The sequence below is a fragment of the Paraburkholderia steynii genome, from assembly GCF_900100565.1.
Taxonomy (GTDB): Bacteria; Pseudomonadota; Gammaproteobacteria; order Burkholderiales; family Burkholderiaceae; genus Paraburkholderia; species Paraburkholderia terrae.
In genome coordinates this window covers 57,672-115,342 of sequence record NZ_FNDI01000020.1, presented here as the reverse complement: position 1 = coordinate 115,342, position 57,671 = coordinate 57,672, and the positions used below count along the sequence as shown (strand labels likewise).

The following is a 57,671-nucleotide window of genomic DNA, read 5'->3' as shown; positions in this document are numbered from 1 at the left end:
TGTTCGACCTGTCCGCGACGGATGCGCGATCGCCTGCGTTCCCCCGGTCGGGTGTATTGGCGCGTCCCCCCGCGCCCGCGTCACGGCCGCGGAAATCATTGCGTCCCTCGGCACCGCCGACGTTGCGCGAGTACTTGTCGCGGGTTGCATTGTCGCGATACGCCACGCCCTGGCGATGGCTGCCGTCGTGCTGCCAGCGTCCACCCTCCACCTTGGTGCGGTCGAAGTTGCGGTCGATGTTCGCGGCCTTGTTGACGTTGATGTTGACGTCGCCGCCGCCCCAGTTGCAGTTGCTGAAGATCGCACCCGCTGCGGCGAGCCCGATTCCCCACGCGAATCCCGTCATCAGCGCCGCGCCCGGATAGTAGGCCGGATAGGGCGGCCAGTACGTTGGCGGATAGGCGGGATAACTCCAGGCGCCATAGACCACCGTCGGGTTGTATGCGGGCACATAGATCACTTGCGGATTCGCAGGTTCGATCTTCACGATGGTTTGCCCACCCGCAGGTGCCGGCTCGACGACCACGTTCTGCTGTTCGTTCGACTTGAGATTGCCCGAGTCTTTCGCGCGGGCGCGCAGTCGCTGCACAGCGGCGAATACCTCCTTTTGCTGCGCAAGGAAAGCGTCGCCGAGTTTCTGGGTCCAATCGAGCTTGTCATTCATCGGCTCGAGAATCTGTGGGAATGCAACGAGCGATTTCACGCTGACATCCCACGGCTGATTTTCGACGGCCTTCACGGCAGCGTCGCCCTTGACGTTGGGATTGGCCTTGACCCAGCGCGCCGCGTGTACGATCTCCAGCGGATAGGTCGACGCCATCAAAACCTGCGACAGCACGGAATCGGGATACAGCGCGATTGGCGCGACCAGCGCCTCGATTTCTTCCGGCTTGAATGTTTCAGCTGGCGCAGGCTGCGCATTCTGGGCGTCCTGGGCGTGCGCAGACCCCACGCCCAGCGTCAGCACGACAAGCAGCCAAAGACATGTGGCTCTGGCCTGCCGTAGGTTCCACGAGAACATGGCCGCTCCTTCAGACTGGATGACAGGAACCTCGACCAAGGGGCCCTGTTACGACTGATGGCAGATTGCGGAATGGTTTGCGGGACATTGCGGCGTCTACTCAATATGATGTTAGAACATCTATTGACGCTTGCGATGCAAATAGTCAGTGCTTCCGGCACAGGGTAAGGCGTGTAGCGATGATTGATGACGGCTGCTGGCGTGCTTTTACATCGCTGCATTGTGATCGGTTCATTCATCATCGCGGTCAATCAGGAGTGTGCGGCGCTCGCTGGCGCCGCGCTCTTTTTGATGATCGCGTTATTCGTATTCGGCACGACTATGCCGTCGCGCATCGCGTCGGCGCAGCGTGCAATATCGTTGCGGCGGGCATTTACGCGCATCACGCTACGAACTAGCGCCGGCCGCCGCGTGCGCCTCCTCCGCCTCCTCCGCCTCCTCCGCCTCCTCCGCCTCCGCCGCCACGGGCTGCACCGCCCCCACGGTTGAAGTTCGAAGACTGCGCGCTCGCTTGCCCGCGATTGAAGTCCCGCTGCGCCGCGCCGCCCCCGCCGACACCCTGGAATGCCGAGTCGCGGCCGCCGCCTGCGCCTCCGAAACCGCCTTGTGCGTTTGACGAGCCCACGCGAGTGGGCGTTTGCGCGCGATTGCTCGCGGTTGCACTTCGATTGGACGCCTGTGCGCGATTGCCGGCTGCGGCGTTGCGGCTGGACGCCTCTGCGCGATTGTTGACGCCGGCAGTCCGGTTGGACGTCTGTGCGCGGTTGCCCGCCGTAGCACCTCGAGCCGATTTGTCGGACCGATTGCTGGCACCCGCGTTTCGGCCAGCGCGGTCGGCGGTACTCACATTGTTCTGACGACCCGTGCGGTTTGCACCTTCCGCCCGATTGGCGACCCCCGCACGCTCTGTGGCGCCGCCAGTGCGGCCGCGATAGTCGCGGCGTCCGTCGGCGCCCTGTACACCGTTTGCGTACTTGCTGCGAGTGGCGTTGTCACGATACGCGACGCCCTGACGATGCCCCGCATCGTGCTTCCATTTGCCGCCCTCCACGTTGGTACGGTTGAAATTGCGGTCGATGTTGGCGGCCTTGTTCACGTTGATGTTGACGTCGCCGCCGCCCCAGTTGCAGTTGCTGAAGAGTGCGCCTGCTGCAGCGATGCCAAGCCCCCACGCGAACCCGCTCGCGAGCGCGGCGCCGGGATAGTAGGCGGGATACGGCGGCCAGTAGGTGGGTGGGTAGGCGGGAGCGCTCCAGCCGCCGTAGACCACGGTCGGGTTGTAGGAGGGCACGTAGACAACCTGAGGATTGGACGGCTCGATGCGCACGATGGTTTGCTGCGCCGGGGCGGCCTGGCCGCCCTGGCCGCCCGCACTCGGGGCAGGTGCTTCGACAATGACTTTCTGTTGTTCGTTGGACGCCAGATGTCCGGCCTTTTGCGCACGCATCCTCAACCGCTGCACAGCGTCGAGCACGTCCTTCTCATTTGCGAGGAAGGCATCGCCAAGGCTTTGGGTCCAGTCGAGCTTGTCATTCATCGGTTCCAGCACCTGGGGAAAAGCCACCAGAGACTTCACGCTGACGTCCCACGGCTGGTCTTGCACTGCTTGCACGGCAGCTTCGCCCTTCAGGTTCTTGTGCGTTTTCACCCAGCGGGCAGCGCGCACGATCTCGAGCGGATACGTCGATGCCATCAGGACTTGCGACAGCAGCGAGTCGGGATAGAGCGCGATCGGTGCGACTAGCGCCTCGATTTCTTCCGGCGGGAGTTGCTGGGCCTGAGGTTCGGGCGCCGAGGCCGGGAGCGGTACTGACGCTGGGGCCGCGACAGAGGCTGCGGGTGGAACAGAAGCCGGCACGGCAGCGGCCACAGACGCCGGCGCCGAAGCGGGCTGGGTCTGAGCCTGCTGATCCTGTTGTTTCGATGGGCAGCCCGCCAACAGGACGACGAGGCTGGTGCTCAACAGTCGTGCAATCCTTATCGACATGGCTACCCCTGTTTCTTCGTCAGGCAGCGAAATGTTCCAGGGCGTTGACCGCACGAGGCCGCATGAGCAGGCGGATGAATTCGCTGATTGATAGATAGACGCGACGCTGCACTACGATTTGATGACTGATCACTCACTAGATTAGTACTCGATACACGATCGGTACAGTTAGACGCAGTGTGATCGAATACTGCAAGTCAGGAAAATGACGGTGCGCACAAAGTACTCCATCGAGAAGTTGGCGCGACAGCGGCATTCAACTAGAGTCATCGAGAGAAGAAAAGCAATGCGGCGCGTCGACACGACGAGCATGTTGCGCGCTGCATTCGATCCCAGATGAGTTCACGTAACCATCTTGACTGAAACAATCCGGCCAATGGATTCGCTTTTCGCATCGATCGTGATGCCTGTTTCGGGTAGTGGATGCCATGTTCATTTCGTTCGCCCGTGAGAATCCGGAATCTGGCCGTGATGTCCATCGCGCGTACGGGATTACCACCATGCGGACGGGAATTCGCAGTGGCTCTGCGACGCATTTGACAAGACGAAGACGTCGTCGTGACGGGTTGTTCCGGTCAACTTGGGTTGCAGCGATTTTCTCGGCTATCGTCTTCACGTCGGTCGACGCGCGCGCAGGTGATGAAACCCTCAGTTTTACGGACCCGGAGGACGGGCAATTCGACGTAAGCGACTTCCTGCTCAAACACAAAGGCGCGTTGCCTGTACCCATCCTGATCACCGAGCCCGCTGTCGGCTACGGCCTTGGACTCGGACTATTGTTCTTCTCCGATCCGTCCTCCGATGCAGGGGCGGGTCCTCCGCGCGATGGCAAGGAGCGTGTGCCGCCGAACGTCACGGCACTGGGCGGCCTGTACACCCAGAACGGTACATGGGCCGCCGCCGCGGCTCACTTCCACACCTGGGACGATGACAGATACCGATATCTTGGTGCGATTGCCAAAGTAGACGCACATCTGGACTACTTTGGCCTTTCCAGTCAGCCGAGATCCTATACGCTCCTGGGTGTTGGACTGATCCAGCAAATGCTGATGCGGATTGGCAACAGCCGCTGGTATGCGGGTTTGCGCTATATCTTTTTCGATTCGTCGTCCACGTTCGGTTCTGGCGAAGCACCGGTAGAACTGGGCAGCGTGCAAAAGGATCAGCGCATCGGCGCCGGCAGTATCGTGGTGGACTATGATTCCCGAGACAATATTTTCTACCCGGGTGAAGGCAGTTTCCTCGAGTTTGAGGCGCAGGCCGCCCGGACGGCTTTCGGCGGCACGCAAAACTACGATATCTACGCTGCACGCGGCTACACATGGCAACCGTTGACGCATACGCTGATACTTGGCCTGCGCATGGACAGCAGATTTTCCAGCGGTGACATTCCGTTTTACGCACAACCGTATGTCGATCTGCGTGGCGTTCAGAAGGGCCGGTATCAGGACAGAAATGCCGTGACGGCCGAAATGGAACTGAGATGGGATTTCATTCCCCGGTGGTCATTGCTCGGCTTTACAGGCGTGGGCAAGGCATATGGACGATGGCACAGCTTTTCTGAATCGCAGAATGTACAGAGCGTCGGCGCGGGCGTGCGCTATCTGATCGCACGCAAGCTCGGCCTCGCGGTAGGCATCGACGTAGCACACAGCAAGGATCAGAACGCGTTCTACATACAAGTCGGCAGCGGCTGGCGGTGACGGCATCGATGCGCGTGCTCATCAGAGGATGAGACGGATGAAGACGATGCGTGGCGAGATGCTCGGTGCGGTCGCTTTATGCGCTGTGATTCGGAGTGTGGAAGCCAGCCCCGTTGACTTGTCGAACGCCTTGCCTAATTTTATCGGAGGCGGTATCGGGTCGACGACCGAGTATGCGGGTGGCAAGGACCGGATAGTCGGCGTTTTACCGGGCATGCGCTATGTGACCAGTGGTGGTCACTTGCTGGAATGGTATGGAACCTACGCGCAATATAACTTTGGCAACCTGACAGGCTTCCAATGGGGCCCGGCTTTGGCGTTGCGACTGGGCCGGCGCGATGTCGATGATGCCGTGGTCTCGCAGATTCACAGCGTGGACACGACGCTGGAAGGCGGCGGCTTCGTCGGATACGAATACAGTCACGTTGGTGATATCCCGTATCGCCTGCGCGGAGAGGTTACGGTAGTCACGAATGCAGGCGCGGTCTATTCAGGCGCGCGTATCTCGCTGAACACTAGCGCGTGATTCCCTATCCATCAGCGGATGTTCGTCGGAGGCGGACTGGGGGCGACCTGGGTGAGCGCGGGCTTCAACGAAACCTATTACGGCGTCACGGCCGAGGACGCCGCCAAAAGCGGACTGCCCGTGTATACACCAGGTGGGGGACTGAATCAGGTGACCGGATGGCTTGCCGCGATCTATCAGATCAATCCGGGCTGGTATGCAGGCGCAATGATTTATTACCAGCGCATCAGCGGGGACGCAGCCGCTAGCCCGATCGTCACGCAGCGAGGCACGCGGAACCAGCTTACCTACGGAGTCGGCCTTGCTTACGCCTTTCGCTAAGGTTTTGCCGACATCGGTTGGCAGCATCCGTTGCCCGGATCGCACGTCGACAGATTGACGAAGCGGATGTGAACAACCACGATATAAAGAATGAGCCGCGGCTTCAGCCGCCCGGCATGTTACCGGAGCCGCGCGCGGCCGCCGGGCGATAGCCTGGCCGTGCCGCGTCACCGGGCGGAGACGGGTCGCCACTAAAGGAAAGCAACCTGACGCGTCAATTGACAGGGGGGCTTGATGCGGTTTTGCACCATTGAGTCAGCTTGCAGTCTCGAAGACGATCGCCAAGGCACAGTGGAGACGGCCATGTTCCGGCGGCCACGGCCGCGTCGCACGTCATTCCTGGCGATGAGCGCGGTCCTGATCGTCGCCTTGCTGCCGCTTCCGGCACACGCCCAGCAAACACCGGGTCAACAACTGTCGAACCGCACCGTTATCGGCGGCAACGTGAAGCAGCACGCCGACGCGGTGCTCGCCGTGATGAGCTACACGACGGTCCCGGATGTCACGACCAGTTCGCTTTCGATCAACAATGGCGCGTCCGGAAATCCTGGCTTCGGTCAGTCGCAACTGGGGGGCGGGTTTACGATCAGCAAGTCCATTCCGTTGTATGTGGAGGGCACGCTCGCCTACAGCCGCTACGACCCGACGTTCGTCGCCACGGACGGTGCCCAGCAGCGTGCATTGCCAACCCGATGGAACACTTTCAGCAGCACGGTCGGTATCGGCTGGGATTTCCGGATCACTGATGAACTCGTATTCCGTCCGATTCTCAACGGTACGATCGGACGCGTATCGAGCGATCTGAAACTCGGGCAGTCGGTCGTCAACCATGTGACAGACAGCAACCTCCAGTTCCTGGAGAATGGCTCGCTCGATGCATATGGCTATGGCGGCTCGCTCGTGCTCGACTACGAACACTACCGCGCAAACTATGAGATCGACGCTGAATTGCGCGCGACCGATATCTACCTGCGCAGCTTCGGTAGCTCGTCGGAGGCGGTTCAGGGTTCGGCCATGGCGCAGCAAGTGAGCCTGTGGACGCGCTGGCGCGCGCCGACAGGCTGGCACGCACTCGACCGGCCCATCCGCTATGTGCTGGAATTGGCCTACTCGCATTACTTCGGCGACAGCGCAGGGGTGCTCGGTTTCAACGATCTCACGTCATTGGGCGTTGGACTCGAACTCGACAGCAGCAAATATCCGGTCGTCATCACTCGCACGCGTGCCCTCGTGAGATATGTTTTTGGACACAACGTACATGGCGTGTCGTTCGGATTTGCCGTGAGCTTTTAGGTGCGTCGGCGCATGAGACCAAAGTCCAATAACGCCATTGGGATAGAGCGTCTAGATTAATAGGTTTCCAGGCCGCCATACCCTCGAAAGGAGGACCGTTCGGAAGAGTTCTCCATGAACGCATTCACGCGGCGTCAGGTCACTCGTTTTCAGCACTTCGTCAGCGAACGCACTCGCGTATCAGTTCGCGTAGGCGCGTCAAGCGCTGGCGCGGGGAGGATCATGCCATTCTTCCGCAGATGGCCAGCGGTAGCCTGCATCCTGATCGCGCTTGGCGCCTGCATCGTTCCGGCGGATGGCGCGCCTCTGCCCGCCACGCTGCAAGGTATCGTCAATACGGCGACGGGAGCTGCATCGCCAGTCCCGGCATCGCAATCCGCATCCGCCTCTTCCGCCGCCAGCGAGGCTGAGCTTGCGCGCTCGCTGGACACCTTGATCAATACGCTCGACAACGACACACAACGTACCGCGCTTGTCACCCAGCTGAAAGGCCTGCGAGACGCCAGCCAGCATGTTGCGCCCGCAGCACCTGCGCCAGCTAAAGGCGATCTGCTCGGCGCAATCGCGTCCGGCCTTGCATCCGTCGAGACGAACCTGAACGAAGGACGCACGCCGCTGCATTTCTGGGCGACCCGTTTCAACGCGGCGGCAAGCGAACTGCGAACGGTTCTCACAGGTGTACGCGGAGAATCATTCGCCGCGCTTCTGATCGGCATGGTGGTGACGCTTGCGGGATGGGGTGCTTGCGCAGGCTTGCTGATCTATTTGCAGCGACGCATCGGTGCGCGTTATGGCTGGCATGTCGCGCTCGCGCCGAATCCGACGTCGCTCGACATGCTGGGCTTCGCTTTGCGGCAGACCGGGCCCTGGATCGTCGCGTTCGTGGCGGTGCTGCTGTTCGTGCAGTCAATGCCCGATGCGCTCGGCCGAACCCTTGGGCTTGTGATTGCCTATGCGATCGTCGCGGGATCGATTTTCTCGGCGATCTGCATGATCGCGTTCTCCGTGTTCGGTACGGCACATCGGCGCGTCGCCGTCCAGCAGTTGCTTGCGCGGGGGCTTTGGCCGCTGTTTGCAATCGGAGCATGTGGCGCGCTTGGCGACGCAACGGCCAATCCGGAGGTGATACGCCTGCTCGGCGCGAATCTGGCCGGGCTCGTGTCGAGCTTCGCCAATATGGCGGCGGCCATTTTGATCGGTTACTTTGCGCTCGCTTACCGGCGGCCCGTCACACATCTGATACGCAACCGCGCCTATTCGCGCAGGCGCGATCACAAGTTCGCCACGGAAGCGCTCGATATTCTCGCTTCACTGTGGCATATCCCGATCCTGCTGATCGCGATCGCATCCGTCGTCGCGATCATCGACGGGCGCGGTGAGGAGGGGAACGTCCTGCAGCCGTCTCTTCTCAGCGCACTGTTTCTTGTTCTCACGCTGTTCGTGTCCGCCTTGCTGCTGCACCTGACGCGTCGTAAGGACTCGCGCGTGCAGCGCCGGGCGCCGCATCTGATGCGACTGCTGCGCTTCGCCACCATGTTGTTCCTTCTCGCGATATGGCTTGCGTACATCCGGTTTGAACTGGTGCTGTGGAGCGGTCCGATCGCCCGTCTGATCAGACACAACGCAATGACGCCTGGCTTCAGACATGCGCTAATCGCCGTTATCGCGACGGTCTTTGGCGCCTGGCTCATGTGGATTCTCATCGACACCGTCATCCTCGAAACATTGGGCCCGAGCAGTTCACGCAACAAGACACTCAATCCAGGCGTGCGAGCACGCACGATGTTGCCGCTGGTGCGCAACGCGATATTCGTGACGGTTGTGAGCCTGGCGGCCATCATCGGCGCCGCGAGTCTTGGGATCAATCTGACACCTCTGCTGGCAGGCGCGGGAGTGATCGGCCTTGCAGTGGGCTTCGGTGCGAAGTCGCTGGTCACGGATCTGATTACGGGACTGTTCATCATCGTCGAGGAGACGATCTCGGTAGGTGACTGGATCGACGTCGACGGTGGCCACGCCGGCACCGTGATGGACCTGACGATCCGCACGGTGCGGCTGCGCGACGGACAAGGCGCGGTTCACACGATCCCGTTCTCGCAGATCAAGATCGTCAAGAATCTTTCGCGCGACTTCGCCAATGCGGTATTCGAAGTACGACTGCCATTCTCGGCCGACATAGACGAAGTGACCCGGATGATCGTGCAAGTCGGGGCCGACCTGACCGAAGATTCCCGCTTTCGAGACGAGATTCTCGGTCCCATCGAAGTGTGGGGACTCGACCGGTTTGATGCCAACTGGATCGTGGTGAAAGGGCAGATCAAGACCCGGCCTTTACAGCAATGGAGCGTGGCGCGCGCTTTCAATGCACGCCTCAAGCTCGTGATGGACAGGGCTGGCATCGAGATCCCGGTGCCGCAGATGCAACTGCACGCGTCACCGAGGGAGCGCAACCTGTGAGCGGAACGCGCGCGGACTGCAGCCGGCATCGAAAGCGGCGGCGGTATATGTACAGCCGCCGCTTTCTGCAAAACGCCGCTACGAAGGAATGATCCGCTCCCGCTTCAACCTGTCGAACAGCGCATAGAACGCATCCGGTGTGCTCTGGTAATCGAGGAACCCGGCTTTGCGGCTTTTGCTCATGTCAGTCAGAACTTCCATCGGACGTCCGAGGTCGGCGTCCGTATGCCACCACGACACGAGCCTGTCGATGCCTGCTTCTTTCAATTGATAGCGGGCCGCGATTTCCGCCCATTGCCTGCTCGCCTCCTGCATGCGATGTTCGAGCGGACGAGTCTCACCGTCGAAAGGCGCAGGCTCGATGCCGAAGTATTGCGCCAACTGCGACCACATCCATTTCCACCGGAACACGTCGCCATTGACGACGTTGAAGTCCTCGTTGCGCGCGCTGGCCGATGTGGATGCCCACTCGAGATGCCGCGCGAGCAGGCGCGCGTCGGTCATATCCGTGAGACTGTTCCATTGCGCGGGCGAACCCGGAAACACGAACGGCTGCCCCGTTTCCTTGCACAACGTGGCGTACACGGCGAGCGTGACGCCCATGTTCATCGCGTTGCCGAGCGCGAAGCCGATGATGGTATGCGGCCGATGCACGCTCCAGCTGAAGCCATATTGACGCGCTGCTTCGAACAGCCGGTCTTCCTGCTCGTAGTAGAAATTGTCGACGGGTTGCCGGCCCTGTTCCTCGCGAAACGGCGTGAGCGGGACACTGCCTTGCGCATACGCTTCGAAGGGGCCGAGATAGTGCTTGAGCCCCGTGACGAGCGCGGCATGTTCGAGCTTGCCGGAAGGGCCGAGCGCGTCCAGCACGTGACGCACCATTGCGCCGTTCACTTCGATGTTCTCGCGCTCAGTTGCCTGTCGCGACCACGCGGTGAAGAATACGTGACTGAAATGCTGCCCTTGCAGCGCGTCGGCAACGGATCTCGCGGAAGTCAGATCGGCTGTGACGGATTCGATGCCGTCGGGCGCCTTCGTGCGGCCGCGCGAGAGACCTGTCACGTGCCAGCCTCCGCATGCGAGTAGATGTTGCGCCAGATTGCCGCCGACGATGCCCGTCGCGCCAATGATGAGTACACGTTTGTCCATGTAGAGTCAAAGAATCGAAAAGTATCTGGGTTTGCAGGAAGAATCTGCGGATGCATGCTTCGATAAAGAAAGCGTCTACACGCTTTCGAACGTCCGGCTATCGGGCCGTATGCCATCGAAAGCACATGCCAGCAAACGATGTACCGCTTCATAAGAGAGCGGCCGGGGGTTGTAATAGGGCGCCTGCATTGCGGCCGTGGCCGCCGCGTGAATATCGGATGACCGAAGGCCCAGCGCTTCGAGAGACGCTGGCGCATGGAGCGAGCGGCCAAGCTCGTGCAGCGCGGCAGCGGGTTCTTGCGTGTCCAGCGCCTTGCACAGGCGTTCGTGCGCCGCTGGCGCGGCAGGCAGATTGAACGCCATCGAGTAAGGCAGCATCACCGCATGGGTTTCCGCGTGCGGCAGATTGAACATCCCGCCGAGCGTGTGGCACAGCTTGTGATGCAAGGCCATGCCGACGCTGCCAAGCACGGTCCCGCACAGCCATGCGCCGTACTGGGCGGCTTCGCGCGCCGCGATATCGTCCGGCTGCTCGACGATACGCGGCAACGCACGCGCGAGGCTGCGGATGCCTTCTTCCGCAAACAGCGACATCACGGGATTGGCGTCCTGCGCATAGAGGCCTTCGGCGGCGTGCGCGATCGCGTTGAGGCCGCTCGTCGCCGACAGCGCTACCGGCAGCGTCAGGGTGAGGGACGCGTCGTAGATCACCGTGCGCGGCAGCACGCGGTAGCTCTTGCCCGTCTTTTTCTCGCTGGCCGACGTCATGCCGTAGATAGGCGTGACTTCGGAGCCGGCGTACGTGGTCGGAATGGCGAGGATCGGCAACGAGGTTTCGAGCGCAATGGCTTTCGCGAGTCCGAGTGTCGACCCGCCGCCCGCTGCGACCAGTCCATCCGCGCCCGCCGCGAGCGCCGCCGCGACCCCTTCCTGCGCGGTTTCGACGGGCACGTGCATGACGGCCCGGTCGAACACGTCCGCGCAGTGCTCGCCCGCGAGCTTGCGCACGCGGTCGGCGAGAAAGCGCTGCTCCGGCGTGCAGAGCACGAGCGCGCGCCGGATGCACAGTTCGTCCAGTTCGCCGGCGAGGCGCTCGATCGCTCCCGAGCCGAAGACGATGCGGCCGGGCCGGCCGGTGTAGGTGAAGGCAATCATGAGGATCGGCTCAGAACGAAGTCGAATGCGAGCGTGCTGAATGGCGTCGCCATGACCGTGCCGTCGGGCGCAGTGCCGCTTTCGTGGCGAACCCACGGCGCGATCAGCGACGAGCGCACGCCGAACACGGCATCCGAGTCCAGGTAGCGATCGCCTTCGCGGAAGACGTGCGTGACGAGCCGTTCGTAGCCGGGCGCCGTAATCATGAAATGCAGATGCGCCGGGCGCCACGGATGACGCCCCAGTGCTTCGAGCATGCGTCCCACGGGACCATCGTGCGGAATGGGATACGGCTCCGCCACGATCGAGCGAAAGTGATAACGCCCATCGGACAGGCTGTGCAGCACGCCTCTTGCGCGATGCGTGTCGGCGTTGCTGTGCTGGACGTCGTAGAAACCATCGGCGTCCGCCTGCCAGACTTCGATGCGCGCGCCGCTCACCGGCTCACCGTCCGGGCCGCGCACCACGCCCGACACGAAGCACGGTTCGCCGCGCGCGCCATTGGCGACATCGTCGCCGTTGTGATACTCGGGCGCATTGTCGACGAAGAAGGGACCGAAGACCGTCGCTTCCGTGCATCCGCTGGGCTTGCGATGCGCCATTGCCGTCACGAGCATCGAAAGGCCCAGCGTATCCGACAGCAGGATGAATTCCTGGCGGCGGTCGTCGGTGATATGGCCGACATCGGTGAGAAAGCGGATGCCGGCTTCCCATTCGCGCTCGGTCAGGCCGACTTCGCGGGCGAAGGCGTGCAGATGCCGCACGAGACTCGTGACGATCGTCTGGAGCCGCTCATCGGGTGCGTGTTCGTGGCGTGCAAGCACGGCATCCGTGATGGTGTTCTCGTCGAGGTTTCGCATGAATCGATTCCGTTGGTCTGACTAGCGGTTGTCGACGCGCTTGAGGAACGGTCGGATATCGACGGTGCGCCAGATTCCCGCCTTGTTGAACGGGTCGTTGCTGTTGAAGCGCATCACGTCGCCGATCTCATCCGCTTCGTAAAGAAAGAAACTGCCGATCATCGTTTCCTGATCGCCTGCCAGCAGCGGGCCCGACATGACCATCCTGACGGGCGAGGTGGCCAGATAAGCCTTGTGTGCTTCGTAATGGGCAAGACGGCGTTCGACCATGTTGTCGTGGTCGAGGCAATAGACGGTGTAGTGCATCGCGACTCCGGAATGAGGTGAAAAAGTATTCAGCGGGAAAGGCCGGCTTGCGCTTCAATGGCGAGCACGATGGAGAAGAAGTCCAGATCCGCGCCATCGCCCTGTGCGTAGCGGGCGAACTGCTCGCGCACGAGCGCCGCGGCTGTCATCGGTACGCCGGCTTCGGCGCCCGCATCGACCACGAGCGACATGTCCTTGAGCATTTGCCGCGACGAGAAGGCAGGGGAGAAGTCCCGCTTCTTCAGCGGATCGAGTTTGTATTTGACGAGCGGCGACGCGGCGACGCTGTCGCCGATCACATCCAGCATCTCGGCCCAGTCCAGGCCACCCTTCGTGCCGAGCGTCAACGCTTCGGCAAGCAGCACGGCCGTCGAGCCGACGAGGTGATTGATGGCGAGCTTCAGATAACGTGCCTGCTGATCCTCGCCGACATAGTACTGGCGCGTCGACATGGCCTGGAAGACGGGCAACGCGCGACCGTACGCGTCTTTCGGGCCCGACGCGAACACGGTCAACTGGGCCTTGTCGGCGAGGACCGTGCTGCCGGAAACGGGCGCGCAGATGTAGCCGATGCCGCGCTTGCGCGCCGCGTCGCGAACCTCGCCCGACGCCGCGGGCGACACCGTGCTCATGTCGATATAGACGGCACCGTCGTTCGCATTTTCGATCACGCCATGTGTGCCGAGCGCGACTTTACGCAATACGGCGTCGTCCGGGATGATCGAGAAGACGAGAGGCGCCGAACGTGCGACGCTTGCGACATCCTCAGCGCGGTGCGCGCCGAGTCGAATGGCCTCGCCGACGCGCTCTGCGTCGACGTCGTACACGGTTACGTCGAATCCTGCGGCGAGCAGATTGCGCACGATGGGCGTGCCCATCTTGCCGAGCCCGATCCAGCCTATCTGTTGCGCGTTGTGTTTCTCTTGCGTGTGCGGCATGTCGTCACCGTGTCTGGGGATTGATGAGAATTTTCATCTTGTCGCTGCCTTTGTCGCTCAGCACGTCGAAGCCTTTCTCGACGACGTCGTCGGCATCGATCAGATCGTGGATGAGCTTTTCAACGGGGAACTTGCCGTTTGCGATCATGCCGATGATGCGCGGCCAGATCGTGACGGGGTAACACCACGTTCCTTCTATCCGAATGTCCTTCAGCGACCATTTCATCGGATCGACACTCGCTGTGCCGACATGCAGGCCCGCCTGAACGACGGCGCCCGCCGAACGCACGGCATCGACGCAGGCGTTCAGCGCATGCTGGTTGCCCGCGCATTCGATCGCCACGTCGACGCCCACGCCTTCCGTCAGATCGCGAATCTTCTGCGGAAGCTCGCCATCGGATGGATCGAAGATGTCGGTCGTGACGCCGAAGCTCGCCATCTTCGCGGCGCGCGCCGCGTTGGGTTCGCTGACGAAAATCTTCGTGGCGCCCGCTGCATGGCAGGCGAGCGCCGCGAGCACGCCGATCGGGCCCGCGCCAGTAATCAGCACCGTCGAGCCGACCGTGACGCCGCCCCGGTCCACGGCATACAGTGCAACGGCAGCGGGTTCGATCAACGCTCCCTGCTTGTCGCTGACGCTGTCGGGCAGGCGGTTCGCGTGATAGTCGTTGAGCACCGTGTATTCGGCCATGCCGCCGCCGTCCCAGCTCAGCCCGACGCAGCCCATCTTCGTGCAAAGATGGCGCATGCCGCGCGCGCAGTAATAGCACTGGCCACACGACGCGAGCGGCATCACCGAGATGCGGTCGCCGCGTTGTACGTTCTTCACGTCCTTGCCGACTTCGACGACCTCCGCGCTGAATTCATGGCCCAGAACCTGAGGCGCTTTCGCGCCCGTCAATGCATGCGGCTCGGTCGGCACCACAATGGGACCCGCCTGATACTCATGCAGATCAGTGCCGCAGATGCCGCACCACAGCGGCTTGACGATCATCTGGTTCGCGCCCATGCCCGTCGGGTCCGGTACGTTTTCGACCCGGATATCGTGCGCACAATGAAAACGCACTGCTCTCATATTCGACTCCTTGGTTAGTCGGGCCATTTCGGATGGCCTCGTGTGGATCTGGAAATTCAGCGCTGCCGGCGGCTCACGTAGCACGCGGATGCACCGATGATGATCACGCCCTTGACGATGATCTGCGCCTGCACAGGCATGCCGATCAGCAGCACGATGTTGAAGACGATGACGAGAATCGCTGCACCCGCGAGTCCGCCGAGCAGCGAGCCGCGGCCGCCGGAGAGCGCGAGGCCGCCCATCACTGCGGCGACGATCGAATCGAGTTCAAAGCCGCGCCCCACCCAGTTATCGACGATGCCGACATAGCCCGACAGGATCAGTCCTGCCAGTCCGGCCAGCAGCGCGCTGATCACGTAGCACGCGATGCGCACGGTGTCGGGACTCACGCCAACCAGTCTCGCGGCGACGGCGTTGCCGCCCACCATGTACACGCGTCGCCCGAACGTGGAGAGATGCAGCAACGTGCCTAATACGATCGCGCACGCGATCAGCAACAACACGTTGACGGGCATAGCCGCGATCGAGCCTGTTCCCAGCACGTGAAAGAGCGGCGGTACGTTGCCCGAGGGCGCACCCTGCGTGTAGGCAAAGCGCAGGCCGTCGAGCACCACGGCGGTGGCAAATGTTGCGAGAAACGGCGACACCTGACGCTTCGTGACGAGCAGACCATTGAGCAGCCCCGCGCCGATGCACAGCAGGAGCGTGACGCCGAAGATGGCAGGAGCCGAATGGTTCGTGTCGTCGAACGCGGTGGCGATCACGGCCGCCGTCGCCATCACGGAGGCAACCGACAGGTCGAGTCCGCCCACGAGAATCACGAACACCTGGCCAATCACGACGATGCCGAGCGGCGCGAACTGCACCAGCATGTTGACCACGTTGTCGGCGCGCAGGAAAGCAGGCGACCATGCACCCGACAGCGCAATCAGCGCCACGAGAAACAGATAGATGCCATAGCGTCGCGCGACGCCGAGTGACAGCATGCGCGCCGGTGTGGCGTCGCTGCGCGGAGCAACCGAGTTCATGCGAGCCTCCGTTTCTGCTGGACGTTGACGCAGACGGCCGCGATGATCGCGATACCCTGCACGATGAGCTGATACTGCGACGGCACGCCGGCGAAGTTGATCAGGTTGTTGAGCATGCTGAGCAGATACACGCCGAGCAGCGTGCCGATGACGCCGCCACGCCCTCCGCTCAGAATCGTGCCGCCGACGACAACGGGCGTAATCGACGCAAGCGTGTAGTTCGCACCGAGATACGGTTGGCCCGAGCCGAACTGCGCGGCCAGATAGATGCCCGTCAGGCCTGCGCAGAGTGACGAGAACGTGTAGACGAACAGAATGACGCGTTTGCGCGGAATGCCCGTTAGCGTCGCCGCGTTGTCGTCGTCGCCGACCAGGTAGACGTAGCGGCCGAGGCGCGTATTGCGCATGAAATACGACACGCAGCCATAGAGCAGCAGCACGACGGTGGCGGTGACGGGCACGTTGGCGTATCGGCCGTAGGCCAGCGCGTCGAAGCCGTCCGGCACGCTGCCCGCGGGGCCGTTCGCGTAGTACAGGATGCCGCCTTGCAGCACGGCACCCATACCCAGCGTGACGATCAGCGGATGCACGCGCAGCCAGAGCACGAGCAGGCCGTTGGCCAGGCCTACGACGACGGACAGCGCAATCGCGACCGAAATCGCCACGCCCCAGCCGCCTTGTGTGGCATCCGACAAACCCGAGGTGAGCGTCGCCGCGACGCTGATCAGCGAGCCGACGGACAGATCGATGCCGCCCGTTAGAACGGCGAGTGTCTGCCCGAGCGCGACGAGCGCGAGTCCCGTCGCCTGCTGATGGACGTTCAGCAGATTGGATAGCGTCGAAAAGCGGTCGTTGACGCTGGCCCCCGCGATGAACAGCACCGCAATCAGGCCAGCGACGATGCATACGGCTGCGTTCGGTGCGACATGCCGCCTAATGAGCGAATGCATGAGTGCCTCCCGTCTGCGCGAATTGCGCGCCACCCGTCGCGAGCCCCATGATGTCGTGCTCCGTCATCTGCTCGCCGCTGACTTCGCCCGCAATACGCCCCTCGCGCATTACCAGTACGCGGTCGGACATGCCGATCACTTCCTGCAACTCGGAACTGATCATCAGGATGCCGAGTCCGCGATTCGTCAGTTCGCGCATCAGTCGATAGATTTCCGCCTTCGCACCGATGTCTACGCCGCGTGTCGGCTCGTCGAGAATCAGCACGCTGGTACACACGCGTACCCATCGGCTGATGAGCACCTTCTGCTGGTTGCCACCCGATAACGTCGCGACGCTGCCCGCAGGCCGCGCGCCCGCGATGCCGTATTCGCGGATTGCATCCGCGCCTGCCGTACGTTCTTCCCTTGCTCGCAGCAATCCAAAACGGGACACGCGCCGGAGGGTTGTCGCGGTGACGTTCTGCGCGACGTTCAGGTACATCAGCAAGCCTTCTGATTTGCGGTCTTCCGTGACGAAGCCGAGGCCAAGGCGGATCGCCGTTGCAGGCGTCATGCGCGCGTGGCGCGCGCCGCGCACTTCAATCGTGCCGCGCGCGGGCAGGGCGCCGAACACGCCCGACGCGAGTTCGGTGCGGCCCGAGCCGACCATGCCGGCAAGTCCGACGATTTCGCCGGCGCGCACGGACAGTGAAGCGTCGAACACGCGATTGCCGACCTGCAAACCTTCGACATTCATCAGCACCGTGCCGCCCGGTTCCAGCGCGGGCTTTGGCGGATAGATATCCTTCATTTCGCGGCCGACCATCATCCGCACGAGATCGGCGCGCGTCGTGTCCGACACGGCTTGGGTGCCGATCTTGCGGCCGTCCTTCATGACGGTTACGCGGTCACACAGTTCGAAGATTTCATCCAGCCGGTGCGAGATATAGACAATCGCGACGCCGCGTTCGCGCAGCACGCGCAGCCGTTCGAACAACAGTTGGACTTCCTTGCCGGCGATGACTGCCGTCGGTTCGTCGAGTATCAGGACGCGTATCTCGCTCGCCATCGCCTTCGCAATCTCGACCATCTGCTGGCTGGCGACAGAGAGCGCACCGACACGCTCGCGCGGATCGAGTTGCACGCCCAGTTCGTGCAGCAACGTGGCGGCGCGTTCGTTCATCGCGCGGTGGTCGATCATGCCCAGCCGCGTGCGGGGCTCGATCCCGGCGAAGATGTTTTGCGCCACGCTCGATTGCGGAAACAGCACGAGTTCCTGATAGATGATGTGAACGCCGTGTACCTTTGCGTCTGCTGGAGACTTCCACGCAATGGGCTGACCGTCGAAGCGCAATGCGCCTTCGTCCGGTACGTAGGCGCCCGCGAGCACTTTCATCAACGTCGATTTGCCCGCGCCGTTTTCGCCGACCAGCGCGTGAATTTCGCCGCCGCGCACGCCGAAGCTCACGGCATCGAGGCTCTTGACGCCAGGGAACTGCTTGGTGATGCCGCTGACTTCGATGACGTCGGGCGGCGCGGCGAGGCTATCGCGTGACGGACTGGATGCGGGCCGGTTCATTTCTCACCCGGCAGCTTGATCTTGAAGGTCGACGGGTTGTAGTCCGCTCCCATGCCACCGTCGATGATCTTGTCGGGCGGGCCCTTCGCATCGACCACCTGATCGATGTACTGGTCGGGGTGCGGCACCGATGCCGTCTCGTCGCCACGCGTCAGCGCGATCTGCGGACTGATCTCGTAGATCTTCGGCAACGGTTGACCTTGCAGCACCTTGAGCGCGACATCGAGCGACGTGCCGCCCATCGAAGGCGGATAGCCGATTTCGAGCATCGGAATCTTGTACTTCAACGCGAGTTGCAACGGGCCGTTGAGGTCGGCTGTCGTGTGCGGCGGAATTTCGCCGGGTTTGAAACCGGCCGCGAGGAACGCTTCGATAGAACCCGCGACGGGCAAGCCGTGCGCGCACCATACGGCGTTGATGGTGTGCCCGTACTTCGCGATCATGGCCTGCATCTGCTGCTTGGCCTTCACGGGGCTCCAGTCCGAGTAGACCGTGTCGAGCACCTTGATGCCGGGGTATTGCGAGAACACTTCATGCGCAGCTGCTTCGCGATCGGCGCTGACGCTGGAACCCGCCTGGCCTGCCAGCATGATGACGTTGCCCTTGCCGTGCAGCTTCTCGACGATCCATTGCGCCCATACGCGGCCCATCATCGCATCCGAACCCGTCACGAATGAAACGAAGTTATCCGATGAAATGCGCCGGTCGACCATCACGACGGGAATGCCCTGTTTCATCGCGCGCGTGACGACGGGATCGAGCGCTTTCTGCGTGTTGGCGCTGACGATCAGCAGGTCCACGCCGCGCGAGATCAGGTCCTGAATATCGGCGGCCTGTTTGGCGTCGTCCATGTTCCCGTTGGTGATCAGCAGTTGCTTGATGAGGTCGGGATGCTCGGACGCGGCCTTCATCAGCGAGTGCTGCATCACGACGCGCCAGCTGTCGCCGAGTCCCGCATTCGAAAAACCGATCACGTAGGGCGGCTTCTTCTTAAACTTCGCGGTGTCCGAGAACGGAATCTGCACGGCGGGATTGAACAGAAACGTGCGCGGCGCGCCCGTGTAATCCGCGCGCGCGGCACAGGAAGCCGTCAGGATGAAAGCCGCTGCGGCGAATACGCACGCACGGTGAAAGCGGGTCGAACGACGCATGAATGTCTCCGTAAATGTTCTGATATCTGTCGGAAAACACGAGCGTTGTCTCGCTACGCTTCAACGCGGCTGGCTGCCACATGCACGGGTAACGGGTTCTATAATCTGGCGTTACCGATGCTGGATACAGCGTGCTTCCCGACGGCGCCAATGTGGCATGGTTGACGGAGCGCATCTAGCAATTGCCATTACTAGTAATGGCAGTAACAGGGAAGGCAGAAGGAGCCGAGACATGGAGAAGCAGCAGCGTCTGAACGAACTGGCCGACTTTCTGAGGACGCGCCGCGCCCGTCTTCGGCCTGAGGACATCGACTTTCCGAGCGGCAGCCGCCGCAAGACACCTGGCCTGCGCCGCGAAGAAGTGGCCGAGCGTGCTGGTATCAGCGTCACCTGGTATGCCTGGCTCGAACAGGGCAGGGAAGTGAATGTGTCGTTCAAGACGATCGAAAGCCTCGCCAATGCGTTGAAGCTTTCGCCGCACGAGCGCACGCATCTGTTCGAACTGGCCAATCACTACACGCCGCCTGGCCCGTATCCCATCGCGCAGAATGTGACGGATACCGTTCGGCGCATGCTCGATCAGCTTGGCAACATGCCCGCGTATGTCGTCGACGGCAACTGGAACTATGTGACGTGGAACGAAGCGGCGGTGCGCGTGTTCGCCGACTTCCGCAAGATGCCTGCGGGCCGCTGCAATCTGCTGTGGTTCACGTTTCAGCAAGACGGCGCGCGTGCGCTCTTTCAGGGCTGGGACGCCTATGCAAAATGCGTGCTGGCGCAGTTTCGCGGCGACTATATTCTTCGACCGTCGGGCGAGGTGTTTTTGCGCGATCTCGTCGAAGAACTGAACGATACGGATGCCGATTTCTGCCGCTGGTGGGCCGAGCACGAAGTGCTCAAGCGCAGCGACTGGCGCAAGGTCATCGAGCACCCGGTAGCAGGGGTGCTGGAACTGGATGCGCTGTCGCTGGAAGTGCCCGATGCGCCGGGGATGCGCATCATGGTCTACACACCGGCGCCGTCGACGGATACTGCGCAGCGCATCGAGGCGCTGATGAAAGCCGATCGCGCGGTGACAACGCAGCTCGAGGCCGCAACGGTACTAGACACATTTCGAAAAGCGCGGGTGTCGAAAACCGGGCAAAGCCGTTGATGACACGGGAGTCGGTATAAACCCTGAATCGTGCGCTGCAAGCTGCCGTCACGCTGTAACGATGCTATGGCACAACTTCATGCACGAAATGCGTGCAGGCTTTTCGGTGCTGGACTTCGAGAGGACGCAACTCGGACAGCCAGGACGGGTATGATGAAATACCCCGTTCGGGCTCGTCTCCGACCGACGTATGACAGTGCAGTTGAGCCTGATACTGCATATCGGCAGCGCTCATGCTCAACGCTTATCCGACCAGATGCGGCAGCGCCGGCTCATACGTCAAGGCCCGGCGTGAGCATCGATGTGCGAGAGGGCATCCCATGCTGCAGCCATTTGCATCATCTGATCCGTTCACGATGGGAGTCGAACTCGAAGTTCAGGTCGTCAATACCCATGACTACAACCTGACGAAGGCGGCGACGGAGTTGCTGAACCGGGTGAGCGAGCAGACTTTTGCGGGCGCGATCAAGCCGGAGACAACCGAGGGGATGATCGAGCTGGCGACAGGCATATGCCAGAATTTCGACCAGGCGAGGAGCGAATTGCAGGTGCTTCGCGATACCCTGGTCCGGGCGGCCGACTTTCTCAATGTGGGGGTGTGCGGCGGCGGCACAAACTTCTTCCAGAACTGGTACGACCAGCGTTCCGACGGGCGCGAGCGCTCCGAATATCTGATGGGGCTATATGGCGCGCTATACCAGCAATTCACGATCTTTGGCCAGCACGTGCATGTAGGCTGCCCGGATCCTGATTCGGCGCTCGTTCTATTGCATTCGCTTTCGCGTTACGTTCCGCACTTTATTGCGTTGGCTGCTTCCTCGCCGTATGTGCAGGGGAGTGACACGAAGTTCCAGTGCGCCCGGCTCAATTCGGTTGCGCCATTTCCTTTGTCGGGGCGAGCGCCGTTCGTGACGACGTGGTCGGAGTTCGAAGCCTATTTCGAGCGCATGGCGAACACGGGCCTCGTCAAAAGCCTGAAGGATTTCTACTGGGATATACGTCCAAGCCCGGGATACGGCACGATCGAGATACGTGTCATGGACACACCGCTACGCGTCGAATGGGCCGCCGCGATCGCCGCGTATATCCAGGCGGTTGCGCGCTATCTGCTGGTTGATAAACCTTTGCGCCTCAGTGAGCGTGATTACGAAGTGTATCGGACGAACCGGTTCATGGCCTGCCGCTATGGGCTGGATGGTCTATGCGTGAATCCGGAGACCGGGATTCGCGGTCCGATTCGAGCCGACATTCTTGTCACGCTGGATGCGATCGCTGAGCATGCCCGCGTTCTGGGTGCGGAGGAGGGCCTGGATATCATCAAGCGTACTGTGACTGAAGGTGTCAGCGATGCAATGTGGTTGCGCCGCATCTACGGCGTACATAATTCATTGCATGAGGTTGCTCGCCAGCAATGTCAGGTCTGGCGCGGCGCGCAGATGCCGGGATAGACGTTGGGTTCTGCGGACGCGTGTTTTTCGGTTCCATGCACTCGATTGAAGAAGCAGTCGAAGGCATGTTAGCCGCGGAAGCGTACGTCCGCTGCACCCGTGGCAGATAGCGGATATCGTAGTCGGCATGCATTGGTTCGCGATCGCTTTCGAAAGAGGTGGTTTCATCGACAGTCGCGAGCCGATATCCCGTTGTACCTGCACGTTGTCGCGTACGCACGCGAATTGACGGGCTGCTTTGCGCCTGCGAGGGTGCGGAGGTAGCGCCATGGCTGTGCCGACAGATTTCCAGCTGCGAAAAATCCCACTTAAACACGGGTCTGGTTCTATGCCTGCTATTGGGTTCGGCACGCTGATCCCCGATCCAGCCACGACCAGAACGGCCGTCTACGATGCGCTGACGGAGGGGTATCGACACTTCGACTGTGCAGAGCGATATAGAAACGAGGGCGAGGTGGGAGAGGCCTTGCACAAAGGGCTCGCGGCCAACGGGATGGCTCGCGATGAGGTCTATGTGACGACCAAGCTCTGGAACTCGAACCATCGGCCTGAGCGCGTTCCGCTGGCTTTCGAAGCAAGCTGCAAGAAGCTTGGAATCGACTATCTGGATCTGTACCTGATACATACGCCATTCGCGTTCCAGCCGGGAGACGACCAGGACCCGCGCGATAAAAATGGCGACGTCATCTATGACGACGGTGTCACGTTGCTCGACACATGGCGTGCGATGGAAGCGCTCGTTGACGGTGGGAGATGCCGGGCGATCGGACTGTCCGACATTACGTTGAAGGACTTGCAACCCCTATATGAGGCGGCAAGAATCAAACCGGCGGTGGTGCAGGTCGAAGCCCATCCGTATCTTCCGGAGACGGAGCTTCTCGAGTTCTGCAACGCGAACGGGATCATTTTTCTGGCCTTTGCACCGCTGGGACATGGAATAAGGCCAGGTCCGCTCGATGATCCCGTCGTCGCGGCGATCGCCGCGCGTGTGGAGAAAACACCGGCGCAGGTTCTGCTCGCCTGGGCCGTGCAACGTGGCACGGCTATGTTGACCACGCCAAAGACAGCCGCTCGCGCGCGGGAAAACTTCAATATCTCCGCGCTCCCTGCAGACGCGTTCGAAGAGATCAATCAGATTCAGACCAGGCGACGATATAACGAAGTCGTGAAGACGGGCTCGCCAGGATTCATTCCGTCACGTAAGTGAGCGCCGCATACCGCGCTTGTTGACGAAGCGCTTTACGCATCAGGGCGTTGGGCGCGTCGCGGGAATGACGCGCTCTGCCGGGAATCGTATAAAGGTGTGACTGTCATGGCACGACTGCTATCGGTGAATGTTGGCCTCCCGCGCGACATCGAATGGAATGGGCGGACCGTGCATACGGGAAGCTGGAAGCTTCCGGTGGCAGGGCGATGTGTCGCGAGGCGCCTGGGACTTGACGGTGACGGTCAAGGGGATCTTGGTGGCCATGGCGGAGAACAACGCGCCGTGCTGGCCTATCAGGTCGACTCGTATCGACACTGGCAAACGTTCCTGAACAGGAAGGAATTCGGCTTTGGACAGTTCAGCGAGAACTTTACGATCGATGGATTGCCGGACCATGAGGTATGTATCGGCGATGTCTACAAGATCGGTCATGCGATTTTCGAAGTCACTCAACCTCGCGTGACCTGCTATCGCCTCGGTATTCGCATGGACGAGCCGCGCATGGCAGCCTTGTTGAGTTCCAGCGGACGCCCGGGGTTCTATCTGCGCGTCCTGCAGGAAGGCGACGTGGGCGCTGGCGACGAGATCATCAAGCTGCGCGGAGCGAAGGAGCAGATGAGCGTCGAAGAGATCAATGCGCTGCTGTATTCGCCTGCCCATCCACGTGACCGATTGGAGCGTGCATTGTGTATCGATGCGCTGTCACCTGGATGGCGAACGTCGTTCAACTCGCTACTCGGCAGCATCGAGGCAGGCGCGACCAGCGGCAACGCGGGGCTTGCGCTTGCCGCGGTGTCGAATGCCGTTGCGCCCGGCTTTCGACAACTTGCAGTCGTAGCAATCCAGCGGGAGTCCGCCGACGTTCTTTCGTTCGTATTCGAGGCGACGGATGGCCTGCCACTTCAGCAGGCTCGTCCGGGGCAATATGTTGTGTTGCGTCTAAAACAGGGCGCTGAAGATCCTCCGTTCTTTCGGAGCTATTCGCTATCGGCTGCGTCGTCGACAGGCCGATATCGCATCAGCGTGAAGGTCGAGCCGAACGGGGCGGCCGGCACCTATCTTGGCGATCGTGTTCGCGTTGGAGATACGCTCGATGTCAGTGCTCCACGCGGGGACTTCGTTCTCAAGGAAGGCGTCAATCCCGCCGTATTGCTGAGTGCTGGAATCGGCGTGACGCCTGTTCTCTCGATGCTGGATGCACTGGCGGCGGCGGGGTCCACGCGGCAGGTTCTCTGGATTCATGCGGCCCGCGATGGCAAGCATCATCCTTTCGGTGCCGAATCTCGACGCCTGCTCAACATGCTTGAGCACGGACGCGGCTACGTTTGCTACAGCGCGCCGGCGGCGGGCGATCGTATCGGTGACGACTTCGACGACGCGGGTCGTGTGTCGCAAGTGGCGTTGGAAAAGATTGGCCTTCCCGTGGATGCCGATGTCTATCTTTGCGGGCCGGCATCGTTCATGCACGACATGAAGCGAACCCTGGAAGGCATGGGCGTTCCGAATTCACGACTTCACATGGAGCGCTTCGGCGGTGTCGAGTCGCTGAATCCGGGTATCACGGGCAAGTCGGTACGCGCTCCGCATCTGCCGGTTTCAGAGGTCACCGAGGGGCCGCTGGTGTCGTTCGCACGCAGTGGCATCGCCGCACATTGGAATGCGCTTTCCTGCCAAAGTATTCTTGAACTGGCCGAAGCCTGCGACGTACACGTCCGATGGTCGTGCCGGACGGGGATATGTCACAACTGCGAGAGCGGGCTTGTTTCGGGAACGGTTGCCTATGCACCGGAGCCGCTCGACAAGCCTGCCGAGGGCAATGTGCTAATTTGCTGCGCCCGACCCGTCGGGGACGTCGTAGTGGATTTGTGACTTTGATCTCGCGGCGGCTCTCTTAATTAATTGATTGCATGTCGCATCTTGTGATGTGGGACCAGGAGGCCCTGCCACGCCCAATCTCGCGATACCCAGTGCTATAGTTGCTCCATCCCTCTTCTGCGATCCTGACTCCCATGTTTTGCGACGCGTGCGACGGAATGCTACAGAGCACTACCCCTGTTCCCCATCCACAGTTGCAGAAATCACCCTGTTCGACGAGGCTGCGTCCACTGGGTCGCCGCCCGCTCGAAGTGTGCAGATATCGCTGTCTTCTGTGCGGGGTGAACTGGATGCTCGAAACTGACACGTCGAACCCAGGCATGCAAGAGTGGATCTGCCTTTACCAATCGTCGAGCATTCTCGAACCCGGCAGCGTTTCGGCTCCCACTTCGCAGTTGAAAGCTGATTCTCCAATGGTCACCCGTGTGAACGCCGCTCATGCGGTTGGCCCGGAACGGCCATATCAAATGTTGATCCGGCTAGGATCGCTTCCCTTCATATGACGAACAAAGAAAGCAAAGCTGAGCGATAGCGGTACAGGTGAATTGACTTTACGAAACATCCGTTCGTAACGGGTTCGCCAGTCTTTGCAGACCACTACCTGTTTCGCGGCCATTTAATGACAAATGGCTCGGCGCAAATGACCGTGGATTTCCGCAAGGTCAATCAAATTCAATATTTGATTTCGCGGGCTGCCTGTCGGCCGTGTTGCTTGGTTTCGCGTTTATCCTGCCTGCATTGCGGGTTCGATTTCTGGTTGGCAGCCCGGCAATCCTGTTTTGTGTGGCGGGCGCCCTGGCGTGTTTCCTGGCGAACATCACGCCCTGCGCGACGTTGCTGCGCCTGTTCGGTTGCCAACGAATTCCCGGTAGAGGCCGCCAGCAAGATTGCAGCTAGCGCAACCGCGCACCTTCTATTCCGTAAGAACATGATGCAGTCTCCCTGGACGTGATCGCTACGGTGCGATGTCATGCCTGTCATGTGCATTCGTTTCGCCAATCTAAACGAACTGCATGTAATGAAACGCTGCGCAATGTCAAAGCCGGCTGAGGATGTGTAGCATCGCGCACGACCTTCTCTCAGGCGCGGTAACGCGAGCAGTAGCACTGGCGTCGATTCGGGTTCAGAAGATGACTTGCACGGTAACGCACATACAGGCGCAAATGCAATGCTTCTTCTGAGCAGAACAGTGTCCACGCTGTCCAACCAGTCATTGGACCAAAGTCCAATACAAACTTTTGTTCAACATGTATAGGCTGAAATTCTCTACCTGCGGGCCAAGGGGGAGTTTGTCATGAAAATCATGAATTTGGCCTGAAGCGAAGCCGGGTGCGAGCCCAGTCTACGAGCACAAGAAAGCGGAAGCCGGGAAGAAGCGTGATGCTGCGACTGAAACCGCTCATCACGGCATGAGTCAGTAAAAGTGCTTTTCATTCGCAAGGTACCACGCGTTCGCGGCAAGATATAAGAGCTTTGCAGACCAGCTTGAACAGTGGCAATACGTCAGTATCAGTGCGTGTTTCTCCCTGCCATGCCGACGGTGCCGATTTGGGCGCGCCCCGATTTGTCGCCGGCAAATGCTCAGGGTGACCTGCCGGGAGGATAGTTATGCTGATCACACCGGATACCCAACGGGTGCTGTCCCGGCAATTGCTCGATGTACTGATCCGTGCTGGACTTGTCGCCGTTCTGGCAATCTTCTGTTTCCGGATCTTTGTCCCGTTCCTCAACCTCATGGTCTGGGCATTGATCCTTGCAATCACGCTGTATCCGCTGCAGGTCAGGCTTAGGCGTTCGCTCGCCGGCAAGGATGGTCTGATCGCCACGGTGATCATCCTTTGCGCTTTTGTGGTCATTCTCGTGCCGACCTATCTGCTGGGCGTCGCGGTCGCCAATTCGATCGAGCGGGCGATGGCCATTTTCAAGAGCGGCAGCTTCCAGATTCCGCCACCGGATCAATCCGTGGCGGCGTGGCCGTTGATAGGCCAGCGGATTTATGACTTCTGGACGCAGGCGTCGACCGATCTCACCGGGCTCGCGCAGAAGTTCGCTCCTCAACTCAAGGAAGCCGGGCTCGCAATCCTCGGCACGGTCACGGGGCTGGGCGCGGGATTACTGGTCTTTTTCATTGCGCTTATCGTCGCTGGCATTTTCATGGCGCATGGAGAGAAGGGCTACCAAAGTTCAGTGCAGATTGCCTCGCGCATCTCGGGTCCCGAGAACGGCCAGCAGATTGCCGATCTATGCACGTCGACCATTCGGGCCGTGGCGCAAGGTGTGGTCGGTATTGCGTTCATCCAGATGCTGCTCATCGGCATTGCGTTCATCGTCATGGGTATTCCCGGCGCGGGCCTGCTTGCGCTCGCCGTGCTGCTGATCGGCATCATGCAGCTACCCGCGACGCTGATTACCGTACCCGTCATCATTTTCGTGATTGTTACGCAGGGGGTGAGCACGGCGACCATCATATTCTCGGTCTACGTTTTCGTTGCCGGTCTGGCCGATAACGTGCTCAAACCACTGTTGCTGGGCCGTGGCGTCGCGGTGCCGATGCCCGTGGTGCTGATCGGTGCGATCGGGGGCATGGTGACGGGCGGCGTCATCGGCCTCTTCATCGGTCCCGTCATGCTCGCCGTGGGTTACCAGCTGTTCTGGCGATGGGTGAAAGACCAGCCGGCATCCGGGCAGCGCCCGACACTCGAACAACCCTGAGACTCCAGAGACCACGCCGTGTCGCCTTCAATGCTCCCCCGCGGGGTGGCGATGCCGCTTCGGACAGTGTGGCTGATCGGCAGCCTCACGGGCTTCCTGAACGGGTGCATGCGCGTGGGTCCGGACTTCCATCCGCAGCACGAGGCGTGGAGCGAGCACTGGAGTAGCGCATCGATCGGACAGGTCACGCAGCAGGCAGCGCAGCCCGATGCGCGCCAGTGGTGGCAGATTTTCGGCGACGAGAACCTCGAGCGTCTGATCGCGCAAGCCGATGCAAACAACGGCGACCTGAAGATCGCCGGTCTGCGCGTGATCGAGGCCCGCGCGCAGCTCGGCATCGCGCTTGCGGGACGCTATCCCCAGGTGCAGCAGGTCAACGCCGACGTGCTTTACGCGGCGCGCAAGAACTCGGATGGATTCAACCCGCGCTCGGGTGCCTACTGGCAATACGGCGCGGGCTTCAGTATCGGCTGGGAACTCGACTTCTGGGGACGCTTTAGCCGCGCAATCGAGTCGGCCGACGCCGCATTCTTTGCCGCGCAAGCCAACCGCGACGCCGCGTTGGTCCTGTTACATGCGCAGGTCGCCGATACCTATTTCACGCTGCGCACGGCCGAGGCGCGCCTGCGCATCGCGCGCGACAACGCCCGCTTGCAGAAGCGCAGCTACGACATCGCGCAAAAGCTCTTCAAGAGCGGCGAGACGGATGAGCTGGACTTCCAGCAGGCCAAAACGCAGTATCTGGGCACGCTGAGCAGCATTCCCGAACTCGAGAGCCAGATCGTGCTCGCGCGTCACGCGCTATCCGTGCTGACGGGACGACCACCCGGTCCGCTGCCGGAACTCGACGTGCAGTCCGGCAAGCAGGGCGTGATTCCGCTCGTCGATCATGCCGTGCTGCAGGACGTGCCTGCCGATCTGCTATTGCGTCGTCCCGATGTTCGCGCTGCCGAGTATCAGATGGCCGCGCAGTCGGCATTGATCGGCGTGGCGAAAGCCGATCTCTATCCGTCCGTGTCGCTGCTGGGCTCGCTCGTCTGGAGCGCGAGTTCGCTCACCGGCTCACCGAACACGCTGGCCGTGGTAGCCGGCCCGAGCGTCACGTGGAACGTGTTCGACCATGGCCGGATCACCAACAACGTGCGCGTGCAGGACGTCCGGTTGCAACAGTTGACGGTCGCCTATCAGAACACCGTGCTCGAAGCCGCGCGGGAAGCCGATGATGCTGCTACCGCACTGATCGCCGCATTGCAGCGGGACACCATTCTGAACGACGCTCAAGGGGCCGCGCGGCGCTCCCTCACGCTTGCCAATACGATCTACCGCGAAGGGTATTCAGACTTCCAGCGCGTGCTCGATGCCCAGCGCGCGCTGTTCGCGCAGCAGGACGCGTACATCGTCAACCGCAGCAATGCCGTGGGCAGCCTGATCGCGCTGTACAAGGCGCTCGGCGGAGGCTGGTACACGGAGCAGCCGATCGTCGATGCGGCGACCCGCGCGCAGATGCAGGAACGCACCGACTGGGGCGATCTGCTGAACGAGCCGCGCGCGCAGCCGGCTGCCGCCATTCCGTCCTCAGGTCCCTCCCAATGAGCGACACGCCCGAGTCCTCCCATGCCGCGCCGACGCCAGCGCCGTCGCCCGACGCCGATCCATCGGGCAGGGCGATGAAGTGGATTGTCGGACTGATCGTCGTGAGCCTGATCTGGTATCTGCTCGCCGACCGCTTTACGCCTTACACACAACAGGCGCGCGTGCAGGCCTATGTCGTGCCCGTCGCCGCGGAAGTATCGGGACGGGTGACGCGCGTCCTCGTGCATAACAACCAGGAGGTCAACGCGGGCGACGTGCTGTTTGAAATCGATAGCGACCAATACCGCATTGCCGCCGATCGCGCACGGGCCGACCTCGACTCCACGCGCCGTCAGGTCGGCGCCAGCACGGCCGGCATCGATTCGGCGCTCGCATCGCTGCGAGCGGCGATCGCAAACGAGATCAAGGCGCGGCAGGACAGCGACCGTCTGGAACGGTTGTACCGCGAAGACGAGGGCACGGTCTCGCTTCGACGCCTCGAGGTGGCGCGCGCGACGCACGAGCAGGCTCAAAGCCAGGTTGCCGCAGCGCGTGCCGAAGTGGAGCGTGCGCGTGAGCAGCAGGGCGGTCACGACGAAGAGAACGCGCAGTTGCGCAGCGCGGCGGCTGCCGTCCAGAAGGCCGAGCTCGATCTGGCCAACACGCGGATCACGGCCCGCACAGGTGGCGTCATCACCGATCTGCGCGCCGAGGTCGGCCAGTTCGCGGCGGCGGGCAATCCGGTGATGACACTGATCGCGGTCCGCAACGTGTGGGTCAGCGCCGATATGACCGAGAACAACCTGGGCCATCTCCAGCCTGGCACGCCCGTGGCTATCGCACTGGACGCACTGCCGGGCGAAGTCTTCGAAGGGCGGGTCCGAAGTATCGGTTATGGCGTGAGCGTGGGGCAGAGCACGCCTCCCGGCAGTCTGCCCACCGTGCAGAACAGCCGCGACTGGCTGCGTCCCGCCCAGCGTTTTCCGGTGATCGTCGAGTTCGACCCGGATGAGCGTACACGTCTGCACAACCTCCGCATTGGCGGGCAGGCCGAGGTGATGGCGTTTCCGAGTCAGGGCAATCCGCTCAATCTGCTGGGTCGCGTGTTTCTGCGCGTGATGAGCTGGGTCTCCTACCTTTACTGACGTCCATGGCAAGCACACTCCAGCTCCCCGGTCGCCGTGCGCTGCGCATTGCCACAGGGACGGCACTCTGCCTCGCGGTCAGTTTCGCGCTGGACCTGCCGATTCCCGTGGTCGGGCCGGTGTTCGCCGTCTTTCTGCTCGCGACGCAAAACCGGCCACTGTCGTTCAAGGCAGGCATCGCGTTCGCGCTGGTCGTCGCGTTGACCACGGGCAGTGGCTTGCTCCTTGTTCCGCTGCTTCGTCATTACGCATTCGCTGGCGTGATGATCACGGCTCTCTTGCTCTTTCTTGCCTTTCGCTACGGATTGCGCGGTGGGAACAATCTGGTCGCCACCTTTCTGGTGGCGGGACTGACGATGATCTCCGCAGCGGGTACAGCTGACTTCCAGTTAGCCGTGACGGTCGTTGGCGCACTGGTGAAGGGGCTCGTGCTTGCCGTGGTGGTGTCGGCCGTGGTTCACCGGCTGTTTCCCGAACCCGTGAGCGCGCGGCTGCAACCTGCCGCGCCCGTCATGCCGAAGGACCTGGCCGTACGCGTTGCGCTGCGCGCCGCGCTCGTGGTCATGCCCGTCTACCTGCTCGCGATGACCGATCCGGCGAGCTACATGCCCATCATCATGAAGTCCGTCAGTCTCGGCAGACAGAGCTGCACCACGACGGCCCGCAGCGCGGCGCGCGATCTCATCGGCTCCACGCTGCTAGGCGGCCTGCTTGCGGTGGCGTTCTGGTTTGCACTCAGGCTCTTCGTGGACCTGTGGATGTTCTTCCTGTGGATGCTGCTGTTCGGCCTGCTGGTGGGACGCAAGCTTTATCGCCTCAGCCCGACGCGTTACTCGCCGGGTTTCTGGCTGAACAGCCTCGTCACGATGATCATCCTGCTCGGCCAGTCGGTGCAGGATAGCGTGGCGGGCAAGGACGTCTACAGTGCATTCGCGGTGCGCATGGGGCTCTTTCTGGCAGTGACCCTCTACGCGTGTCTGACGCTTCAGCTCTTTGACCGCTACAGCCGGGCGCACTGACACGCTGATTTCTGATTGGACCAAGGTCCAATACCGCTGGTGCAATGCAGTGAATAGACTTAATGAGGAGCGCGTGATGCCTTTTGACGATTCCGCGATTGATCATGTTCGTTGGCGGAGGCGGACGACGCTACGAGACCGGCGAGGCAGAAGCCAGACGGCTACCGCAAACCGAATCGCCCCATCAGATACGTTCCGGAGAAAGGTCTAGCCGCGATCGGGTGAAGCCAGGGCGGCGCGGTTCCGCAGTCCGTCCACAATGCGTTGCTTCGAGCTCTGTCGAAGGTCTGTTCAGGAGAACACCAGATGACAAAGTTGCTGGTCGACGTGGTCATCTTTCTTGCGTCGGCGCTGATCGCCGTGCCGGTGGCAGTCCGCCTCGGCTTTGGGGCAGTACTGGGTTATCTGGTGGCGGGCATCATGATCGGCCCGTGGGCACTGAAGCTGGTGACCGACGTCGACGCGATCCTCCATTTTTCCGAGTTGGGCATCGTGTTAATGATGTTCGTGATCGGACTTGAAATGCGGGTCGACGCCCTATGGGCGATGCGCCGCACCATCTTTGGCTACGGCACGATGCAGATGACCGTCTGTGCCGCGGCGTTGTTGGGCGTTTTCATGTTGTTAGGGTTGCCATGGCGTATTGCGTTGACGGGCGGGCTTGCGCTCTCGCTGTCATCGACGGCAATGGTGATGTCCGAACTTCAGGAGCGCAAGTTAATGGAGATGCCAACGGGCCGCGCCGGATTCGGCATTCTCCTGTTCCAGGACATGGCAGCGATCCCGCTGATTGCGCTGCTGCCGCTGCTTGGACCGACGGTGCCCACCGCCGCAGCGGAACCGGGTTGGCTCGTAGCCTTGAAAGCACTGGCCATGCTGGGTGCGATCGCGCTTGTTGGCCGCTATCTGTTGCATGTCGTGTTGCGTGTGATCACCAGCATTGGCGTTCCCGAGATTTTCACGGCGTTTGCACTGCTCTGGATCGTGGGCATCTCGTTGCTCATGGAGAGCGTTCATCTGTCGATGTCTTTGGGCGCCTTTGTCGCAGGTGTACTGCTCGCGGATTCGGACTATCGCCACCAGGTCGAAGTCGACATGGCGCCCTTCAAGGGTTTGCTGCTCGGTTTGTTTTTCATTGCAGTGGGAACGTCAATCGATTTTGGTGTGTTGATGCGCGAGCCGGTACGTGTCGCGGTACTCGTCGTGGCACTTGTCGGTATCAAGTCGATCGCGCAGTGGCTTCTTGCGAACAGATTTGGCGTGCCGCCTTCGCAACGCAGCTACTTTGCAATTCTGCTGTCACAAGGCGGCGAGTTCGCGTTTGTGGTGATGGCCGCTTCATTGGCTGCGGGTGTTATCGATCAGCGCCAGTCGTCCCTTGTCACGCTGGTCGTTGCGCTCTCGATGGTCACGACGCCTTTGCTGTTGCTCGTGCATCGCCGGCTCTTGCAGCCATTCGCCCGTCGTGAGGTCGGAGAGGGGTAGTCGAGAGAATCCATTGCGCGTAGCCGGATCGTGGATTACCCGGGGGCCGTCGATTGCGACGAATCCCTTCATGCCTGATGTAATCAGGCAAGAACCACAAGGAGCGCCGCTGACATGTCAAACGAACGCGAACCTTTGCTTGACCCAATCGACAGAGTGAGCGAGATCGTCTTTGGTGTGCTGATGGCACTGTCGTTCACGGGCGCCCTCAGCGTTGCGACCGCCGGCCGCCAGGAAGTCCGGACGATGATGTTCACCGCACTCGGCTGCAACCTCGCCTGGGGACTCGTGGATGCCGTCATGTGTCTCATACGCACAGCAACTGAGCGACGCAGGAAGGTTACATTGCTGGCGCGGCTTCGGGCGACACAAGACAAGCCCGAAGCGCACCACTTGATTAAAGATGCGCTCCCGCAACTTTTCGCATCCATCGTCCAGCCTGCGGCGCTCGACGAACTGCGCCAGGGGCTGCTTACCGTAGGCGAGGTGTCTGTCCGACTTGATGGGAGGGACTATGCCGCCGCATTCGGCGTATTCGCGCTCGTCGTCCTGGCGACTTTCCCGGTCGTGATTCCATTCATGTTTATTTCAGAGGTCATGTTGGCATTGCGCGTCTCGAACGCACTGGCGGTTGTCACGCTCTTCATCTGCGGTTTTGCGCTCGGCCGGCACACGGGCGGAAGACCCGTTGTGTCCGGTCTTGCAATGTCCGGAATTGGCGTCGCGCTGCTTGCGATCATCATCGCTTTAGGGGGTTGATCCGGATGATGTGCTACCGCAGGGCGAACACCTTCATGAAGCTCTTTCTGCGTCTGTGAAATTGCAACCGGGGCGCGTAACAGGACAACTGTCGGTGGAGTACATCCCTTAGACCATTGCAGCAACACGGTATGACCGTGAACCACGATGGAGGTAACCATGCACAGAAGAAGTTTTATACGGACGGGTAGCGCCGCGCTCGCTGTTTCGGGCCTTACGCTGGCGGGCTTCACGGTGACACTGGGCGACGCCCTCGCCGGCGAGTCCAACTCGGCGAAACGGCAGGAAATCGACGCCAAGGTCCACGCGACCTTATCGCGGCTGTACGAGACAGTCAAAGGTTCGAAGGAACTCGTCGGCAAGGCGAATGGCGTTCTCGTGTTCCCATCCGTGCTGAAGGTCGGCTTCATCGCCGGCGGCGAATACGGCGAAGGCGCATTGCACGTGGGCGGGAAGTCGGTTGGTTACTACAGCACGGTGTCGGGCTCATTCGGCTTGCAGGCAGGCGCACAATCGAAGGCCGTCATCTTTCTGTTCATGACGCATGATGCGCTCAGCAAGTTTCGCAATTCCAAAGGCTGGTCGGTCGGTGGCGAAGGGTCGGTCGCGCTGCTGAAGGTCGGCGCAAACGGCGAGATCGATACGACGACGGCCACCGCGCCCGTCGAAGCGATCGTGATGACCAACGCCGGCCTGATGGGTGACGTGTCGCTCTCGGGCACTAAAGTTTCGCGCCTGAAAATCTGATAGCGCAACTTGCTGTGTTTGTTTGGCCAGGTTTCAACCGATCGACGCGATGGAGTTGTCGTCCCGCCAGATCGGCAACCGGGTGCGCGCGCCCGCCTCGGCGCTCAGCGCGCAAGCTGCGCCTTTGCAAGCTGGCCCAGGCGTCGGACGCCGTCTTCGATACGGTCGCTCCAGACGTGCCCGGCGCTCAGTCGCAGGCAATTTCGAAAGCGCCGGCTCGCGGAGAAGACGTCGCCGGGCGCAAAGCAGATGCCTTGCTCGAGCGCTTCCTCGAAGAGTTCGCGTGAATCGAAGCCCCTCGGCAGTTCTAGCCAGAGCATAAAGGCGCCTGCTGGCCGGCTCACCTTCGTGTCGGCGGGGAAGCTTGCCTCGATTGCACGCGTCATGCGTGCGAGGTTCTGCTCGAAGATGCGGCGGATACGGCGCAAGTGCGTGTCGTAGGCGCCGCTTTCCAGGAAGTCCGCAGGGCGGGGCCGCACTGCGTGAATGCGAGCTTGCGCTCCATCAACTGCTGCGTATAGGCGCCCGCTGCGATCCAGGCATCGCGACAGAAGATTCACAATTATCGTTGCGGCCGTCGCGGCTCGCCAAGCGAAATTGTGATGGTCGATTCAGTCGGAATTGTGACTGTTATGGTCGGCCCGCGAGCGCTACGATGCGTGTGTTCCGATCGCATCAGTAAGAGCGCAGACGCTGCATGTAGCACACCGGATAGCCGGAACATTTACTTCCAGACATGTCGGGTAAAACCATGAAAGTAAAAATCGCCTATATCGATGAACCGCCGTTCTACTGGACGGGTCCCGATGGTTACGTGACGGGCTCGGATATCGAACTGGCCGATGTGGTGCTGCGCGCAATCGGTGTGACATCCATCGAACATCATTTGACCTCGTTCGAAGAATTTCTGCCTGGCATACACGAAGGCCGCTGGGATATGAACGTGCCGATTTTTGTAACGGCCGAACGCGCAGAGCAGGTTGCGTTCAGCGTGCCCGTCTGGGCGCTGGGGGATGGGTTCGTCGTGCATGACGGAAATCCCAAGACGCTGACGAGCTACAGGGCCGTAGCAGAGCGTAACGACGCGCGGTTGGGGATTATTACTGGTCAGGTACAGCTCAACTCCGCAAAGTCGGCGGGCGTGCGTGATGACCAAATCGTGATGTTCAAGGACCAGCCGGAGGCAATTGCTGCGCTACTCGCGGGAAAGATAGACGCATTCGCCGGAACGGCCGTCGGGAACCGCGCGGTTGCCAGTGCAAACAAGGAACTGGAAGCGGTCGCACATGCGATGAGCCAGGAAACGGGAGCGCCTGTCGGCGCCTTCTCGTTCAATAAGAACAATGCTGCTCTTTTGCAGGCTATGAATGAACAGCTGCGCAAGTACGTCGGTTCGGCGGACCATCGCGCGCGCATGGCGAAGTACGGCATCACGGAAGCGGAAATCGACAGCGTAGCGACTGCACAAGGTTGACCAACACGCTATCCAGCCAATTGGAGACACCATGAAGAGATCATATAAGGTAGTTGACGTGTTTACTTCGCGACCACTGCTGGGCAATCCGGTTGCTGTGGTACTCGACGCGGAGGGTTTATCCACGGATGAGATGCAGGCCGTCGCACGCTGGACGAACCTTTCCGAAACCACGTTTGTTCTTCCGGCTACGGCAAACGAGGCGGACTATCAGTTGCGGATCTTCACGCCGCGCAGTGAGCTTCCCTTTGCTGGCCATCCGACGCTCGGCAGTGCTCATGCCATTCTGGAAGCGGGCCGTGTAACACCTCGCGCGGGCGGGCGATTGATTCAGCAATGCGGCATTGGCCTCGTCGAGTTGACGATCGAAGAGCAACGAGGAAACCGCCAATTGGCCTTCGATCTTCCGCCCGCAAAGATCGAGCCGCTGCACGCAGCGGATATTGCGGATCTCGAACTCATTCTCGGCTGCAAAGTCGACACGAAGGCTGCGCCCGCCATCGTGAATGTCGGCCCGATTTGGGTCATCGCGAAGATGGACGGGGCGGCTACCGTGGTCGATCTTCGGCCAGATCTCGCGAGGTTGGCGGACTTCGAGCGCCGCCTCGGCGTCACGGGTCTGACCGTATTCGGTACTCGCGACCGTGGAGATGCGGCGATAGAAGTGCGTACCTTCGCACCGTCATGTGGCGTTGAGGAGGATCCTGTCTGTGGAAGCGGCAACGGCAGCGTCGCTGCATTCCAGTGGAAGCGCGGCCTGTTGCCTGCCGACGGCGGAAGCTATGTCGCGACACAGGGACGCTGTGTCGGTCGGGATGGACGAATCGAAGTACACGTGGATATGAGCGGGAATGTACGTATCGGCGGTTCTTGCGTCACGTGTGTGGACGCTTCGCTGACGCTCTGAAAGCCGCACTGGGTAAGGCATTCGATGGTCCGTAGCCAACACTAAGTATGTCGAAATGAATATCCATTCATCCACGATATAAGGCGTGGGTGGTTCAATCTCACCTTTCAATGCCTGGCTGGTCATGCAGGGTCTGTGACGTTGCCGCTGCGCTTGTCGAAAGGACGAGACAATTTCTCACCGCGTGGCGCATTTCCTGCAAGATATTTGCAGCGCAAAATGTGCGCTGTCCCACCTAGGTCCCTGTCGCTGCGCCACCCGATGTTCTATCGTCGATCTGAGGCAGTGTGTTCAGACAAAACAGTGACCGGTGCGTACATCATTGCTCCAATAGCCAGCGTCTTTTGACAAAAGGGCGTTTTCCAATCGTTTTTTATCAGTCGAGAGAGCAACGGCTGACGAGCGGGCCATTGCAAATTTCAGCGCTTCACGGCGGAGCTGACACAACTCGAAATCGAAATGGCCTGTATGCGCAGGCTACCCGCACCCGTCGAATGATCAGGGGAGTTCAAATTTCCAGGAGCGAATTTCGTGGAAGAACTCGACGAATTCTTCTGGAGTGACCTTCTCGACTACATCGATGAAGGGCGCGTCATTGCGGTGGTGGACGACGGGCTGCTGCCCGTCAGTCAGGACGGTCAATCCATGGGGTTCGATGCGCTTGTCGCCACCCGGTTGGCCGAAAAGCTCCGCATCGGCCTGGCGGAGTTCGACAACCCTCCGCGGCTGGATGACGTCGTCAGCCGTTACCTGCTACTGCCGCGCGCGCGCAAGGAAGACCTGTACGTCCGCACGTCTCAGGTCGTGAGAGATCTGGCGATCGAACCTCCTCAAGCGCTGCTGGACCTCGCCGCCGTATCCCCGTTCGATCTGTTCGTGACCCTGTCGTTCGACGGCTTGCTGACTCGCGCCATCGACCTTGTCCGTCACGGCGGGGACACGCGCACTTCGGTCGTGAGTTTCTCCCCAAATCGGCCTGCCGATCTACCGCTCCCGCGCGGGCGCCTGACCACGCCAACCGTGTTCCATCTGCTCGGCCGGCAATCGTCAGCCCCCGATTGGGTGATCTGCGACGAGGACCGCCTGGAGTTCCTTCACGCGTTGCAGGACGACGCGCGTCAGCCGAAGCTGCTGTTCGATGCGTTGCGCGACGACCATCTGCTGCTGCTCGGTTGCCGGCTGCCGGACTGGCTCGCGCGCTTTTTCCTGCGCGCAGCCAAGAACGAGCGGCTCTCGTCACCTCGCCAGACGGTGGAGTACCTGGTCGATCCAATGGCCGCGCGCGACCCCGCGCTGAAAGCCTTTCTCGCCGACTTCAGCCCGGCGACCCGCGTCGTGTCACTGGAGCCGACTGTCTTTTGCGCCGAGTTGCGCGCCCGCTGGAGCCAGCGTCACCCCGCGGGCGTTGCGAAGGCCCCGTCGGCGCCCGTCGTGCCGCGCGCCATCGAGGGTGCGGTGTTCATCAGCTATTCGAGTCAGGATGTAGACGCCGTGCAAGGTCTCGCGCAGGAACTCGATGCTGCGGGCATCGACGTATGGTTCGACCGGAGCGAGCTTCGGGGCGGCGATGATTGGGAGCGCAGTATCCGGCGTGGCGTGGACACGAGCAGCCTGTTCATGCCCGTGATTTCGCGCGCCACGCAAGACCCGGACCGGCGGCGGGACTACTTCTGGCGCGAGTGGATGGCCGCCGACGAGCGCGCTCGCGGCATGGCGCCCGACGAACCCTTCCTGCTCCCGGTGGTGATCGACGACACGCCCAAGTACGGCGACTGGCTTCCCGACCGCTTTCGCTCCGCCCAATGGATGACGCTGCCTGGGGCACGCACCGACGAGACGTTCGTCGCGCACGTGCGCGATCTGTACCGGCAAATCTCCAGCCGCTGCCGGCGGAGCTGATATGGCTGATGAAGCGGTTGAATCCGGGCACGCAGGACTGTCGGCAGAGGCGCTGACGCCGGCGCGCCCCTGGCCTGGCCTCGCGTCTTTCACCGAGGCGGACCAGTACTTTTTCCGCGGCCGGGAGAACGAGGCGGAAGAACTCGCGCGGCTGGTGCGCCGTGAAGTGCTGACCGTCCTGTTCGGCCGCTCGGGACTAGGAAAGACCTCGTTGCTCAATGCGGGACTTTTTCCGCGTTTGCGCGAGAACCTTCATGTGCCCGTGATGATACGTCTCGCGCACGGCGCCGCGTTGCCGCTGCGCGACCAGGTCTGGCAGGCGCTCGCCGCCGCTTGCACTGCCGCTGGCGTCGACGCGACAGCGCCGCTGCCGGAGGCGTCGTTGTGGGAACACTTTCATCGCGCCGGCGCCGGGTTCTGGAACACGCGCAACCGGGCCGTGATACCCGTGCTGGTTTTCGACCAGTTCGAAGAGCTGTTCACGCTCGGCCAGGTCGACGAGGAGACGCGCCGTCGCGCTGCCGGCTTCGTCAGCGAGCTTTCAGACCTGATTGAAAACCGCCCGCCGGAAGCGTTGCGTCAAGCGCTCGATTCCGGCGCGGTACCCGCGCAGAGCATCGATTTCAGCCGCCGGGACTGCAAGGTCGTCCTGAGCTTTCGCGAGGACTTCCTGGCGGACGTGGAAGGTTTGCGCGTGAACATCCCGTCGCTAATGCGCAACCGGTACCGCCTGTTGCCGATGGACGGCTACCAGGCCCGGGCGGTGATCGAAAGCGGCGGCGCGCTCGTGGCGCCGACGGTGGCCGAACGCATCATCGGTCTCGCGTGGCGCAATCGCGCCGAAGCGCCTTCGGCAGACGACTATAGCCGCATGGAGGTCGATCCCGCGCTCCTGAGCGTGATCTGCAGTGAACTCAATTTGCGCCGTATCGCACAGGGTAGCGATCACATCGGTGCCGAGCTGGTGGCGAGCGCCGAGCGCGAGATCCTGGTCGATTTCTATGAGCGCTCACTGCGAGATGTCGACCCGCGTGTGCGCGTGTTCATCGAGGATGAACTAATCACGGACGCCGGCCATCGGGACAGCTATGCGCTCGATGATGCGCTCGTGCTGCCCGGCATCTCGCGCACCGATATCGAGCGGCTCGTGGCGGGCCGGCTGCTCCGCGTCGATGAGCGCTTCGGCGTGCGCAGGCTCGAACTTACCCATGATGTGCTGACACGCGTTGTCAAGGACAGTCGCGATGCGCGGCAGGCCCGTGAGGCGGCGGCGGCCGCCGCCGCGCGCGTGCGTGAGGCATTGGAGATACAGCGGCGTAACCGTCGCAACGCGATGTGGGTTGGCGCTGCGTTCGCGTTTGCAATGGCTTTGCTAATCGGCGCGGGATATGCCGCATACGAAGCGACGGTGCAACGAAACCGTGCGCGTGTCGCGCAGAATGACGCCGTAGCCGCCAAGCAGCAGTTGGTCAAGGAGACCGAGAAATCGATCCAGGCGAAAGTCGAAATCGGGGAAGCCCAGCAACAGTTGCAGCGGGCGGCAGTGGAGTTTCAAAAGATGCGTGACTCCGCAGCGGAGGCCAATAGTCGTGCGAAAGAGGCGCAGGCGATCGCAGTGAAGGATGCCGAATTGGCAGCGATTCAGCAGAAGCGGGCAGACGAAGCCACCGCACATGCCGGGCAACTGACTCGCGATGCGATTATCTCCGGCGTGATTGCCAACGCCAGTGCCGAGGACGCGGAGCATCCCGATCGCGCGCTGCTGCTGGGCGCCGAAGCGAGCCACGCCGCCCCAATGCGGCTGGATGCGCAGCTTGCGCAACTGGCGCGGCTGATTGCCGACGACGGCGTACACAAGATGATGCGGATCGGCGACAAGGTGACCGCGTCAGCAACCAGCCCTGACGGCAAACGGATGGCCATGGGCACCAACGGCGGCGACGTCATCGATCTGGACCTGACGACCTGGACCGTGCTGCGGCGCTGGAAAGGCCACGAAGGTGCCGTGCTGGCGCTGGCGTACGACCAGGACGCGTCACGTCTCGTATCCGCCGATGCGAAGAAAACCGTCATCGCCTGGCAAGCGCGCGATGCGAAGGAACTCGGGCGTGTATCTGTCGGCGATGCCTCTGACATCAAAACGATTGTCGTCAGTCACCACGGCCAGTTCGTCGCGGTTGCAGGCCATTCATCTGTGTACGTGTTGACGATGCCCGGGCAACCGGGTGTCCCAGTGCTCAAGCGCCTTGGCACTGGCGACGGTCAATGCCTTGGATTCGACCGCGACGACGCCACGCTGCTCTACGGGTCCGGGGATAGCATTGTCGTTGCACCGCTCCCCGGTACCGGGACCGGTACTGAACCTTCGCCCAGGGCGACACGCCCTTTGCTCGCGCGCACACCCGACTGCCGCTTCGATGCGTTGCTCCACGCCAACCCCGACGGAAAGCGCGTCGTCGAGCTTCGCGATGAATCAACGGACTCGGTCATCGGAACTTTGGACGGAGGCGAAGGCGAACTACAGGCGGTCTTCGAGCCCGGAGGCGGCTTTTTTGCGCTTCGAAATGGCCGAACGACTAGCGTGTGGAAGGTACAACCTCTGCAAAAGATCGGCACGGTTGCTGATGAAAACGGCAGGGCCGTTCGCATGTCATTGAGCCCGGACGGCCGCTGGCTGGCCACAGCCCTGGCCAGCGGCGAGGAACTGGTTCAGCCGACCAACGGCGGCCGGGCGCGAGTCAAGACCCGGCAAGGACAGCGCGTTGCCGCCTTCCAGTTTTCGCCGAATGGGGACACCGTCGCGTATCAGATCGATCAACAGGAGACGCTGTACACCATATGGTCGCTCGCGCCGGGGTCGGTGTTGCGGTCCGGCAAATCGCTGTACCACGCGGAGGAAGTGGAGTTCAACCGCAATGGCAAGGTTCTGGCGACCGTCCCCTCGGGCACGGATATCGCCGACTTCTGGAATCCCGACGATGCCGTGCAATTGCGCAGCGAACGCGGCATGCTGCGCGCCGAGTTTAGTCCTGACGGTTCGCTCCTCGCTATTCAGCGCGCCAACGGCACGGTCGATGTACTGGATATGACGGGCCATGTCCTTCTGCCGCTTCAGAAGCCGGTGGATGCCGATGTAGAGCGCTTTGCGATAAGTTGGGACAACCGGCGCCTTGCGATCACGCTGTCCGACGGTTCGATTCATGTGTACGAGATCGCCCCGGCCGGACACGAAACGGTGCTGTCCGGGAAGCGCGGGTCGGAAGTCGTCGCGTTTAGCCCTGACGGCCGGGTGCTGGCGGTGGCGGGCGGCGATGGCGTTGTGCGCCTGTACCGCTTCGGGTCGCAAAAGGCCATGACAGAGTTGCCTGATCCGCATAAGGATCGCGTGCGTCAGCTGGCATTCAGCCCTGACGGCAAGCGGCTCGTATCGGGCAGCGACGATGAAATGGCGATTCTGCACGACGTCGAAAGCGGACAAACCGTGGCGAAGTTCGGCCCTCATGGCGGCCCGGTTGACCGGCTGGTTTTCATCGGCAACGGCGAGGCGCTCGTCAGCGGTGACGCGAAGGGGGAACGACAGGTGTGGGATCTCCGCAAGGGGAGCCAACTGGCCCGGCTGCGTGCCGCGGGCGGCACTGTATCAAGCGTGGACATCAGTCCAGGCGGACGTCGCGTGGCCGTGCTGCATGAGGATCAGACCGTGTCGTTGCGCAACTGGGACAGCGAGTCGATGCTGACAGATGCTTGCGCGATTGCGAATCGCAATCTTGATTGTGCGGAGTGGCGACAGTTTATGTCGGGGGTGCCTTATCGGAAGACGTGTGCGGCGTTGCCTGCGCCGAAGCCGGTTTGTCGCTGAGGGGAATATCGACGGCTGATGATGGCGACCTCGGAGTCATTCAGGTGTGAGCGGTCTTCGCGGTGTCCAGATCCGTGAAGTTCAAAAGGCTGCTGGCCGATAGTAGTTGCCCATTTCACGCGCCTCGCATCGACCGACGATTTCGTCCGATCTTAATCGACTTCCTCTTCGCGAACGCCTAGCATTAAAGCTGCGCGCTTCGCGAGGAGATTGCCATGTTGTGTGTCGTCTGCGCAAAAGAAGTCCCCGTCAGCAAGGACCAGAACCCGTGGTGCTCGGAACTGTGTCGCGGCAAGTGGCAACGCCGCCAGCCTTTCCTGTTTGCAGACCTGAAGCCCAAGAATCGCGACCTGCGCAAAGAGAAGCCGATCCCGCAGCCTGCGAACACCGGGGAAAATCTGCTTGCCGCCGTATTGCAGAGCAACACATTCGACGACGACACACTCGCCAGGCTGCGCGGCGTAACAACGGCCACGCGGCCCCTTGCGATCGAAAAAGAGGTCGGGTCCGGCTTTCACAAGAATGCTACGCACTACCAGCAGAGAAGCGGCAAAGTCGAAACAACGCCGATCAGCGCCGACCGCATGCTTGAAATCGCGATCATGGCGTACAACACGGCAATCCTGCTGCATCAGGCGAAAAAGCCGGTGATCCTGTATCGAATCGCGGGCAAACGCACGCTGACCGAAGAAGAGCAGAAGCAGACGTTGTCGAGTTCCGTGCGCGCGAAAGTCGATGTCGGAGCCACGGAGCGCAAGGAAGTGTGGCCGATTGAAAAGACGGCGGCGTGGATTCAGGGCGCCATGCGTGCGCGCGTGAGTTTCGTGTTGCTCAATGATCCGCGTGAGGATCTGGTCGGCGGCGTTGACAAAAAATCCGACGCGATTTATGTGCGCGAGATATTCCAGATCATTTCGACGCACTATGTCATCGGTAAGGCAACCGATGACATAACGCCAAAGGCACAGCTTACCTGCGCAAAAGGCAAGATCCTGCCGTTCGTGCTGAACCCGCCGGACAAGACTCTCGGCCCGCTGCCGCTGATTCCGCGCATGAATCAGATGATCGACTGGAGCCACACATGGGATGGCTCGAAGTCGTCGCTGACAATTGGCGATCCCGCTGAATTGATCCGTGATCAACTGACTCAGACATTCAAGGAAGCGGGAACCTCGCTTGGTATTCCGGAGTATCCGGCGAAGAATTGGAAAGTGGACTAGGTTGGAAAAGGGTTGAAGGGGGTGTGTTGGGGGCGTGGAGGGGTTTTGGTGGGACGGCACCCGGCGCGATCCGGCCGCTCAACTTCTCTGAGAGCGGCCGCTCGAAGCACACACTTACTCATCCTGGTCCGACGGGAGCCGCGAGAATCGGAAATTGCAATGGCTCGCGCCGCCGGCCAACGTTTGTGTCCTTTCCAGGTGGATGCCTCGCGTTGCATAGGCGTCGAAATCAAGTCCGCAAATGTTCGGCAGGATCTCTTTATCTCCATGGCGAGCCGCGAATTTGCAAAAGCCACAAGCTGTGTAGTTGATGCCGAACTCAAAATCGTCACCCGGGCCCGGCTCGACGAAATCGTAGACGAAATCTTCCGGAAACTCTTGCTGATGGCTTTTTGCAGCCTGCTCGCGCAGCAAAGTCTGATTCTCTGACGACAGGAATTGACGCCCCGAGGCAAGACGTTCCGCTTCGGGCACGGTGAGCAACTGCGCCTTGTAGGTTTCTCGCTCGATTTCGCCGATCACGGACAGCGACACGCCGTGTCGCCGGAGCACTCGGCCGATGGCCATAAAACCCATCAGACGCATGAAGAAATCGCTCATACGACTCGCCGCGCCTCCAACATAGGGCATTTGCGTGAGCACGATTTCGAATTCGTCCATCACCTCCTGCCTGATTCCATCAATATCGGACAGATTCGCACGCTCGCGCATCATCGATTCGGCAAGGTCGAGGCGGTGCTGCATGGCAGCCTCCATGGCACCGCGATGCGACTCGTAAAACGGATGAATGATCCCGGCCATCGGACACCTCCCTAACACCATTGGCCCATTGTAGGCTTTCCCGACAATCCACCACTACACGTCATTCACCGCTACGTTCGCGGGCCCCGCATCCGGCACGCCCGGGCGTGTCCTGCTTTGTGGCCGGTGGGCACCGCAAAGCGCAAGCGGCTCAGAAAAGACAGCCCTACACGTCCGGTGGGCTATCATGCCAGTCCTCTCCGAAGTAGCTCCTTATGATCTCCGTCCGTAATCTCACGCTGCGCCGCGGCGTGAATGTCGTACTCGACAGCGCGTCCGTCACCTTCACTCCCGGCGAAAAGATTGGTCTTGTCGGCCGCAATGGCGCCGGCAAGTCGTCGTTCTTCGCCCTTCTCAACGGCACGTTGCACGAAGATAGCGGCGAGTTCTCGATTCCCGCCGCATGGAAGATGGGGCAGGTCGCGCAGGAGATGCCGGAGACCAGCCAGGGCGCCACCGACTTCGTGGTCGAGGGGGACACCGTGCTGCTGGCCGCGCAGGCCGAGGTAGCCGCCGCCGAGGCCAGCGACGATGGCATGCGCATGGCGCACGCCTACATGGCCCTGCACGACGCCGGTGCGCACGATGCCCCCGCACGTGCCCAGGCGCTGATCCTGGGCCTTGGCTTCAGTGCTGCGCAGCTTAGCCAGCCGGTCAACAGTTTCTCCGGCGGCTGGCGCATGCGACTGCAGCTGGCGCGCGCGCTCATGTGCCCGTCGGACCTGCTGCTGCTCGACGAACCGACCAATCACCTCGACCTCGACGCGCTGGTCTGGCTGGAAGCATGGCTCAAGCGCTATCAAGGAACCCTGGTAGTAATCAGCCACGACCGCGAATTCCTCGACGCCGTGACGCAGGTGACGGTACACGTCGACAACGCCAAGCTGGTGCGTTACGGCGGCAACTACAGCAAGTTCGAAGACATGCGTGCTGAGCAGCTCGTGCTGCAGCAGGCCGCGATGGCCAGGCAGGTGGAAAAGATCGCCCACCTGCAGAAATTCATCGACCGTTTCAAGGCCAAGGCCTCGAAGGCGAAGCAGGCGCAGAGCCGGGTCAAGGCGCTCGAACGCATGGAGAAGATCGCACCAGTGCTTGCCGACGCAGAGTTCAACTTCGAGTTCAAGGAGCCGCTCAACGTCCCGAACCCGCTGCTGTCGATGCTGGACACGAGCTTCGGCTACCCGGCGCCGACCGGCGCACTGCCGGGCACGCCGCCCACGGTCATCGTGCGGGGCATCAACCGTTCCGTGCTGGCCGGGCAACGCATCGGCATCCTCGGTGCCAACGGCCAGGGCAAGTCCACGCTGGTGAAGACGGTGGCGCACGCACTGGCACCGATTGCTGGCGAAATCAGCGAAGGCAAAGGCCTGAACATCGGCTACTTCGCACAGCAGGAACTCGACGTGCTGCGTCCGCTCGACACGCCGATGGAACACATGATCCGCCTTGCCAGGGACACGCCGCCGCACATGCGCGCGCCCGGCCAGAGTGGCACCGAACAATCGCTTCGCACCTTCCTCGGCACCTTCAACTTCAGTGGCGACATGGTCCATCAGGCAGTCAACACGATGAGCGGCGGCGAAAAGGCGCGGCTCGTGTTGTGCATGATCGTGTGGCAGCGCCCCAATCTGCTGCTGCTCGACGAGCCTACCAACCACCTCGACCTGGCCACACGCGAAGCGCTAGCGATGGCGCTCAACGAATTCGAAGGCACGGTGATGCTGGTCAGTCACGACCGGGCCCTGCTGCGCGCCGTATGTGATGAGTTCTGGCTGGTCACCAAGGGCGGCGTCGAGCCGTTCGACGGCGATCTGGACGATTACCAGCAATTCCTGCGCGACGAAGCCCGTCGCATGCGCGAGGAGGCTGCCGCAGAGCAGAAGGTCATCGCTTGAGAGACCCCCAGGCGCGAGGAGGCCGAACTTCGATCCGCGGGGAATATTTCACGCGTGTCGCGTAACCAGCCAGCTGAATACCTGCCTGCTCGCGCGGTTCGCACGCGCCCTCGAACTCGTTCGATGGCGCGTCTACTGTGCTCCCTGCGCGATCATCGTGGTAACGATCGCCGGTGCGGCAGTAGTGAGGTGCCAATCAACTACTGCGGCAGCGCAGCCAATGCGATCTCACTCGCGCTGTCCAGTTGCTCGACGTGCCAGCACTTTTCGATCAATGCACGCGTTTGAGCTGGCGAAAGAATGCCTTCGGCGAGATCCGCGAACTTCTTCTCAAGTTGCTGATCGGTCATCGGCACTTCGGTGCTGCCGATGGCATGCTGAATAAACTTGTGCAGCTTGCGGCCATCCTTGAGCGTGATGGTCATGTCGACCTGTTCCGGCTTGATTGCCGGATCGATGATCGCGTTCACCTTCTCGCGCAGGGCAACCGTCACCGGGTCGCGCACTTTCGCATCGCTGAACTGTTTTTCGCCGCCCGCGCCGTCGATCACGGCAATCGCGACTGCATGATAGATGCTGAACTTGCCTTCGAGCCCGATCTGCGGCGTCTTCTTGCCGGTCAGTTCGATGACGAGTGGATGCACGCGAAGATCGATATGGTCGATCTGATCGGCCGTCAGGTGATATTGATTGCGAAGCTGGATTGCCGCGTCGATTGCCGGATGAATGACGATGCCGCACGCAAACGGCTTGTAGGTGTTCAGCGTCGATTCGTAACGCGTGCCCAAACCTTCGGTGATTTCGCGGTAATCCTGTTTGGTGCTGATGGTGTTCGCCCAACCCCGTTTCGCTTCGATCATGCCATCCGAACTGGTGTAGTCCCTGGCGGCCAGCAGAGCGGCGAAGATTCCGTTCGCGGCAGCGCGCCCCGGGTTGAAGCTCTTGTTCATCGAACCGAACGATTCACGCAAGCCGACCGGCTGCGACGCCGCAAGGCCCAATGCCCAAACCATTTGCTGAACGCTCAGCCCCATCAGCTTGCCCGTTGCCGCCGCCGAGCCGAATACGCCGCATGTGCCCGTGATGTGCCAGCCGACATCGTAGTGATTGGGATACACCGCGTTGCCGATCCGCAATTCCGTTTCGACGCCTAGCACGAGCGCGTTCAAAAAGTCCTTGCCCGACACGGGATGGTATTGCGAGTACGCAAGAATGGCCGAAGCCACAGGCCCTGCCGGGTGAATGATCGTCTTCAGATGCGTGTCGTCGTAGTCGAAGATATGGCTGCTGACGCCGTTGATGAAGGCCGCGTTCATGATGTCGAAGCGCTCGCTGCGGCCCAGCAGGTTTGCCTGTGGCGGCCCCGAGAATGGCGTCAGGGCGGCGACCGCGCGATTCACCGTTTCATCGTGCGACCCGCCGACAGCAACGCCGACCCAGTTCATCAAGGTTCGCACGCCTTCCTTGCGGGCGGACGCGGGCAAGTCCTGGTAGCCGGTCTTGACGATGAACTCCGCGAGGATGCGCGTGACTTTCGGCGGGCGTGCATTCGTGCTGCTGGCGGGCGCAGGCGCGGAAGCGGGCGCGGCGGTATCGGGCGAGTCGGCGAAAACCGCCTTGCTGGCGGCCGCCGATGCCAAAGCGCCAACGGCACTGGTTTTCAGAAAGCGTCGTCGGTCGATGACGGACATCGGTTTGTCTCCTTCGGGTTTGATATTCGATGAGGCTGGGCGCGGCGCTCATGGCCTTCGATCGCACGTCCCTGTGGTCATCGTGCCATGATGCGAAAACGCTAAAATGTCGACACTTTGTGTATTCTAATTACGAGAACCGTGATTTCGCAAGGTGTAGAACGCGCAGTGTACACACTTAGGGGATGGGCCCAGAAAGACGACGCGCATTGCCACGCGCCGCCGAAGAAGGGCCGTTTGTTAGAATCGCCCGGAAACCGGGCCGGCGATCCCGGACGTAAGGGGAACTGCGGTGAATCAGAATGTCGACAGAAGCAAGCTCGAGGAGGACGGTGAATCGTCACGTGTCGGCGAGATCGTCGACTGGGTGGCGCGCGGCATCATCGAAGGGCGTCTTTCGCCGGGCGACGATCTGAACTCCGTCGATCTCGCGAAACGGTTCAACGTCAGCCGCACGCCAGTGCGCGAAGCGCTGTTCGTGTTGAGTCGCGAAGGATTGGTCGACTGGTCGCCGCGCAGGCGTCCACGGGTGTCGGCGCTGAAGTTGGTGGACGTGCGCGAGATCTATCAGTTGCGCGCGATTCTTTACGCACAGGTATCGACGGCCATCGTCGAACGCGCCACGGACGCAGACATCGAATCGCTATGGCATGCCCATGGTCGTCTTGCGGAGGCCGCCGCTCAAGGCGACGTCGACGGCTATTTCTGGGCAAATGTCGCATTTCGCGACGAAGAACTTCGGGTATGCGGGAACGGCATCTTCAAGGAGGTGCTGGATTCGATGCGCATGCGTACCAACCGTTTGCGCCGGTTGAGCACGTCGTTGCCGGGGCGTCTGCAGCGTTCGTGCGCCGATCATCAGCGCTTGTGCGAAGCCTACGCGGAGCGAGACGGCGTGCTTGCCGCAGCGCTCAACCGGTCGATCGTGTTCAGCGCGCTTCAGGCGATCGAGCAGGCGTGGGAGCAGGTGCCTGTTGGCGTTGACAGCGTCGGCGCTGAAGAGAGGTAGTCTGCGTTTCGTTTAAGAACGAGATTGCGCGAGAAACAGCAATCGCCGATTAAAGCGCGTGCCCTCCGCATCTCCACCGCATCACGACGTCTGTCGACTTCCCCTCGTCTCCCGCCTTTCTCCCTCTCAAACTTAATCTAAGGGTTTCCCCCTATTTGGTCGCTTTATTGGATTGATATATTGAATCCACGGATACAAATATCCAGTCTTACAAAGAGATTTCATTTCGAGAGAACCGATCAGGCAGACCATGGAAGAAAGCGTTCATTCTTTTCGCGCAGGCTTCGCCGTCACGGCGGAAGAAGAGGCATATGCCTATGTGCTGTATCGCATCCGCATGGGTAAATACCGCGCCGGCGACCGCCTGATCCCGGAAGAGATAGCGGCCGAGATCGACACGAGCCGCATGCCCGTGCGCGAAGCATTCCGCAGGCTCGCAAGCGAGGGTCTCGTCGTCATCCGGCCAAACCGCGGCGCGATTGTCCGCGGGCTGGATGCCGACGAAATGGAAGAGGTCTTCTGCATGCGTGGCGCGCTCGAGGGACTTGCAGCGAAGCTGGCGCTGCCGGGCATCACGCCCGCGCACATCGCTGAACTCACTCGGTTGCTCGAAGTGATGGAAAGCCACGAGCAGGACGCGCATCAGTGGGTGAGCGCGCATCGGAATTTCCATGAGTATCTGTGTCAGTTGAGCGGCCGCAAACGTCTGGTCGCGCAGATTGCCGGCCTGCATACCGTCGTCGAGCCTCACATGCGTCTGTGGCTGCAACTTGCCGACAAGCAGATGACTTCGCGCGACGACCACACGACGATCATCGACGCCATCAAAAGCGGTGACCCCATGGCCGTCGAGGCGACCGTGCGGGAGCACATTGAAGCGACGGTGCCGGCGTTGCGTCAATGGATGACGTCGGGCCGCTAGGCAAAGATGCCGTCCATAAGGGTGAATTTTTCATAAATATTAGTTGTACGAATATAAAACGAGTGCGACGGAAACACATAGCCGCACGTGACTTACACCAACCTTTAGAGCCTCGACATGAAACGACTCGCGAAGAATCTGCTGGGACTGGCTATATGCATTCTCGCCCTGAATGCACATGCGAAGGAATGGAAAGACATTCGCATCGGCTACGAAGGCGCTTATCCGCCGTTCTCGTCGATTCAGCCGGACGGAAAACCCGTGGGCTTCGATATCGACATCATTCACGCACTATGCGCGCAGATGCATGCGAACTGCACGCTTGTGCAGATCAACTGGGACGGCCTGATTCCCGCATTGCAGGCCGAGAAGATCGACGCGATCGTCGCGTCCGTAGCGATCACGGCCGAGCGCAAACAAAAAGTCGACTTCACCGAGAAGTACTACAACTCGCCACGCAGACTGATCGCATCGAAAGCGAGTCCGATCAAGGACGCGACGCCTGCCGAGTTGAAGGGCAAGCGCGTCGGCGTGCAGCGGGGCACGCTGGCCGATAAATACGCGAGTGCGTACTGGGCGCAGAGCGGCGTGCAGATCGTGCGCTATGCGACGCAGGACGAGGCTTATATGGATCTTCGCTCGGGCCGTCTCGACGCGGGGTTGCAGGACGCGACGGCTGCGTACAGCGCGTTTCTGAGCAAACCGGAAGGCGCGAACTTCCAGTTCGTCGGGCAGCCGATTCTCGGCGCGACGCCGGAACAGAAGGCGCTGCTCGGTGAAGGCTACGGCATCCCCGTGCGCAAGGGCGATGACGATCTGAAGCAGCAGTTCAACCAGGCGATCGACGCGATCCGCGCAAACGGCGTGTATCTGTCGATCGAGAAGAAGTACTTCAATTTCGACATCTACTGATATTGCCGGCAAGGTCCCGCGAGCGCACGTCTGTCGCGTCCTCCAACAAGTCATCACAGGTGGAACCATGCTCGAACTCCAGCGGTATTTCCCCGCGCTTTTACAGGGCGCCGGAATTACGCTCATCCTCGCTGTGCTGTCCGTGGTGCTCGCGGTGTGCCTGGGCATGGCTGGCGCGGTGGCAAAGCTGTACGGCTCGCGGGCGGTCGTCTCGATGGCTTCGGCCTACACCACGCTGATCCGCGGCGTGCCCGAGTTCGTGATGATGCTGCTCGTGTTTTACGGCGGGCAATTGATCCTCAACCAGCTGGCGTCATGGGTAGGTCTTCATGCGCCGGACGTCAACGCTTTCGTTGCGGCCGTGGTGACCATCGGTTTCATCTTCGGCGCCTACTACACGGAGACGTTTCGCGGCGCGATTCTGAGCGTGCCGCGCGGCCAGATGGAGGCGGCGCGTGCCTACGGCTTTTCGGGCTGGCTTGCGTTCCGACGCATCCTGTTCCCGCAGATGATGCGCCTCGCGCTTCCCGCTGCCGTCAATAACTGGCTGGTTCTGCTCAAGGCGACGGCGATTGCGTCACTGATCGGGTTGCACGACGTGATGTTCATTGCCGATCAGGCGGGCCGCACGACGCAGGCACCGATGACGTTCTACCTTGCGGCTTGCGCGGTGTATCTGGTGGTGACGTCGGGTTCGACGGCCTGTCTTGCGCGAGCACGCACGTATCTTCATAGAGGTGTTCGGGAAGGGAGCCTGCACCGATGACATATGAACAGCTCGGACAACTGTTTGCTTCGTACGCGAGCGGCCTGTGGGTAACGGTTCAGCTCACGGTTTTCTCTCTTGTGCTGGGTTTGCTGATTGCGATTCCGCTCGCCGTGCTGCGTGTGTCGCCGAATCGTATCGTCAGTGGCCCTGTCGCGGTTTACACATGGTTCATGCGCGGCACGCCGTTACTCGCGCAACTGATGATCGTGTACTACGGGTTCGGCCAGTTCCAGTGGATGCAGGACGCGTGGCAACGCGGCACGCCCATTCTTTCGTTATTGCGCGATCCCTACGACTGCGCGCTGATTGCACTGACGGCGAACACCTGTGCCTACACAACGGAGATTCTGGCGGGCGCATTGCGCGCGACACCGTACGGCGAGATCGAAGCAGCGCGAGCCTACGGCATGAGCCCGCTCACGACATGGAGAAGAATTCTTCTGCCCTCGGCGCTGCGCCGCTTCATTCCTGCATACAGCAACGAAGTGATTCTGATGCTGCACGGTACGTCGCTTGTGAGCGCCATCACGATCGTCGATCTTACGGGCGTCGCACGCGATTTCTATGCGAACTACTACGCGCCGTTCGAAGCATTCATCTCCGTTGGCACTGTGTACTTCGGGCTGACCACCATCATCACGCTTCTGGTCCGCCTCACCGAACGCCGATACCTGGTGTATCTGCGCCCCCAGAACTTTGCCACGCTCGCTAAAAGCTAGAACTCGCCATATGAATGCATTGACTGTCGAAAATCTGCACAAACGGTATGGCGACAACGAAGTGCTCAAGGGCGTTTCGCTGTCGGCTAAAAGAGGTGACGTAATCAGCATGATCGGCTCGTCGGGGTCCGGCAAGAGCACGTTCCTGCGATGCATCAACTTTCTCGAATCGCCGTCGTCGGGCCGCGTGAGCCTCAACGGAAATGAAGTACGCACGTCGACCAACGGAAGCGGCGAAATCCGCATCAGCGATCCCGCGCAACTGAGGCAAATGCGCACGCGCCTCGCGATGGTCTTCCAGCACTTCAATCTCTGGGCCCACATGACCGTGCTGGAGAACGTCATGGCAGCGCCGAGGCACGTACTGAAGCTGACCAGGGCCGAGGCCACGGAACGGGCTGAACGCTATCTGGAACAGGTCGGCATGACTCGTTTCGCGGATGCTTACCCGTCGCACCTGTCGGGTGGACAGCAGCAGCGGGTTGCGATTGCGCGGGCGCTTGCGATGGAACCCGAAGCGCTGCTCTTCGATGAACCCACGTCGGCGCTCGACCCGGAACTCGTCGGTGATGTGCTCAAAGTCATGCGCGATCTCGCTGAAGAGGGCCGCACGATGATCGTGGTCACGCACGAGATGGGCTTTGCACGCGAGGTTTCCAATCATGTGGTCTTTCTTCATCAGGGTGTGATCGAAGAAGAAGGGCATCCACGTGAAGTCATGAAAACGCCGCGAAGCGAGCGCCTTCAGCGATTCCTGTCGGGAGCCATGAAGTAGTCCCAATGCCGCACGACGAGAACACCAACGTGGATGAGACGAATCAAGGAACCAACCCATGCAAAACCTGAAACAGAACGACATCAATCACTACCTTCACCCCTACACGAATCTCAGTCTTCATCGCGAAGTCGGACCGATGGTGATCGAGCGCGGCGAAGGTGTCTACGTCTACGATTCCGAGGGCAACCGATATCTCGAAGGACTCGGCGGGCTTTTCTGCGCATCGCTCGGTTTCAGCGAAACACGGCTCGCGGATGCTGCGGACCGGCAGATGAGAAAGCTGCCGTTCTATCATGCGTTCGGGCACAAGTCGTCGGAACCTTCCATTCTGCTGGCTGAGAAGCTGATTTCGATGGCGCCCGTGCCGATGTCGAAGGTGTTCTTCGCGAACTCCGGGTCCGAGGCCAACGATACGGCCGTCAAGCTGATCTGGTATTTCAACAACGCGATCGGCCGGCCGCAGAAGAAGAAAATCATTTCGCGTACCCGCGCCTACCATGGCGTGACGATTGCATCGGCGAGCCTTACGGGGCTGCAGAACAATCACCGCGACTTCGACTTGCCTATCGACAGGATTCTGCACACCGACTGCCCGCATTTCTATCGATACGGTTTGCCTGGCGAGAGCGAAGAACAGTTCGCCACGCGCTGCGCCGAGTCGCTCGAACGGCTGATTCTCGAAGAAGGCGCGGACACCATTGCGGCGTTTTTTGCGGAACCGGTCATGGCGTCCGGTGGCGTCATCGTGCCGCCTGTCACGTACATGGAGAAGGTTCAGGCCGTGCTTAAACGCCACGACATTCTGCTCGTGGCCGACGAAGTCATCTGCGGTTTCGGACGCACAGGGAATATGTTCGGCTCGCAGACGTTCGGCATGCAGCCCGACATGATCACGATGGCCAAGCAGCTATCCGCGGGTTATCTGCCCATCTCGGCCTTGATGGTCAACGAGCGCATCTATCGCGGCCTCGTCACTGAAAGCGAAAAGATCGGCACATTCGGGCACGGGTTCACATACAGCGGTCATCCCGTGTGCGCAGCCGTTGCGCTGGAGACACTGAAGATATACGAGCAGGACGGCATTCTCGAACATGTGAGAGCCGTCACGCCGCACTTCCAGGAGCGCGTGGCCGAGCTTGGGCGACATCCGCTCGTCGGCGAAGCGCGTGGCGCCGGCCTGCTTGCCGCCGTCGAGCTGGTGGCGGACAAGGCGAGCAGGGAGCCTTTCGCTCCGTCCGAGGGCGTCGCGGCCTATGCCGGCACGCGTGCGTTGTCGCATGGACTGATCACGCGTGCGTTGGGCGATACCGTCAATTTCTGCCCGCCGCTCATCGTGACCCGTGCGCAAATCGATGAAATGTTCGATGCCGCGAAGCACGCGCTCGACGATACGCTCGCATGGCGCAAGACGCTGAACAACAACTGATGGGACGGGCAAACAGCATGAGAGATTTCGAGCAACCGGGACGATCGCTGGTGATGTCGAAGGACGGCATGGCGGCGACATCGCATCCCGCGTCGACGCTTGCCGCCGTGAAGATTCTGGAAGCGGGCGGCAATGCAATGGATGCGGCGATTGCTGCCTGCGCTGCGCAGTGTGTGGTCGAGCCGGGCTCGACGGGGATAGGCGGCGATTGCTTCGCGTTGTATTCGCGTCGCGGCGGCGACGACATCATCGCCTTCAATGGCTCCGGATGGGCGCCGCAAGCGGCCAATGTGCCCGTGCTCAGGTCGATGGGCGTGACGTCGATCGATCGCCATTCGCCGCATGCCGTGACGGTGCCGGGCGCCGTTGACGCGTGGGCGACGCTTGCGCGCGATCATGGCTCGATGCCGTTCAAGTCGCTGTTTGCCCCGGCGATCAAACTGGCGAGCGAGGGCTACGCCGTAGCGCCGCGCGCGGCAGCCGACTGGGCGAATCAGGCCGCATTGCTGCGGCTGGACAAGACGAGCCGCGAGCAGATGCTGATCGACGGCGCTCCACCAGCAGCGGGAACGCTTCACCGGCAGCCGTTGCTCGCGAAGTCGCTGATGGCCATCGCCGAAGCGGGGCCGCGAGTGTTCTATGAGGGCTTTATCGCGGAGGATATGGTCGAGTGTCTGAAGAGTAAGGGCGGCCTGCACACGCTGGACGACTTCGCGCAGTATCGCGGCGAGTACGTGAAGCCCATCAAGGCGAGCTTCCGCGGATACGAGGTGCATGAGTGTCCGCCGAATGGGCAGGGCATCATTGCGCTGCTGATACTCAAGATTCTCGAAGGGTTCGATGCGACCGACGATCCGCTCGGCGCTGACCGGCTACACCGCGAAATCGAGGCGACGCGGCTCGCATATTCGATCCGCGATGCGCTGCTCGGCGATCCGCACGGCCAGCCGCTCGATATCGACTGGCTGCTGTCGGACGAAACCGTGTCGGCACTGCGCGCCCGGATCTCACTCGAGCGCGCCATGACCGACGTGTCCACGTACCGTCCCGCCGATCACAAGGACACGGTCTATATCTGCGTCGTCGACAAAGACCGCAATTGCGCGAGCTTCATCAACTCGCTCTTTCATCCTTTTGGCAGCGGAATCATGGCGCCGCACAGCGGCGTGATGCTGCACAACCGCGGACAGAGCTTTGCCGTCGAAGAAGGGCATCCCAATGCGATCGCGCCGCATGCAAGACCGATGCACACCATCATTCCCGGCATGGTCACGAAGAACGGCAAAGTGCAGATGACCTTCGGCGTGATGGGCGGCCACTATCAGGCGATGGGGCACGCTCACTTTCTGTCGAAGGTGCTGGACTACGGACTGGACATGCAGTCGGCCATCGCGTTGCCCCGCGTGTTTCCGCAGCCGGGCACGGGTGTCGTCGAAGCTGAATCCACCTTGCCGGCCGCAACGCGTGAGGAACTGGCCCGGCGCGGATTCAGGCTGGTGCCGCCGAACTGGGCCATCGGCGGCGCGCAGGCGATCTGGATCGACTGGGAAAACGGTACGCTCGCCGGTGCTTCGGACCATCGCAAAGACGGCTGCGCATTGGGCATCTGACCGGTCCCGGCGGGTACGGCCGGCTGCATGCCACTACATCGAGACGTATAGGGTTTATACCTATCTCAACAACATTCAATTGTTCTGCGAGGGCTTAATTACGAACCGCCTCCGGCCTAGACTTGCATCACTGAAACGCAAACGGGTGTTTGCGAAGCAATCAAAGCCTGGAGGTAAGTATCATGAAACTCGTTCAATCGCTCGTTGTTGCTGCTGCCCTCGCAATTCCCGCTGTCTCGTCGTTCGCCCAATCCAGTGAGCCGGCCGCACCAATCAATACGCAGGCCACGCAGACGGTCGCGGCTGCTGGGGATGTCGGCGGCGTTGCCGATGGCACGTCAGCGTCGGGTAGCCATCACGAACTGCGTTCGTTCCGCAGCGCTGTTTCCCGCGTGGGCCACAAAATCGAAGGCTCGATCCGCCCGGATGCAAACGATGGGATGAAGCCGGTATATTTCGGTTCGTAAATCGCGGATTGATTGCAGGGGGTGGCTGTCGACGTACCGGTGTCTGACAGTGGTGACCTGCAGAGGTATTCGCTTCGAGACGCGCAGGCTTGCCTGCGCGTGTCTGTTTTCCTTCTTCTGCTGTCTCGCTGCAGCCTGCTGGGTTGTTCAATAAACGCGGGACAGAAAACCCTGGATCTGCGCCACCACACCCGCGCCTTCACCGACAGCCGAAGCGACTCGCTTGGTCGACCCTGAGCGAACATCGCCAATGGCGAAAACACCTTCGACGCTCGTCTGCAACGATATCGAGAGCATGTTCGCATCGGGAAGATCGATGCCTGTCCGCACGAAACCGTTGTTGTCGAGCGAGATGCCGCATGTGTTGAGCCAACTGGTGTTGGGATCCGCGCCGATGAACACGAACAGGTGATGGATCGTCATGTTCCCTTCGATCCCCCCGGCGCCGCGATAGTACACACGGTCGAGCCGCTCGGTTCCTTCGAGCGCGGTCAGTTCGACCCGCGTATGAACCGTCACGTTCGGCAGCGCCAGGACGCGTTCGATCAGGTAGTGCGACATGCTGTCCTCGAGCTTCGCGCCTCGAATGAACACGTGTACATGCTCGGCGTGCGATGAGAGAAACACGACAGCCTGGCCCGCCGAATTACCCCCTCCGATCAGCAACACCGGTTCCTTGCGACATAGCTTTGCTTCGATCGGGGTAGCCCAGT

Annotated in this window: 47 protein-coding genes and 1 pseudogene (2 of these 48 cut by a window edge); 31 read left to right on the top strand and 17 right to left on the bottom strand. The window is 61.2% G+C overall.

Annotated elements, in window-relative coordinates:
* A protein-coding gene (locus BLT65_RS30335) for a DUF3300 domain-containing protein (RefSeq protein WP_091784773.1) crosses the window boundary here: on the bottom strand, positions 1 to 1,021 show its 5' portion. Its footprint begins 326 nt before the window's first position; 1,021 of the gene's 1,347 nt are visible here — the first part of the coding sequence; its start codon is at positions 1,019 to 1,021; the stop codon falls past the left edge of the window.
* A gap of 179 nt (positions 1,022 to 1,200) precedes the next feature.
* Between BLT65_RS30335 and BLT65_RS46670 the strand changes: the two genes are divergently transcribed.
* On the top strand, positions 1,201 to 1,419 hold the full coding sequence (locus BLT65_RS46670) for a hypothetical protein (RefSeq protein WP_143036588.1): 219 nt from the start codon (positions 1,201 to 1,203) through the stop codon (positions 1,417 to 1,419).
* On the opposite strand, the gene BLT65_RS30330 is transcribed toward BLT65_RS46670, so the two are convergent.
* The gene (locus BLT65_RS30330) at positions 1,416 to 3,008 is read right to left on the bottom strand and encodes a DUF3300 domain-containing protein (RefSeq protein WP_425273171.1); all 1,593 of its coding nucleotides are present in this window, start codon (positions 3,006 to 3,008) and stop codon (positions 1,416 to 1,418) included. The two genes, BLT65_RS46670 and BLT65_RS30330, sit on opposite strands and share 4 nt — an antisense overlap.
* A 566-nt stretch (positions 3,009 to 3,574) precedes the next feature.
* Between BLT65_RS30330 and BLT65_RS30325 the strand changes: the two genes are divergently transcribed.
* The 4 genes and pseudogenes from BLT65_RS30325 to BLT65_RS30310 all read left to right on the top strand — a co-directional run bounded on the left by BLT65_RS30325 (position 3,575) and on the right by BLT65_RS30310 (position 9,308).
* A complete protein-coding gene (locus tag BLT65_RS30325; protein WP_091784770.1) occupies positions 3,575 to 4,711 on the top strand; it encodes a BamA/TamA family outer membrane protein in 1,137 nt (378 codons plus the stop codon).
* A 28-nt stretch (positions 4,712 to 4,739) separates the two neighbouring features.
* Positions 4,740 to 5,558: pseudogene (locus tag BLT65_RS30320) on the top strand (MipA/OmpV family protein).
* Positions 5,559 to 5,903: 345 nt separating this feature from the next.
* The gene (locus BLT65_RS30315) at positions 5,904 to 6,851 is read left to right on the top strand and encodes a hypothetical protein (RefSeq protein WP_091784897.1); all 948 of its coding nucleotides are present in this window, start codon (positions 5,904 to 5,906) and stop codon (positions 6,849 to 6,851) included.
* A 114-nt stretch (positions 6,852 to 6,965) separates the two neighbouring features.
* Positions 6,966 to 9,308, top strand: coding sequence for a mechanosensitive ion channel family protein (locus BLT65_RS30310; protein ID WP_091784767.1), 2,343 nt, complete (start codon positions 6,966 to 6,968; stop codon positions 9,306 to 9,308).
* Positions 9,309 to 9,386: 78 nt separating this feature from the next.
* On the opposite strand, the gene BLT65_RS30305 is transcribed toward BLT65_RS30310, so the two are convergent.
* From BLT65_RS30305 to BLT65_RS30260, 10 genes are all read right to left on the bottom strand, one after another.
* Entirely contained in the window at positions 9,387 to 10,457 is a 1,071-nt protein-coding gene (locus BLT65_RS30305) for an SDR family oxidoreductase (RefSeq protein WP_091784764.1), read from the bottom strand.
* Between the two features lie 75 nt (positions 10,458 to 10,532).
* Entirely contained in the window at positions 10,533 to 11,612 is a 1,080-nt protein-coding gene (locus tag BLT65_RS30300; RefSeq protein ID WP_091784761.1) for a maleylacetate reductase, read from the bottom strand.
* Entirely contained in the window at positions 11,609 to 12,472 is an 864-nt protein-coding gene (locus BLT65_RS30295) for an intradiol ring-cleavage dioxygenase (protein WP_091784758.1), read from the bottom strand. Before BLT65_RS30295 ends, BLT65_RS30300 begins: the two co-directional genes overlap by 4 nt.
* 21 nt (positions 12,473 to 12,493) lie before the next feature.
* Positions 12,494 to 12,778, bottom strand: coding sequence for a YciI family protein (locus BLT65_RS30290; RefSeq protein ID WP_042308849.1), 285 nt, complete (start codon positions 12,776 to 12,778; stop codon positions 12,494 to 12,496).
* Between the two features lie 29 nt (positions 12,779 to 12,807).
* Positions 12,808 to 13,716: an NAD(P)-dependent oxidoreductase gene (locus tag BLT65_RS30285; protein ID WP_091784754.1), complete on the bottom strand. Its 909-nt coding sequence runs from the start codon at positions 13,714 to 13,716 to the stop codon at positions 12,808 to 12,810.
* Between the two features lie 4 nt (positions 13,717 to 13,720).
* Entirely contained in the window at positions 13,721 to 14,791 is a 1,071-nt protein-coding gene (locus tag BLT65_RS30280) for a 2,3-butanediol dehydrogenase (RefSeq protein WP_009770704.1), read from the bottom strand.
* A 56-nt stretch (positions 14,792 to 14,847) separates the two neighbouring features.
* On the bottom strand, positions 14,848 to 15,819 hold the full coding sequence (locus tag BLT65_RS30275; RefSeq protein ID WP_091784751.1) for an ABC transporter permease: 972 nt from the start codon (positions 15,817 to 15,819) through the stop codon (positions 14,848 to 14,850).
* Complete coding sequence (locus BLT65_RS30270; RefSeq protein ID WP_091784748.1) at positions 15,816 to 16,769, bottom strand: ABC transporter permease; 954 nt, start codon at positions 16,767 to 16,769, stop codon at positions 15,816 to 15,818. Before BLT65_RS30270 ends, BLT65_RS30275 begins: the two co-directional genes overlap by 4 nt.
* On the bottom strand, positions 16,753 to 18,327 hold the full coding sequence (locus BLT65_RS30265) for a sugar ABC transporter ATP-binding protein (protein WP_091784745.1): 1,575 nt from the start codon (positions 18,325 to 18,327) through the stop codon (positions 16,753 to 16,755). The genes BLT65_RS30270 and BLT65_RS30265 overlap by 17 nt, the downstream gene beginning before the upstream one ends.
* Positions 18,324 to 19,478 carry an ABC transporter substrate-binding protein gene (locus tag BLT65_RS30260; protein WP_009770708.1) on the bottom strand — a complete coding sequence of 385 codons (1,155 nt, stop codon included), beginning with the start codon at positions 19,476 to 19,478 and terminating at the stop codon, positions 18,324 to 18,326. The genes BLT65_RS30265 and BLT65_RS30260 overlap by 4 nt, the downstream gene beginning before the upstream one ends.
* 232 nt (positions 19,479 to 19,710) lie before the next feature.
* On the opposite strand from BLT65_RS30260, the gene BLT65_RS30255 reads away from it, so the two are divergent.
* The 4 genes from BLT65_RS30255 to BLT65_RS30240 all read left to right on the top strand — a co-directional run bounded on the left by BLT65_RS30255 (position 19,711) and on the right by BLT65_RS30240 (position 25,155).
* Positions 19,711 to 20,631 carry a helix-turn-helix transcriptional regulator gene (locus BLT65_RS30255; RefSeq protein WP_091784741.1) on the top strand — a complete coding sequence of 307 codons (921 nt, stop codon included), beginning with the start codon at positions 19,711 to 19,713 and terminating at the stop codon, positions 20,629 to 20,631.
* A gap of 320 nt (positions 20,632 to 20,951) precedes the next feature.
* A complete protein-coding gene (locus BLT65_RS30250; protein WP_091784738.1) occupies positions 20,952 to 22,079 on the top strand; it encodes a YbdK family carboxylate-amine ligase in 1,128 nt (375 codons plus the stop codon).
* A gap of 268 nt (positions 22,080 to 22,347) precedes the next feature.
* A complete protein-coding gene (locus tag BLT65_RS30245) occupies positions 22,348 to 23,286 on the top strand; it encodes an aldo/keto reductase (protein ID WP_091784735.1) in 939 nt (312 codons plus the stop codon).
* A 168-nt stretch (positions 23,287 to 23,454) separates the two neighbouring features.
* Positions 23,455 to 25,155, top strand: coding sequence for an MOSC and FAD-binding oxidoreductase domain-containing protein (locus BLT65_RS30240; protein ID WP_244186758.1), 1,701 nt, complete (start codon positions 23,455 to 23,457; stop codon positions 25,153 to 25,155).
* A 678-nt stretch (positions 25,156 to 25,833) separates the two neighbouring features.
* Here BLT65_RS30240 and BLT65_RS48085 read toward each other — a convergent pair.
* Positions 25,834 to 26,091 (bottom strand): hypothetical protein, encoded by a 258-nt coding sequence (locus BLT65_RS48085; protein ID WP_081920993.1) that lies wholly within the window; start codon positions 26,089 to 26,091, stop codon positions 25,834 to 25,836.
* Positions 26,092 to 26,769: 678 nt separating this feature from the next.
* Here BLT65_RS48085 and BLT65_RS30230 point away from each other — a divergent pair.
* The 7 genes from BLT65_RS30230 to BLT65_RS30200 all read left to right on the top strand — a co-directional run bounded on the left by BLT65_RS30230 (position 26,770) and on the right by BLT65_RS30200 (position 34,600).
* A complete protein-coding gene (locus BLT65_RS30230; protein WP_091784730.1) occupies positions 26,770 to 27,873 on the top strand; it encodes an AI-2E family transporter in 1,104 nt (367 codons plus the stop codon).
* Between the two features lie 51 nt (positions 27,874 to 27,924).
* Positions 27,925 to 29,466: a TolC family protein gene (locus tag BLT65_RS30225; RefSeq protein ID WP_091784894.1), complete on the top strand. Its 1,542-nt coding sequence runs from the start codon at positions 27,925 to 27,927 to the stop codon at positions 29,464 to 29,466.
* The gene (locus BLT65_RS30220) at positions 29,463 to 30,590 is read left to right on the top strand and encodes an HlyD family secretion protein (protein WP_091784727.1); all 1,128 of its coding nucleotides are present in this window, start codon (positions 29,463 to 29,465) and stop codon (positions 30,588 to 30,590) included. The genes BLT65_RS30225 and BLT65_RS30220 overlap by 4 nt, the downstream gene beginning before the upstream one ends.
* 5 nt (positions 30,591 to 30,595) lie before the next feature.
* Entirely contained in the window at positions 30,596 to 31,609 is a 1,014-nt protein-coding gene (locus tag BLT65_RS30215) for a DUF2955 domain-containing protein (RefSeq protein ID WP_091784724.1), read from the top strand.
* 306 nt (positions 31,610 to 31,915) lie between these two features.
* Positions 31,916 to 33,094, top strand: a complete 1,179-nt coding sequence (locus tag BLT65_RS30210) for a monovalent cation:proton antiporter-2 (CPA2) family protein (RefSeq protein WP_091784720.1) — start codon at positions 31,916 to 31,918, stop codon at positions 33,092 to 33,094.
* A gap of 114 nt (positions 33,095 to 33,208) precedes the next feature.
* Complete coding sequence (locus BLT65_RS30205; protein ID WP_091784716.1) at positions 33,209 to 33,853, top strand: VIT1/CCC1 transporter family protein; 645 nt, start codon at positions 33,209 to 33,211, stop codon at positions 33,851 to 33,853.
* A gap of 159 nt (positions 33,854 to 34,012) precedes the next feature.
* A complete protein-coding gene (locus tag BLT65_RS30200; RefSeq protein WP_042308820.1) occupies positions 34,013 to 34,600 on the top strand; it encodes a BPSL1445 family SYLF domain-containing lipoprotein in 588 nt (195 codons plus the stop codon).
* 104 nt (positions 34,601 to 34,704) lie between these two features.
* Here the strand turns inward: BLT65_RS30200 and BLT65_RS30195 are convergent, their stop codons facing one another.
* Complete coding sequence (locus BLT65_RS30195; protein WP_244186756.1) at positions 34,705 to 35,079, bottom strand: aminotransferase-like domain-containing protein; 375 nt, start codon at positions 35,077 to 35,079, stop codon at positions 34,705 to 34,707.
* Between the two features lie 257 nt (positions 35,080 to 35,336).
* On the opposite strand from BLT65_RS30195, the gene BLT65_RS30190 reads away from it, so the two are divergent.
* The 5 genes from BLT65_RS30190 (at position 35,337) to BLT65_RS30170 (ending at position 43,959) form a co-directional block, all read left to right on the top strand.
* Entirely contained in the window at positions 35,337 to 36,074 is a 738-nt protein-coding gene (locus BLT65_RS30190) for a transporter substrate-binding domain-containing protein (RefSeq protein WP_425273169.1), read from the top strand.
* A 31-nt stretch (positions 36,075 to 36,105) separates the two neighbouring features.
* Positions 36,106 to 36,981 carry a PhzF family phenazine biosynthesis protein gene (locus BLT65_RS30185; protein ID WP_091784710.1) on the top strand — a complete coding sequence of 292 codons (876 nt, stop codon included), beginning with the start codon at positions 36,106 to 36,108 and terminating at the stop codon, positions 36,979 to 36,981.
* Positions 36,982 to 37,512: 531 nt separating this feature from the next.
* Positions 37,513 to 38,880 (top strand): toll/interleukin-1 receptor domain-containing protein, encoded by a 1,368-nt coding sequence (locus BLT65_RS30180; RefSeq protein ID WP_042308815.1) that lies wholly within the window; start codon positions 37,513 to 37,515, stop codon positions 38,878 to 38,880.
* A gap of 1 nt (position 38,881) precedes the next feature.
* Positions 38,882 to 42,739, top strand: coding sequence for a WD40 repeat domain-containing protein (locus tag BLT65_RS30175; RefSeq protein ID WP_091784707.1), 3,858 nt, complete (start codon positions 38,882 to 38,884; stop codon positions 42,737 to 42,739).
* 215 nt (positions 42,740 to 42,954) lie between these two features.
* Positions 42,955 to 43,959 carry a hypothetical protein gene (locus BLT65_RS30170; protein WP_042308811.1) on the top strand — a complete coding sequence of 335 codons (1,005 nt, stop codon included), beginning with the start codon at positions 42,955 to 42,957 and terminating at the stop codon, positions 43,957 to 43,959.
* Positions 43,960 to 44,073: 114 nt separating this feature from the next.
* Here BLT65_RS30170 and BLT65_RS30165 read toward each other — a convergent pair whose 3' ends face one another.
* A complete protein-coding gene (locus BLT65_RS30165) occupies positions 44,074 to 44,760 on the bottom strand; it encodes an L-2-amino-thiazoline-4-carboxylic acid hydrolase (RefSeq protein WP_167306576.1) in 687 nt (228 codons plus the stop codon).
* Positions 44,761 to 44,975: 215 nt separating this feature from the next.
* On the opposite strand from BLT65_RS30165, the gene BLT65_RS30160 reads away from it, so the two are divergent.
* On the top strand, positions 44,976 to 46,655 hold the full coding sequence (locus BLT65_RS30160) for an ABC-F family ATP-binding cassette domain-containing protein (RefSeq protein WP_091784701.1): 1,680 nt from the start codon (positions 44,976 to 44,978) through the stop codon (positions 46,653 to 46,655).
* Between the two features lie 200 nt (positions 46,656 to 46,855).
* Here BLT65_RS30160 and BLT65_RS30155 read toward each other — a convergent pair whose 3' ends face one another.
* The gene (locus BLT65_RS30155) at positions 46,856 to 48,346 is read right to left on the bottom strand and encodes an MmgE/PrpD family protein (protein ID WP_091784698.1); all 1,491 of its coding nucleotides are present in this window, start codon (positions 48,344 to 48,346) and stop codon (positions 46,856 to 46,858) included.
* A gap of 292 nt (positions 48,347 to 48,638) precedes the next feature.
* Here BLT65_RS30155 and BLT65_RS30150 point away from each other — a divergent pair, with 292 nt between their 5' ends.
* The 9 genes from BLT65_RS30150 (at position 48,639) to BLT65_RS30110 (ending at position 56,958) form a co-directional block, all read left to right on the top strand.
* Positions 48,639 to 49,355 carry a GntR family transcriptional regulator gene (locus BLT65_RS30150; RefSeq protein ID WP_091784695.1) on the top strand — a complete coding sequence of 239 codons (717 nt, stop codon included), beginning with the start codon at positions 48,639 to 48,641 and terminating at the stop codon, positions 49,353 to 49,355.
* Between the two features lie 250 nt (positions 49,356 to 49,605).
* On the top strand, positions 49,606 to 50,277 hold the full coding sequence (locus BLT65_RS30145; protein WP_091784692.1) for a GntR family transcriptional regulator: 672 nt from the start codon (positions 49,606 to 49,608) through the stop codon (positions 50,275 to 50,277).
* Positions 50,278 to 50,394: 117 nt separating this feature from the next.
* On the top strand, positions 50,395 to 51,189 hold the full coding sequence (locus BLT65_RS30140) for an ABC transporter substrate-binding protein (protein WP_091784690.1): 795 nt from the start codon (positions 50,395 to 50,397) through the stop codon (positions 51,187 to 51,189).
* 67 nt (positions 51,190 to 51,256) lie between these two features.
* Positions 51,257 to 51,955 carry an ABC transporter permease gene (locus BLT65_RS30135; RefSeq protein WP_091784687.1) on the top strand — a complete coding sequence of 233 codons (699 nt, stop codon included), beginning with the start codon at positions 51,257 to 51,259 and terminating at the stop codon, positions 51,953 to 51,955.
* A complete protein-coding gene (locus BLT65_RS30130; RefSeq protein WP_091784684.1) occupies positions 51,952 to 52,677 on the top strand; it encodes an ABC transporter permease in 726 nt (241 codons plus the stop codon). Before BLT65_RS30135 ends, BLT65_RS30130 begins: the two co-directional genes overlap by 4 nt.
* A gap of 10 nt (positions 52,678 to 52,687) precedes the next feature.
* Positions 52,688 to 53,452: an ABC transporter ATP-binding protein gene (locus BLT65_RS30125; RefSeq protein WP_091784681.1), complete on the top strand. Its 765-nt coding sequence runs from the start codon at positions 52,688 to 52,690 to the stop codon at positions 53,450 to 53,452.
* A gap of 58 nt (positions 53,453 to 53,510) precedes the next feature.
* Complete coding sequence (locus BLT65_RS30120) at positions 53,511 to 54,881, top strand: aspartate aminotransferase family protein (RefSeq protein ID WP_091784675.1); 1,371 nt, start codon at positions 53,511 to 53,513, stop codon at positions 54,879 to 54,881.
* A 17-nt stretch (positions 54,882 to 54,898) separates the two neighbouring features.
* A complete protein-coding gene (gene ggt / locus BLT65_RS30115; RefSeq protein WP_167306575.1) occupies positions 54,899 to 56,491 on the top strand; it encodes a gamma-glutamyltransferase in 1,593 nt (530 codons plus the stop codon).
* 182 nt (positions 56,492 to 56,673) lie between these two features.
* Complete coding sequence (locus BLT65_RS30110) at positions 56,674 to 56,958, top strand: hypothetical protein (RefSeq protein ID WP_091784670.1); 285 nt, start codon at positions 56,674 to 56,676, stop codon at positions 56,956 to 56,958.
* A 147-nt stretch (positions 56,959 to 57,105) separates the two neighbouring features.
* On the opposite strand, the gene BLT65_RS30105 is transcribed toward BLT65_RS30110, so the two are convergent.
* A protein-coding gene (locus BLT65_RS30105; protein ID WP_091784667.1) for an FAD-dependent oxidoreductase crosses the window boundary here: on the bottom strand, positions 57,106 to 57,671 show its final stretch. It continues 1,168 nt past the right edge of the window; 566 of the gene's 1,734 nt are visible here — the last part of the coding sequence; its start codon lies off the right edge, out of view — the gene reads right to left on this strand; its stop codon occupies positions 57,106 to 57,108.

Coding starts and splice junctions, on each gene's coding strand:
- BLT65_RS46670 (WP_143036588.1), top strand. CDS start 1,201: ATGATTGATGACGGCTGCTGGCGTGCTTTTACATCGCTGCATTGTGAT.
- BLT65_RS30330 (WP_425273171.1), bottom strand. CDS start 3,008: ATGTCGATAAGGATTGCACGACTGTTGAGCACCAGCCTCGTCGTCCTG.
- BLT65_RS30315 (WP_091784897.1), top strand. CDS start 5,904: ATGAGCGCGGTCCTGATCGTCGCCTTGCTGCCGCTTCCGGCACACGCC.
- BLT65_RS30310 (WP_091784767.1), top strand. CDS start 6,966: ATGAACGCATTCACGCGGCGTCAGGTCACTCGTTTTCAGCACTTCGTC.
- BLT65_RS30305 (WP_091784764.1), bottom strand. CDS start 10,457: ATGGACAAACGTGTACTCATCATTGGCGCGACGGGCATCGTCGGCGGC.
- BLT65_RS30300 (WP_091784761.1), bottom strand. CDS start 11,612: ATGATTGCCTTCACCTACACCGGCCGGCCCGGCCGCATCGTCTTCGGC.
- BLT65_RS30295 (WP_091784758.1), bottom strand. CDS start 12,472: ATGCGAAACCTCGACGAGAACACCATCACGGATGCCGTGCTTGCACGC.
- BLT65_RS30290 (WP_042308849.1), bottom strand. CDS start 12,778: ATGCACTACACCGTCTATTGCCTCGACCACGACAACATGGTCGAACGC.
- BLT65_RS30285 (WP_091784754.1), bottom strand. CDS start 13,716: ATGCCGCACACGCAAGAGAAACACAACGCGCAACAGATAGGCTGGATC.
- BLT65_RS30280 (WP_009770704.1), bottom strand. CDS start 14,791: ATGAGAGCAGTGCGTTTTCATTGTGCGCACGATATCCGGGTCGAAAAC.
- BLT65_RS30275 (WP_091784751.1), bottom strand. CDS start 15,819: ATGAACTCGGTTGCTCCGCGCAGCGACGCCACACCGGCGCGCATGCTG.
- BLT65_RS30270 (WP_091784748.1), bottom strand. CDS start 16,769: ATGCATTCGCTCATTAGGCGGCATGTCGCACCGAACGCAGCCGTATGC.
- BLT65_RS30265 (WP_091784745.1), bottom strand. CDS start 18,327: ATGAACCGGCCCGCATCCAGTCCGTCACGCGATAGCCTCGCCGCGCCG.
- BLT65_RS30260 (WP_009770708.1), bottom strand. CDS start 19,478: ATGCGTCGTTCGACCCGCTTTCACCGTGCGTGCGTATTCGCCGCAGCG.
- BLT65_RS30255 (WP_091784741.1), top strand. CDS start 19,711: ATGGAGAAGCAGCAGCGTCTGAACGAACTGGCCGACTTTCTGAGGACG.
- BLT65_RS30250 (WP_091784738.1), top strand. CDS start 20,952: ATGCTGCAGCCATTTGCATCATCTGATCCGTTCACGATGGGAGTCGAA.
- BLT65_RS30245 (WP_091784735.1), top strand. CDS start 22,348: ATGGCTGTGCCGACAGATTTCCAGCTGCGAAAAATCCCACTTAAACAC.
- BLT65_RS48085 (WP_081920993.1), bottom strand. CDS start 26,091: ATGTTCTTACGGAATAGAAGGTGCGCGGTTGCGCTAGCTGCAATCTTG.
- BLT65_RS30230 (WP_091784730.1), top strand. CDS start 26,770: ATGCTGATCACACCGGATACCCAACGGGTGCTGTCCCGGCAATTGCTC.
- BLT65_RS30225 (WP_091784894.1), top strand. CDS start 27,925: ATGCCGCTTCGGACAGTGTGGCTGATCGGCAGCCTCACGGGCTTCCTG.
- BLT65_RS30220 (WP_091784727.1), top strand. CDS start 29,463: ATGAGCGACACGCCCGAGTCCTCCCATGCCGCGCCGACGCCAGCGCCG.
- BLT65_RS30215 (WP_091784724.1), top strand. CDS start 30,596: ATGGCAAGCACACTCCAGCTCCCCGGTCGCCGTGCGCTGCGCATTGCC.
- BLT65_RS30210 (WP_091784720.1), top strand. CDS start 31,916: ATGACAAAGTTGCTGGTCGACGTGGTCATCTTTCTTGCGTCGGCGCTG.
- BLT65_RS30205 (WP_091784716.1), top strand. CDS start 33,209: ATGTCAAACGAACGCGAACCTTTGCTTGACCCAATCGACAGAGTGAGC.
- BLT65_RS30200 (WP_042308820.1), top strand. CDS start 34,013: ATGCACAGAAGAAGTTTTATACGGACGGGTAGCGCCGCGCTCGCTGTT.
- BLT65_RS30190 (WP_425273169.1), top strand. CDS start 35,337: ATGTCGGGTAAAACCATGAAAGTAAAAATCGCCTATATCGATGAACCG.
- BLT65_RS30185 (WP_091784710.1), top strand. CDS start 36,106: ATGAAGAGATCATATAAGGTAGTTGACGTGTTTACTTCGCGACCACTG.
- BLT65_RS30175 (WP_091784707.1), top strand. CDS start 38,882: ATGGCTGATGAAGCGGTTGAATCCGGGCACGCAGGACTGTCGGCAGAG.
- BLT65_RS30170 (WP_042308811.1), top strand. CDS start 42,955: ATGTTGTGTGTCGTCTGCGCAAAAGAAGTCCCCGTCAGCAAGGACCAG.
- BLT65_RS30165 (WP_167306576.1), bottom strand. CDS start 44,760: ATGGCCGGGATCATTCATCCGTTTTACGAGTCGCATCGCGGTGCCATG.
- BLT65_RS30160 (WP_091784701.1), top strand. CDS start 44,976: ATGATCTCCGTCCGTAATCTCACGCTGCGCCGCGGCGTGAATGTCGTA.
- BLT65_RS30155 (WP_091784698.1), bottom strand. CDS start 48,346: ATGTCCGTCATCGACCGACGACGCTTTCTGAAAACCAGTGCCGTTGGC.
- BLT65_RS30145 (WP_091784692.1), top strand. CDS start 49,606: ATGGAAGAAAGCGTTCATTCTTTTCGCGCAGGCTTCGCCGTCACGGCG.
- BLT65_RS30140 (WP_091784690.1), top strand. CDS start 50,395: ATGAAACGACTCGCGAAGAATCTGCTGGGACTGGCTATATGCATTCTC.
- BLT65_RS30135 (WP_091784687.1), top strand. CDS start 51,257: ATGCTCGAACTCCAGCGGTATTTCCCCGCGCTTTTACAGGGCGCCGGA.
- BLT65_RS30130 (WP_091784684.1), top strand. CDS start 51,952: ATGACATATGAACAGCTCGGACAACTGTTTGCTTCGTACGCGAGCGGC.
- BLT65_RS30125 (WP_091784681.1), top strand. CDS start 52,688: ATGAATGCATTGACTGTCGAAAATCTGCACAAACGGTATGGCGACAAC.
- BLT65_RS30120 (WP_091784675.1), top strand. CDS start 53,511: ATGCAAAACCTGAAACAGAACGACATCAATCACTACCTTCACCCCTAC.
- ggt (WP_167306575.1), top strand. CDS start 54,899: ATGAGAGATTTCGAGCAACCGGGACGATCGCTGGTGATGTCGAAGGAC.
- BLT65_RS30110 (WP_091784670.1), top strand. CDS start 56,674: ATGAAACTCGTTCAATCGCTCGTTGTTGCTGCTGCCCTCGCAATTCCC.